Source organism: Streptomyces sp. NPDC005648 (genome assembly GCF_040605395.1).
Lineage (GTDB): Bacteria > Actinomycetota > Actinomycetes > Streptomycetales > Streptomycetaceae > Streptomyces.
Map to the genome: position 1 here is coordinate 1 of NZ_JBEXCS010000012.1, position 54,957 is coordinate 54,957.

55 protein-coding genes and 3 pseudogenes (1 of these 58 only partly in view) are annotated in these 54,957 nt (G+C 69.5%); 24 read left to right on the top strand and 34 right to left on the bottom strand.

The window, feature by feature from the left end:
- Positions 1-329: 329 nt before the first annotated feature.
- On the top strand, positions 330-2,570 hold the full coding sequence (locus ABZT17_RS09465; protein WP_356345862.1) for an MMPL family transporter: 2,241 nt from the start codon (positions 330-332) through the stop codon (positions 2,568-2,570).
- A gap of 125 nt (positions 2,571-2,695) precedes the next feature.
- On the opposite strand, the gene ABZT17_RS09470 is transcribed toward ABZT17_RS09465, so the two are convergent.
- The 4 genes from ABZT17_RS09470 to ABZT17_RS09485 form a co-directional block, all read right to left on the bottom strand.
- Positions 2,696-3,343, bottom strand: a complete 648-nt coding sequence (locus tag ABZT17_RS09470; protein WP_356345864.1) for a response regulator transcription factor — start codon at positions 3,341-3,343, stop codon at positions 2,696-2,698.
- A complete protein-coding gene (locus ABZT17_RS09475; protein ID WP_356346205.1) occupies positions 3,331-4,497 on the bottom strand; it encodes a histidine kinase in 1,167 nt (388 codons plus the stop codon). The genes ABZT17_RS09470 and ABZT17_RS09475 overlap by 13 nt, the downstream gene beginning before the upstream one ends.
- 212 nt (positions 4,498-4,709) lie before the next feature.
- Positions 4,710-5,381, bottom strand: a complete 672-nt coding sequence (locus ABZT17_RS09480; RefSeq protein ID WP_356345866.1) for a TetR/AcrR family transcriptional regulator — start codon at positions 5,379-5,381, stop codon at positions 4,710-4,712.
- A gap of 141 nt (positions 5,382-5,522) precedes the next feature.
- Positions 5,523-6,239: a response regulator transcription factor gene (locus ABZT17_RS09485; RefSeq protein ID WP_356345869.1), complete on the bottom strand. Its 717-nt coding sequence runs from the start codon at positions 6,237-6,239 to the stop codon at positions 5,523-5,525.
- 321 nt (positions 6,240-6,560) lie between these two features.
- Between ABZT17_RS09485 and ABZT17_RS09490 the strand changes: the two genes are divergently transcribed.
- Positions 6,561-6,884, top strand: a complete 324-nt coding sequence (locus ABZT17_RS09490; RefSeq protein ID WP_356345871.1) for a hypothetical protein — start codon at positions 6,561-6,563, stop codon at positions 6,882-6,884.
- Between the two features lie 23 nt (positions 6,885-6,907).
- Here the strand turns inward: ABZT17_RS09490 and ABZT17_RS09495 are convergent, their stop codons facing one another.
- From ABZT17_RS09495 to ABZT17_RS09545, 11 genes are all read right to left on the bottom strand, one after another.
- Positions 6,908-8,065 (bottom strand): histidine kinase, encoded by a 1,158-nt coding sequence (locus ABZT17_RS09495; RefSeq protein WP_356345873.1) that lies wholly within the window; start codon positions 8,063-8,065, stop codon positions 6,908-6,910.
- A gap of 133 nt (positions 8,066-8,198) precedes the next feature.
- Positions 8,199-9,023 (bottom strand): NmrA family NAD(P)-binding protein, encoded by an 825-nt coding sequence (locus tag ABZT17_RS09500; RefSeq protein WP_356345876.1) that lies wholly within the window; start codon positions 9,021-9,023, stop codon positions 8,199-8,201.
- Positions 9,024-9,057: 34 nt separating this feature from the next.
- Entirely contained in the window at positions 9,058-9,453 is a 396-nt protein-coding gene (locus ABZT17_RS09505) for a MaoC family dehydratase (protein WP_356345878.1), read from the bottom strand.
- A gap of 7 nt (positions 9,454-9,460) precedes the next feature.
- Positions 9,461-10,339: an acyl-CoA thioesterase domain-containing protein gene (locus ABZT17_RS09510; RefSeq protein ID WP_356345880.1), complete on the bottom strand. Its 879-nt coding sequence runs from the start codon at positions 10,337-10,339 to the stop codon at positions 9,461-9,463.
- A complete protein-coding gene (locus tag ABZT17_RS09515; protein WP_356345882.1) occupies positions 10,336-11,490 on the bottom strand; it encodes an acyl-CoA dehydrogenase family protein in 1,155 nt (384 codons plus the stop codon). Before ABZT17_RS09515 ends, ABZT17_RS09510 begins: the two co-directional genes overlap by 4 nt.
- Before the next feature lie 8 nt (positions 11,491-11,498).
- The gene (locus ABZT17_RS09520) at positions 11,499-12,662 is read right to left on the bottom strand and encodes an acyl-CoA dehydrogenase family protein (RefSeq protein WP_356345885.1); all 1,164 of its coding nucleotides are present in this window, start codon (positions 12,660-12,662) and stop codon (positions 11,499-11,501) included.
- Between the two features lie 10 nt (positions 12,663-12,672).
- Positions 12,673-14,214 (bottom strand): AMP-binding protein, encoded by a 1,542-nt coding sequence (locus tag ABZT17_RS09525; RefSeq protein WP_356345888.1) that lies wholly within the window; start codon positions 14,212-14,214, stop codon positions 12,673-12,675.
- Between the two features lie 4 nt (positions 14,215-14,218).
- Positions 14,219-15,445 (bottom strand): MFS transporter, encoded by a 1,227-nt coding sequence (locus ABZT17_RS09530; protein WP_356345891.1) that lies wholly within the window; start codon positions 15,443-15,445, stop codon positions 14,219-14,221.
- Between the two features lie 122 nt (positions 15,446-15,567).
- Positions 15,568-17,091 (bottom strand): MFS transporter, encoded by a 1,524-nt coding sequence (locus ABZT17_RS09535; RefSeq protein WP_356345893.1) that lies wholly within the window; start codon positions 17,089-17,091, stop codon positions 15,568-15,570.
- Between the two features lie 186 nt (positions 17,092-17,277).
- The gene (locus ABZT17_RS09540; RefSeq protein WP_356345896.1) at positions 17,278-18,168 is read right to left on the bottom strand and encodes a VOC family protein; all 891 of its coding nucleotides are present in this window, start codon (positions 18,166-18,168) and stop codon (positions 17,278-17,280) included.
- Positions 18,169-18,224: 56 nt separating this feature from the next.
- Positions 18,225-19,061 (bottom strand): alpha/beta hydrolase, encoded by an 837-nt coding sequence (locus ABZT17_RS09545; protein ID WP_356345898.1) that lies wholly within the window; start codon positions 19,059-19,061, stop codon positions 18,225-18,227.
- A gap of 201 nt (positions 19,062-19,262) precedes the next feature.
- Here ABZT17_RS09545 and ABZT17_RS09550 point away from each other — a divergent pair, with 201 nt between their 5' ends.
- The 8 genes from ABZT17_RS09550 (at position 19,263) to ABZT17_RS09585 (ending at position 26,162) form a co-directional block, all read left to right on the top strand.
- Complete coding sequence (locus tag ABZT17_RS09550; protein WP_356345901.1) at positions 19,263-20,081, top strand: IclR family transcriptional regulator; 819 nt, start codon at positions 19,263-19,265, stop codon at positions 20,079-20,081.
- A 100-nt stretch (positions 20,082-20,181) separates the two neighbouring features.
- Positions 20,182-20,988: a fumarylacetoacetate hydrolase family protein gene (locus ABZT17_RS09555; protein ID WP_356345904.1), complete on the top strand. Its 807-nt coding sequence runs from the start codon at positions 20,182-20,184 to the stop codon at positions 20,986-20,988.
- A 124-nt stretch (positions 20,989-21,112) separates the two neighbouring features.
- On the top strand, positions 21,113-22,453 hold the full coding sequence (locus ABZT17_RS09560) for an aromatic ring-hydroxylating dioxygenase subunit alpha (protein ID WP_356345908.1): 1,341 nt from the start codon (positions 21,113-21,115) through the stop codon (positions 22,451-22,453).
- 5 nt (positions 22,454-22,458) lie between these two features.
- Positions 22,459-23,028 (top strand): aromatic-ring-hydroxylating dioxygenase subunit beta, encoded by a 570-nt coding sequence (locus tag ABZT17_RS09565; RefSeq protein WP_356345911.1) that lies wholly within the window; start codon positions 22,459-22,461, stop codon positions 23,026-23,028.
- 5 nt (positions 23,029-23,033) lie between these two features.
- The gene (locus ABZT17_RS09570; protein ID WP_356345913.1) at positions 23,034-23,408 is read left to right on the top strand and encodes a bifunctional 3-phenylpropionate/cinnamic acid dioxygenase ferredoxin subunit; all 375 of its coding nucleotides are present in this window, start codon (positions 23,034-23,036) and stop codon (positions 23,406-23,408) included.
- Positions 23,405-24,208 (top strand): 3-(cis-5,6-dihydroxycyclohexa-1,3-dien-1-yl)propanoate dehydrogenase, encoded by an 804-nt coding sequence (gene hcaB / locus ABZT17_RS09575; protein ID WP_356345916.1) that lies wholly within the window; start codon positions 23,405-23,407, stop codon positions 24,206-24,208. Before ABZT17_RS09570 ends, hcaB begins: the two co-directional genes overlap by 4 nt.
- A 5-nt stretch (positions 24,209-24,213) precedes the next feature.
- The gene (locus ABZT17_RS09580; RefSeq protein WP_356345919.1) at positions 24,214-25,458 is read left to right on the top strand and encodes an FAD-dependent oxidoreductase; all 1,245 of its coding nucleotides are present in this window, start codon (positions 24,214-24,216) and stop codon (positions 25,456-25,458) included.
- Positions 25,459-25,529: 71 nt separating this feature from the next.
- Complete coding sequence (locus tag ABZT17_RS09585) at positions 25,530-26,162, top strand: TetR family transcriptional regulator (protein ID WP_356345921.1); 633 nt, start codon at positions 25,530-25,532, stop codon at positions 26,160-26,162.
- Between the two features lie 30 nt (positions 26,163-26,192).
- Here ABZT17_RS09585 and ABZT17_RS09590 read toward each other — a convergent pair whose 3' ends face one another.
- From ABZT17_RS09590 to ABZT17_RS09620, 7 genes are all read right to left on the bottom strand, one after another.
- Positions 26,193-26,741, bottom strand: coding sequence for an aquaporin (locus tag ABZT17_RS09590; protein ID WP_356345923.1), 549 nt, complete (start codon positions 26,739-26,741; stop codon positions 26,193-26,195).
- Between the two features lie 98 nt (positions 26,742-26,839).
- The gene (locus ABZT17_RS09595; RefSeq protein ID WP_356345925.1) at positions 26,840-27,103 is read right to left on the bottom strand and encodes a hypothetical protein; all 264 of its coding nucleotides are present in this window, start codon (positions 27,101-27,103) and stop codon (positions 26,840-26,842) included.
- A 57-nt stretch (positions 27,104-27,160) separates the two neighbouring features.
- A complete protein-coding gene (locus ABZT17_RS09600; protein WP_356345928.1) occupies positions 27,161-27,373 on the bottom strand; it encodes a hypothetical protein in 213 nt (70 codons plus the stop codon).
- 18 nt (positions 27,374-27,391) lie between these two features.
- Entirely contained in the window at positions 27,392-28,555 is a 1,164-nt protein-coding gene (locus ABZT17_RS09605; protein ID WP_356345931.1) for a cysteine desulfurase family protein, read from the bottom strand.
- Positions 28,552-29,496, bottom strand: a complete 945-nt coding sequence (locus tag ABZT17_RS09610; protein WP_356345934.1) for a hypothetical protein — start codon at positions 29,494-29,496, stop codon at positions 28,552-28,554. Before ABZT17_RS09610 ends, ABZT17_RS09605 begins: the two co-directional genes overlap by 4 nt.
- A gap of 25 nt (positions 29,497-29,521) precedes the next feature.
- Entirely contained in the window at positions 29,522-30,142 is a 621-nt protein-coding gene (locus ABZT17_RS09615; RefSeq protein ID WP_356345937.1) for a hypothetical protein, read from the bottom strand.
- A 5-nt stretch (positions 30,143-30,147) separates the two neighbouring features.
- Positions 30,148-30,705, bottom strand: coding sequence for a hypothetical protein (locus tag ABZT17_RS09620; protein WP_356345939.1), 558 nt, complete (start codon positions 30,703-30,705; stop codon positions 30,148-30,150).
- Positions 30,706-31,037: 332 nt separating this feature from the next.
- Here ABZT17_RS09620 and ABZT17_RS09625 point away from each other — a divergent pair, with 332 nt between their 5' ends.
- On the top strand, positions 31,038-31,982 hold the full coding sequence (locus tag ABZT17_RS09625) for a LysR family transcriptional regulator (RefSeq protein WP_356345942.1): 945 nt from the start codon (positions 31,038-31,040) through the stop codon (positions 31,980-31,982).
- A gap of 21 nt (positions 31,983-32,003) precedes the next feature.
- Complete coding sequence (locus ABZT17_RS09630) at positions 32,004-33,344, top strand: methyltransferase domain-containing protein (RefSeq protein ID WP_356345945.1); 1,341 nt, start codon at positions 32,004-32,006, stop codon at positions 33,342-33,344.
- A gap of 115 nt (positions 33,345-33,459) precedes the next feature.
- Here the strand turns inward: ABZT17_RS09630 and ABZT17_RS09635 are convergent, their stop codons facing one another.
- On the bottom strand, positions 33,460-33,786 hold the full coding sequence (locus ABZT17_RS09635; protein WP_356345948.1) for a nucleoside triphosphate pyrophosphohydrolase: 327 nt from the start codon (positions 33,784-33,786) through the stop codon (positions 33,460-33,462).
- Between the two features lie 263 nt (positions 33,787-34,049).
- Here ABZT17_RS09635 and ABZT17_RS09640 point away from each other — a divergent pair, with 263 nt between their 5' ends.
- Together ABZT17_RS09640 and ABZT17_RS09645 are read left to right on the top strand one after the other, a co-directional pair.
- Entirely contained in the window at positions 34,050-34,376 is a 327-nt protein-coding gene (locus ABZT17_RS09640; RefSeq protein ID WP_356345951.1) for a transposase, read from the top strand.
- Positions 34,377-34,381: 5 nt separating this feature from the next.
- Positions 34,382-35,008 carry an IS3 family transposase gene (locus ABZT17_RS09645; RefSeq protein ID WP_356346207.1) on the top strand — a complete coding sequence of 209 codons (627 nt, stop codon included), beginning with the start codon at positions 34,382-34,384 and terminating at the stop codon, positions 35,006-35,008.
- Between the two features lie 25 nt (positions 35,009-35,033).
- Here the strand turns inward: ABZT17_RS09645 and ABZT17_RS09650 are convergent.
- Positions 35,034-35,567, bottom strand: a pseudogene (locus ABZT17_RS09650) (IS3 family transposase); the annotation flags it as partial.
- Positions 35,564-35,875: a transposase gene (locus ABZT17_RS09655; protein WP_356345954.1), complete on the bottom strand. Its 312-nt coding sequence runs from the start codon at positions 35,873-35,875 to the stop codon at positions 35,564-35,566. The pseudogene ABZT17_RS09650 and the gene ABZT17_RS09655, both read right to left, overlap by 4 nt.
- 120 nt (positions 35,876-35,995) lie before the next feature.
- Here ABZT17_RS09655 and ABZT17_RS09660 point away from each other — a divergent pair, with 120 nt between their 5' ends.
- Positions 35,996-37,153, top strand: a complete 1,158-nt coding sequence (locus ABZT17_RS09660; protein WP_356345957.1) for a site-specific integrase — start codon at positions 35,996-35,998, stop codon at positions 37,151-37,153.
- Positions 37,154-37,286: 133 nt separating this feature from the next.
- Here ABZT17_RS09660 and dmpG read toward each other — a convergent pair whose 3' ends face one another.
- Genes dmpG through mhpD form a run of 3 tightly spaced genes read right to left on the bottom strand, consistent with a single transcriptional unit; the run spans position 37,287 to position 40,080 of the window.
- A complete protein-coding gene (gene dmpG / locus ABZT17_RS09665) occupies positions 37,287-38,318 on the bottom strand; it encodes a 4-hydroxy-2-oxovalerate aldolase (RefSeq protein WP_356345960.1) in 1,032 nt (343 codons plus the stop codon).
- Positions 38,315-39,262: an acetaldehyde dehydrogenase (acetylating) gene (locus tag ABZT17_RS09670; RefSeq protein WP_356345963.1), complete on the bottom strand. Its 948-nt coding sequence runs from the start codon at positions 39,260-39,262 to the stop codon at positions 38,315-38,317. Before ABZT17_RS09670 ends, dmpG begins: the two co-directional genes overlap by 4 nt.
- A complete protein-coding gene (gene mhpD, locus ABZT17_RS09675) occupies positions 39,259-40,080 on the bottom strand; it encodes a 2-keto-4-pentenoate hydratase (RefSeq protein WP_356345965.1) in 822 nt (273 codons plus the stop codon). Before mhpD ends, ABZT17_RS09670 begins: the two co-directional genes overlap by 4 nt.
- Positions 40,081-40,265: 185 nt before the next feature.
- Here mhpD and ABZT17_RS09680 point away from each other — a divergent pair, with 185 nt between their 5' ends.
- Both ABZT17_RS09680 and ABZT17_RS09685 read left to right on the top strand, forming a co-directional pair.
- Complete coding sequence (locus tag ABZT17_RS09680) at positions 40,266-41,012, top strand: IclR family transcriptional regulator (protein ID WP_356346210.1); 747 nt, start codon at positions 40,266-40,268, stop codon at positions 41,010-41,012.
- 288 nt (positions 41,013-41,300) lie between these two features.
- A complete protein-coding gene (locus ABZT17_RS09685; protein WP_356345968.1) occupies positions 41,301-42,428 on the top strand; it encodes an amidohydrolase family protein in 1,128 nt (375 codons plus the stop codon).
- Between the two features lie 48 nt (positions 42,429-42,476).
- Here the strand turns inward: ABZT17_RS09685 and ABZT17_RS09690 are convergent, their stop codons facing one another.
- The 5 genes from ABZT17_RS09690 to ABZT17_RS09710 form a co-directional block, all read right to left on the bottom strand.
- Positions 42,477-44,117: a cation acetate symporter gene (locus ABZT17_RS09690; protein ID WP_356345971.1), complete on the bottom strand. Its 1,641-nt coding sequence runs from the start codon at positions 44,115-44,117 to the stop codon at positions 42,477-42,479.
- Positions 44,114-44,500 (bottom strand): DUF485 domain-containing protein, encoded by a 387-nt coding sequence (locus ABZT17_RS09695; RefSeq protein ID WP_356345974.1) that lies wholly within the window; start codon positions 44,498-44,500, stop codon positions 44,114-44,116. The genes ABZT17_RS09690 and ABZT17_RS09695 overlap by 4 nt, the downstream gene beginning before the upstream one ends.
- 319 nt (positions 44,501-44,819) lie before the next feature.
- Positions 44,820-45,839 (bottom strand): VOC family protein, encoded by a 1,020-nt coding sequence (locus tag ABZT17_RS09700; protein WP_356345976.1) that lies wholly within the window; start codon positions 45,837-45,839, stop codon positions 44,820-44,822.
- Positions 45,836-46,711, bottom strand: coding sequence for an alpha/beta hydrolase (locus ABZT17_RS09705; RefSeq protein WP_356345979.1), 876 nt, complete (start codon positions 46,709-46,711; stop codon positions 45,836-45,838). The genes ABZT17_RS09700 and ABZT17_RS09705 overlap by 4 nt, the downstream gene beginning before the upstream one ends.
- Before the next feature lie 13 nt (positions 46,712-46,724).
- Positions 46,725-48,329: a bifunctional 3-(3-hydroxy-phenyl)propionate/3-hydroxycinnamic acid hydroxylase gene (locus ABZT17_RS09710; protein ID WP_356345981.1), complete on the bottom strand. Its 1,605-nt coding sequence runs from the start codon at positions 48,327-48,329 to the stop codon at positions 46,725-46,727.
- A 152-nt stretch (positions 48,330-48,481) separates the two neighbouring features.
- Between ABZT17_RS09710 and ABZT17_RS09715 the strand changes: the two genes are divergently transcribed.
- The 5 genes and pseudogenes from ABZT17_RS09715 to ABZT17_RS09735 all read left to right on the top strand — a co-directional run.
- Positions 48,482-49,114 (top strand): TetR/AcrR family transcriptional regulator, encoded by a 633-nt coding sequence (locus ABZT17_RS09715; RefSeq protein WP_356345983.1) that lies wholly within the window; start codon positions 48,482-48,484, stop codon positions 49,112-49,114.
- Entirely contained in the window at positions 49,111-49,896 is a 786-nt protein-coding gene (locus ABZT17_RS09720) for a fumarylacetoacetate hydrolase family protein (protein ID WP_356345986.1), read from the top strand. Before ABZT17_RS09715 ends, ABZT17_RS09720 begins: the two co-directional genes overlap by 4 nt.
- Before the next feature lie 248 nt (positions 49,897-50,144).
- Positions 50,145-51,194: an amidohydrolase family protein gene (locus ABZT17_RS09725; protein WP_356345989.1), complete on the top strand. Its 1,050-nt coding sequence runs from the start codon at positions 50,145-50,147 to the stop codon at positions 51,192-51,194.
- Between the two features lie 14 nt (positions 51,195-51,208).
- Positions 51,209-52,768: an MFS transporter gene (locus ABZT17_RS09730; protein WP_356345992.1), complete on the top strand. Its 1,560-nt coding sequence runs from the start codon at positions 51,209-51,211 to the stop codon at positions 52,766-52,768.
- Positions 52,769-53,257: 489 nt separating this feature from the next.
- Positions 53,258-53,356, top strand: a pseudogene (locus ABZT17_RS09735) (S24 family peptidase); the annotation flags it as partial.
- Between the two features lie 140 nt (positions 53,357-53,496).
- Here ABZT17_RS09735 and ABZT17_RS09740 read toward each other — a convergent pair.
- Positions 53,497-53,647: pseudogene (locus ABZT17_RS09740) on the bottom strand (IS5/IS1182 family transposase); the annotation flags it as partial.
- Positions 53,648-53,868: 221 nt separating this feature from the next.
- Between ABZT17_RS09740 and ABZT17_RS09745 the strand changes: the two are divergent.
- The gene (locus ABZT17_RS09745) at positions 53,869-54,075 is read left to right on the top strand and encodes a hypothetical protein (RefSeq protein WP_356345995.1); all 207 of its coding nucleotides are present in this window, start codon (positions 53,869-53,871) and stop codon (positions 54,073-54,075) included.
- Between the two features lie 451 nt (positions 54,076-54,526).
- A protein-coding gene (locus tag ABZT17_RS09750; RefSeq protein ID WP_356345997.1) for a hypothetical protein crosses the window boundary here: on the top strand, positions 54,527-54,957 show its 5' end (the start). Its footprint extends 766 nt past the window's final position; the window shows 431 of its 1,197 coding nt (coding positions 1-431); the start codon lies at positions 54,527-54,529; its stop codon lies beyond the right edge, outside the window.

The following is a 54,957-nucleotide window of genomic DNA, read 5'->3' on the forward strand; positions in this document are numbered from 1 at the left end:
CGGTCATCGCCCCCGCCCTCACCCGCCGCCTCCTAGACGAGTTCGCCCAGTACGTCCCCGCCCAGCGCGGCGACGCCCCCGAGGACCCGGCCCTCACCTCAGGAGGTGGACCGGGGCCGGGGCGTTTTCGGGCACTGGGGGAGTCTGCTCCACCTCCATGGTGTAGCGGGCTACACCATGGATTTGGGAGAGAGGTCTCTCGCGGAGTCGGGGGAGGAAACGAAACCCTGAACGTCGGCGACAGCTGTCCCGCTCCCCTCCCACCAGGGACGACGAGACACGGAGACGGCTGTCGGGTTCGATCCGAGATTGTGGAGGCCTCTTCCGCCATGGCAACCGTCCTCTATCACCTGGGCCGTGTGGCCTTCCGGTGGCGCTGGTTCGTCGCCCTGTTCTGGGTGGCGGTGCTCGCCGCCGTCGGCTTCGCCGCGGCGAAGGCACCCGCCGCGGCCGACGAGGGCTTCACGATGCCCGGCATCGAGTCCCAGAAGGCGTTCGACCTGCTGGAACAGCGCTTCCCCGGCAGCTCGGCCGACGGCGCGAGCGCCCGTATCGTGTTCGTCGCCCCGAGCGGTGAGCGGATCACCGCCGGCGAGAACAAGGCCGCGATCGAGAAGCTGGTCAGCACGGCCGGCGAGGACTCGCAGGTCGCCAGTGCCGTGAACCCGTTCCAGGCACAGGCCGTGAGCAAGGACGCCTCCACCGCGTACGCGACGGTGACCTTCAAGGAAAAGGCCGCCGACCTCACCGACGCCAGCAAGAAGCACCTGGAGTCGGCCATCGACACGGCCCGCAAGGCCGGACTGACCGTCGAGGTCGGCGGTGACGCGCTCGCCGCGAAGACCGCGGCGGGCGGCGCCTCGGAGGGCATCGGCATCGCCATCGCCGCCGTGGTGCTGGTGATCACCTTCGGTTCCCTGACGGCGGCCGGTCTGCCGCTGCTGACCGCGATCTTCGGCGTGGCCGTCAGCATGGTCGCCATCAAGGCGCTCTCCAGCACGTTCGGACTGTCGGACACCACCGGCACCCTCGCCACGATGCTCGGTCTGGCCTGTGGCATCGACTACGCCCTGTTCGTCGTCTCCCGGTACCGCGAGGAGCGTGCCAAGGGCCGGGACGCGCGCGAGGCGGCCGGTCACGCCGTCGGCACCGCCGGATCGTCGGTCGTGTTCGCGGGCCTGACCGTCGTCATCGCCCTGGCAGGCCTCTCGGTGGTCGGGATCCCCACACTGACGAAGATGGGCCTGGCCGCCGCGGGCGCGGTCGTCGGCGCCGTCCTCATCTGTCTGACCCTGGTCCCCGCCCTCCTTGGCTTCTGGCCGAACGTGGTGCAGTCGCGCAGCGAGCGCAGGTGGACCAAGCGGGCCCAGAAGAAGCGCCTCAAGCCCCACAACATGGGCAGCCGCTGGGCGAAGCTCGTGGTCCGTCATCCGCTTCCCGTCCTCCTGCTGGGCGTGGTGGGACTGGGCGCGCTGGCCTTGCCGGTGGCGAGCCTGGAGCTGGGCATGCCGGGCGACGAGGCCAAGCCGACCTCCACCACCGAACGGCGCGCCTACGACGATCTGGCCAAGGGCTTCGGCCCCGGTTTCAACGGTCCGCTGACCGTCGTCGTCGACGCCAAGGGGACCAAGGACCCCAAGGCCGCGGTGTCGACGATCTCGCAGGAGATCGGTGCGACCGACGGGGTCGTCTCCGTCTCGCCCGCCCGTTTCAACCAGGTCGGTGACACCGCGGTGTTCTCCGTCACCCCGTCCACCAGCCCCACCGACCAGAAGACCAAGGATCTCGTCACGACGATTCGCGACGAGCGGTCCGGTGTCGAGTCGAAGACCGACGGGGCGACCTTCGAGGTCACCGGAACGACCGCGCTGAACATCGACGTCGCCGGCAAGGTCCAGGCCGCCCTCGTGCCGTACCTGATCGTCGTGGTCGGTCTGGCGATCGTCCTGCTGCTCCTGGTGTTCCGCTCGCTGCTCGTCCCGGTGAAGGCGGCCGTCGGCTTCCTGCTCTCGGTCCTGGCGGCGCTCGGCACGGTCGTCCTGGTCTTCCAGCAGGGCCACGGCGCGGATCTGCTGGGTGTGGAGTCGACCGGTCCGATCATGAGCATGATGCCGATCTTCCTGGTGGGCATCGTGTTCGGCCTCGCCATGGACTACGAGGTGTTCCTGGTCTCCCGGATCAGGGAGTCGTACGTCCACGGGGACATCCCGGGTGGGGCGGTGGTCCGGGGCTTCAAGCCCAGCGCGCGGGTCGTCGTGGCGGCCGCCCTGATCATGATGGCGGTGTTCGCCGGCTTCATCGGGGCCGGCGAGTCGATGATCAAGATGATCGGTTTCGGTCTCGCCATCGCGGTCCTCTTCGACGCCTTCGTCGTCCGTATGGCGCTTGTCCCGGCGGTGCTGTCGCTCCTCGGCGACAAGGCCTGGTACCTGCCCCGCTGGCTGGACAAGGTGATGCCGAACATCGATGTCGAGGGCGAGAAGCTCAGCGAGAGGATGCCGGCTCCCGCTGGACCGGGCACGGCCGAGGGGGCGGACCCGGAGCACTCCGAAGCCGCCTCCCTCCGTTAGGCCCTGTCTGGAGTTTGGGCGTGCCCCGGCCCGGCCGATCCGACCGGAGGGCCGAGCGCCCGGATGATCCAGCCCCGGCGGCGAGGCGATTCGACTCGTCCGCCGGGCCCGGGGCGGGGTACAGGTCAGTCGACGTTGTTGAGGTAGGTGAGCACGGCGAGAACGCGACGGTGCCCGCTGTCGGTCGCCGGGAGCTCCAGCTTGAGGAAGAGGTTGCCGATGTGTTTGCTCACCGATCGCTCGGTGACGAAGAGCGTCTCGGCGATGGTCGCGTTGTCGCGCCCTTCGGCCATGAGCTCGAGCACTTCGCGCTCGCGTGGAGTGAGGGAGTCCAGCGGCGAGTTCCTGCGACGCGTCAGGAGCTGGGTCACCACCTCCGGGTCGAGGGCGGTCCCGCCCTCGGCCACGCGTTCCAGGGCGTCGAGGAACTCGTCGACCCTGCCGACCCGGTCCTTGAGGAGGTAACCGACACCGCTCGCACCCACACCGAGCAACTCGGCGGCGTACGACTCCTCGACGTACTGGGAGAGGACCAGGACCGGCAGGGCCGGAATGCTCTCACGGGCGGCGAGCGCGGCGCGCAGTCCTTCGTCGCGGTAGGTCGGCGGCATCCGGACATCCAGCACTGCGATGTCCGGGCGATGGCCGAGCAGCGCGGGCAGCACTTCCGGCCCGCTGCCGGCGACGGCCACGACCTCGTGCCCGGCCGATGTGAGCAGAAGGACCAGGCCTTCTCTGAGCAGGGCGTTGTCCTCGGCGATCACCACACGCACGGCAGCTCCACATCGATCACGGTCGGCCCCCCGACGGGGCTGGACACTTCTACGGTCCCGTCGAGGGCGGCGACACGGCGGCGCAGTCCCCGCAGGCCGGAGCCGCCGTTCTCGTCCGCGCCGCCCCTGCCCTCGTCCCGGACGACTGCCCGCAGCCCGTTGCGAAGGTGTTCGAGCCGGACGGAGGCCCGACCGCTGCCGGCGTGCTTGGCCGCGTTGGTCAGTGCCTCGGCGACGGCGAAGTACACCGCCGCCTCGGTGGCGGCCGGAGCTCTCGTGTCCGGTGCGTCGAGTCGTCCGTCGACGTTGACCGTCACGTGCAGCCCGCTGTCGGCCGCGAGCGCGCGGACGGCTCCGGCGAGGCCCCGGTCGGCGAGGACGGGCGGGTGGATGCCATGGACGACGTGTCGTAGTTCGGTGAGCGCTTCCTGAGCCTGGCCCTGCGCGTCGGCGAGCAGCCTGCGTGCGCCTTCGGGGTCGTGGTCACAGACGCGCTGGGCGAGACCGATGCGCAGGGACAGAGCGACGAGGCGCGCCTGGGTGCCGTCGTGGAGGTCGCGCTCGATGCGACGGAGCTCGGCGTCGTGCGCCGCGATGGCACGGGCACGGGCGGTGGCGAGTTCTCGGCCGTGGGCGCCGCGCCGGGCCTGGAGGGAGGGTTTCAGCAGCGCGGTGGACCAGCGGGCGTCGAGGTCGGCCAGGCCGATGATGAGTGGCAGGACGACCGGTCCCCGGCGGAGTACCGCGGATCGGAGGCCGTCGACGACGAGACTGAGCGGCCACAGGACCAGGGTGACGAGAAAAAGGGTGCCGTAGAGGTAGTTGCAGGCCAGCCAGCGAAGGTCGGAGGAGGTCGCGGGATCGCGGACCGCGGCTCGCAGGCGTGTGCGGACCGGGCCGCTGATGGGCTCGTAGGACTCGGGGATGGGACGGCCGGTCCACAGGGAGGCCCTGGTACGTCTGGCGCCGGCGACACGGCGAAGCTGGATCACGGTCTCGGGCAGCATCCAGGCACAGATCAGCGCGACGGTACCGATCACCGTGATCAGCAGCACGGCTATGTACAGATACATGCCGAATGTGAGGGCGGCGGCGACGAACAGGTATCGGGTCGCCCGCCCGGCCCGTTTGACCGTGCTCCATGTGCCGTCCAGACCTGTCGGGTGACGGCGCTGCGGGGGTTCGCCGGTACGTGAGACGGCCGAGGACGCAAGTGAGGCTCGGGGCAACGGGGATGGGGAGTGGGGGGCGGACCGGGCGGAGCCGCTCACCACACCGATGATCATCGCGGTTCCGGCGCAGAGAGCTTTCATGGGGGTCCCGAGCGTCGGTGACTGTGGTTCTGGTAATGCAGTCGGGTCGGAGGTCAAAGGAAATAGGGTTTGTTCAGTTCCTTTTCGCTGGCCCTCATGAAGGCGGCTCGTGTTTCGTTGGAGACAGGTGCCTGTAGAAGCCCGAGAACACTGTCGACAAGGTCGGCGCCCTCCAGAGCGAAAGGAAGGACATCGCGATTCGACGCTTGCGCCGTCTCCCGGTTGGCAACGGTCTGCACGATGAGAATCATGGCGCGCGAAAGGCGCTGCGCGAGCAGTTGTTCAGGCACGTCCGGCAATGAGGCGGCCAACTGTGCGTGGAGGTTTCGATGCCTTTCGAAGACCTCTTCGGGGTGGCGGCTGAAAACATCCCGCTTTCCGTACTGTTGAAGCATCGAGATGAACCTCAGATAGTGACTGCCCGGCTGCTCACCCTGATGCAGAACGGCGAAGGCCTGGCATTCGACCAGGCCGCGCAGATCCTGCGGATTCCGTTGGTTGAACTGGGCGGTGTACAACTCGCGCAACTGAGGTAGGCGGTGGTCGAAGACGGCTTCGACCAGACGGTCTCTTGAGCCGAAGTGGTATTGCACCGCGGAGTTGTTGGCATTCCCTGCCGCGGCCCCGATCTGCCGGAGTGACACTCCGTCAAGTCCGTGCTGCGCGAAGAGGCGCTCGGCGGCGAGCACGATCTGGAGCTTGGTGGACGGGGTGGCGACCGGCATGAGCCAAGCGAAGCAGGATCCAGCCATTAAGTCAAACGTCTTATTACTGGGACGCTTGACTTAACTCGCCGGTAGGGAATGGGCCGGTCGTCCGTAACCCGCAGTTCCGCCGGACGCCCGAGCCTCCCCGGGTCCGGCCGCCTATCCGGCGTACAGCATGTACCCGGCGCCGCGCACGGTGCGGATCAGGGAGCGGCCGGCGTCATCCAGCTTGCGGCGCAGGGTGTAGATGTACGTCTCCATGACTCCGGACTCGCCCTGGAAGCCGTAGTTCCACACGGTGTCGAGGATCTTTCCCTTGGGGACCACCCGTCCGGCGTTCCGCAGCAGAAGCCTCAGCAGCGCGAACTCGGTGGTCGACAGCTGCACGGCTGTCCCGCGCAGCCGCACCTCCCGCGTGTCCTCGTCCAGTTCGACGCCGGCCGCGCCGAGTCGGCGGTCGGAGATCTCCGTCGCGCGTGCGCCGCGGCGGCACCGGCGGACCAGTGCCCGCAGTCGCGCGTTCAGCTCGGTCAGGTCAAAGGGAATGGTGACGTAGTCGTCGCCTCCCATGGCCAGCGCGTGGCACTTGTCCTCGACCGCGGTCCGCGAGCTGAGGAATACCACGGGGGTGTCGATTCCCTCCCTCCGCAACTGCCGGCAGACCTCGACGCCGCCCAGGTCGGGCAGAGTCGTGTCGAGCAGCATGGTGTCGGGTCCCCGGCGGCGGGTCTGGTGGATCATCTCGGCCCCGGTGGCCACGAAGTGCGCGTCGAAGCCGATGATGCCCAGCGCCATGACGAGTGTCTCTGCCGTGCTGGTTACTTCCCGGCTCACCAGGACGCGCGGATGGTCGGGTACACGGGATTCGTTGTTCACGCTCGCGTACTTTCGGTCGGCGGTACACGTCCGGGCCACGGCGGGTCGCGCGGGGGCCCGGGTCAGGCTGTCCGATGGAATCGATTCCAGAACCGGAACGAAGGATTCCGAAGGTCCCGGTTTCGGCTGAACATGGGGGCTGTTGCCAGGTCAAGGCCTTACGTGAGACTTCAAGCACATACGGTTCGGGAGAGCGCCGCGGCGTCCGATGGTGTAGCCCGCTACACCGCCATGGGGGACCGGGACCCCTGTCGGAGAGGTTTCACGTGCCGAAAGCTGGAGCCGCACACCGCCGAGCCCGTTTTCGAGGAATGCACCTACATGAAGTCCGAAAAGCGCAGGGCGAGGGTCACCCCGTCGAATCTCGTCCTGGCCGTCCTGCTGGCAGGAGGCCTCGTGGGCGATGTGGTCGGGCTCGTACTTCTGGACGGCGCCGCTGCACAGCTCGTTGTCGACGGCTCGACGGTGGCCCTGCTCCTGGGCCTCCGGTTACTGACGACAAGAGAGCCGGTGAAGACGTGGCTCGCCGGGTGGTCGGGGCAGTGGGCCTTCTGTCTGGGCGTTCTGCTGCTGGTCAGCGCCGTGTTCCTGCACCTGGGAGGCCCTGGGTACTTCGGGTGGCGGAACGTTTCCTGGAACTGGTGAAACCGAGGAGGACTCGTGGAAGGTCACCATGCGCACGGCATCTCGGCGGTGACCACGGTCGGCCCTCCGGCCGGGCTCGTCACGGTCATCACTCCGTCGAGGGCCGCCAACCGGCGCCGGACGTCGAGCAGTTCCGTGGCGGCGTTCTCGTCGGTGCCGCCCAACCCGTCGTCCCGGACGACGACACGCAGGCCGCCGGACATGCGCTCCAGGCGGACGGAGAGCCGGGTGGCACCACTGTGCTCGGCCGCGTGGGAGAGCGCCGCGGCGACGGTGGAGTAGGCGGCGGACTCCACCGCGGGCGGTGCCTGCACGCCCGTGCCGTCGAGTCCGTCCGCGCACACGGTGACGTCCAGCTTGCTGCTCGCGGCCAGTGCCCGCACGGCCCCGACGAGGCGCCGGTCGGTGAGGATGGGCGGACGGATGCCCCGCACCACGCGCCTCAGTTCGGTCAGTGCCGCCTCGACCTGGTCCTGCGCCTCGACGAGGACCCCGCGGGTCGTGTCGGGATCCTTCTCGCTCCGTCGGAGCGCCATGCCGAGATGCAGTGAGAGCGAGACCAGGCGGGCCTGCGTGCCGTCGTGCAACTCCCTCTCGACGCGGCGCAGTTCGGCGTCGTGAGCGGTGAGGGCGTCCGCCCGGGTGGTGGTGAGCTGCTCGACCCGGGTGAGGAGGAGGACCCCGTGGGACGGGTGGAGCAGCGCGCTCGACCACCGGGCCTCCCGGTCGGCGACCTTGCCGATCACCGGGAGAACGACCGGCTCACGCCGCAGCAGGGCGTGCCGTAGGCCGTCGACGAGGAGAGCGACCGGCCAGAGCGGCAGGACGAGGAGGAAGAGCGGAGCGGCGTAGAAGGAGTGTGCGCTCATCCAGCGCAGATCGGTGTACGTTCCCGGGTCGCACGCGACCGAGCGGATCCGTTCGCGGACCGTGCCGTCGACGGGGCGATACGCCTCCGGGATCTCCCGGCCGGTCCACCGCTCGGTCAGCCTCCGCTTGGCGCCGGCGATCCGCCGGGTGAGCAGAACCGTCTCGGGCAGCAGCCAGGCCCCCGCGACCGCGAGCGTGCCGACCGCCGTGATGATCAGCACCGTGACGTAGAGGTAGGCGCCGAGCGCGAAGGCCGCGGCCAGGAGGAGATGCCGGGTGGCCCGGGCGGCGTGACCAACTGATTTCCACATACATGTAACGCTAGGCGGGCGGGTGGCCCCGGCGCGGGAGTGCGAGCCACCCACCCGTGGTGTAGCGCGCTACACCGGTGCTCGCGGACCGCGCTCCGTCGTCGCCGACCACGGCTTCCCGGTGGGTCGGGCGTCAGGCGTTCCAGACACCCGCGGCCGCGGTCTCGCGGGCGTAGTCGGAGAAGTCCCTGGGGGCCCGTCCGAGGGCTTCCTCGACGCCCTGGACCAGATAGGCGTTCCGGCCGTCCAGGTTGTGGGCGAAGCCGTCCGCCAGCTCCTCGGGGAGACCGATCTCCCGCAGTGCGGCCCGGAACTGCTCCGGGGTCTGCGGGATGTAGGTGATCTCCCGCCCGGTGGCCTTGGACAGCTCCTTCGCGACGTCCGCGAAGGTGAGCAGGCGCGGCCCGGAGAGTTCGTACGTCTTGCCGATGTGCCGGTCGTCGGTGAGTGCGGCGACCACCACGTCGGCGATGTCGTCGATGTCGACGAACGCCTCGGCCACGTCGCCGACCGGCAGGGCGATCTCGCCGGCCAGGACCGCGCCGAGGAAGAAGCCCTCGCTGAAGTTCTGGTCGAACCAGCCCGGGCGGACGACGGTCCAGTCCACACCCGAGTTCCTGACGCCCTCCTCGATCGTGTGGAGGGCCGCGTCACCGCGGGACGACAGCAGCACCAGGCGCCGTACGCCCGAATCCACCGCCGCCCGGGCGAAGGCGGCGATCTGCTCGCCGGCATCGGGCAGCGTGATGTCGGGGTGGGTGAGGTAGACCGTGTCGACACCGTCGAGCGCCGCCTTCCAGGTGGCCGTGTCCTCCCAGACGAAGGAAGGCTCGCCGCCGCGCGATCCGACGCGGACGCCGCGGCCGAGGGCGGTGAGGCGCTCGGCGACCCGCCGGCCGGTCTTGCCGGTGCCGCCGAGGACGAGCACGGCGGGACGGGGGGTGGCTGACTGGGACATGACTCTCCTTGGGGAGGGGGTGTTGGGCGGCCGGTCACGGCACGAGCAGGCTGAGCGACTCCGCCACGCAGGACGGCTTCTCCGCGTTCTCGCGCTCGATCGTGATCCGGGTGGTGAGCAGGTGCCCGTTGCCACCGGCCACCAGCGAGACCAGTTCGACGCCGGCCCGCACGCGCGAGCCGACCGGCACCGGCGAAGGGAAACGGACTTTGTTCGCGCCGTAGTTGACGCCCATCGTGAGGCCGTCGATCTGGTAGACCTCGCCCTCCAGCAGGGGCAGCAACGTCAGGGGCAGGTACCCGCACCGATGGTCGCCGGTCGCTTCGGCGAACGCGTCGATCCGCTGCTGGGTGACGGTGTGCCAGGAGGAGTGACCGAGGTGGGTGCCCACCGCTCTTCCCAGCCCTTCGATGTTCCGAAAGGTCCTCATCGTCCTTCTACGCCCTTTCCGCGGGTGGTTCAGGGGTGCGCACCATGAGTTCCTGGGCGGTGGCGGCGAGCAAGGTGCCGTCGCGGCTGTGGATGCGGCCGCTCACCAGTCCTCGGCTGCCTCCCGCTGTCGGTGACTCCTGGACCGTGAGCAGCCATTCATCGGCGCGGCCGTCGCGGTACCACCAGAGCGCGTGGTCGAGGCTGGCCATGGTCGTGCCGTTGCCGCCCCATACGAGGCCGTGTGTGGTGAGGATCGGCTCGGAGATGTAGGCGTCGCTCAGGTAGGCGAGAACCGCGCGGTGGACGATCGGGTCGTCCGGCAGTCTCCGCCGGGCCCGGATCCAGATCGCGCGGGCCGGTCCGCCGTGCTCGCCGAGGCTGTCGAGGGCCTCTGCCGGAACGAGCCGTACGTCGAGGTGGTCCTCGACCGTGGGAGGGCCGCCCCCGCCGGAAAGGCTGCCGCCGGGCGGCGCCTGGGACGGCAGGCTCTCGGGATCGGGGAGGCCCTTCGGCATGGCCGCCTGGTGTTCCACGCCCGGCGACCGCCGCTGGAACGAGGCGATCATGGTGAGAATGGGATTTCCGTCCTGGTACGCCTGGACGCGCCGGGTGGAGAAGGAGCGCCCGTCGCGCACCCGGTCCACCCCGTAGGTGATCGGTTTGCGCACATCGCCCGCGCGCAGGAAGTAGCCGTGCAGGGAGTGCGCCTCCCGGAGCGGCTCGGTGGTGCGGGACGCGGCGAGCAGCGCCTGGGCGAGGACCTGACCGCCGTAGACCCGGCTGTCCGGCATGCGGTGCGCGATGGCGACGAACACGTCGTCCGCGGTACGGGCTTGTGTGGCGTCCGGGGTGAGCGCGTCGAGGAGGTCCGGCTCCCGGCTCACTGGACCGGCCCGTTGCTCGCGTGGTCGAGCAGGGTGCGGGACAGCCGGGAGCGGTGGAAGGCGCCGTCCCCGGTCAGGCGCTCGATCACCGTGAGCCGGCTCAGGCAGTGCCCGACACCGTGCTCGGCGGTGACCCCGATCCCGCCGTGCAGTTGGACCGCTTCCTGGCCGATGAGCCGGCTCGCGCGGGAGAGCTGGAGCCAGGCGTGCGAGGCGGCGGCGGCCACGTCGACGGCTCCGTCGTCCCGGTGCTCGGCGTCGCGGACGACGGTAGCCCAACCGACCGTGGAACGGGCCAGTTCGAGGGCGACGTACATGTCGGCGGCGCGGTGGGTGAGGGCCTGGAAGGCGCTGAGCGGTCTGTCGAACTGGACGCGGGTACGCAGGTATTCCACGGTCTTGTCCAGGGCCAGCTGGGCAATCCCCAGCGCCTCGTGCCCGTAGGCGATCCGGGTCCGGTCCTGGACCCGCTCGATCGTCGCGGTGTGGTCGACGCCCGGGTCGCCGAGCGGGGTGGCGGGTGTGGCGTCGAAGCGGACGGCGGTGGCCCGGCCGCCGTCCGGGGTGCGGTAGGGAACGCGGGTCGGACCGTCCGCGTCCGGGGTGACGAGGAACAGCGCCGTACGGTCGTCGACCGTCGCGGACACGATCAGGACGTCGGCCCGTTCTCCTTGTACGACGGGCTCCTTGACGCCGGTGAGCCGCCAACCGTCCGGCCCGAGGACGACGTTGGCGGAGTCGGCGCGGGGGCTCCACCGGCTGCCGGGCTCGTGATGGGCGAAGGCCGGCAGGAGTTCGCCGGCCGACAGCGCTGCCAGGAGGGTGCCGCGCTGTTCGTCGCTGCCCGCCTCGTCGATGAGCCCGCCGGCGAGGACCACGGCCTCGACGTAGGGCTCGGGCGCGAGTACCCGGCCGAGTTCCTCGGCGACGATGGAGACCTCGACGGGGCCCGCGCCCACTCCGCCGACGTCCTCGGGGAACGGCAGCGCGAGCGCGCCGATGTCGGCCAGCCGGCGCCAGACCTTCTCGTCGAAGCCGGGTTCTCGGGCCACGACCTCGCGTCGGACGGCGATGTCCTGGTACTTCGCCGACAGCAGTCGGCGGATGCTGTCGCGGAGGGCGTTCTGCTCGTCGTCGTGTGTGAAGTCCATGACTGCCTTCAGAGTCCGAGAATCGTGGCGGCGATGATGGTGCGCTGCACCTCGTTGGAGCCGCCGTAGATGGAGGTCTTGCGCTCGTTGAGATAGTGGGGGGCGCTCCTTCGTGCCCACTGCGGGAGCGCGGATCCGTCGTCCGCGCCGGAGGCGAGCGCGGCCGGCCCCGCCATGTCGACGACCAGTTCGGTGACCGCCTGGGACAGCCGGGTGCCATGCAGTTTGAGGACCGACGACGCCGGGTCGACAGCCTCCTGGGCGGCGCCGCCGGCCACCCGCAGCGCGGTCAGCTCCAGTGCGAGGAGTTCGTTCTCCAGGTCGGTGAACCGGTGCGTGTAGGAGGCGTCCTCGAGCAGACCCAGGGTGTGGGCGTGGTGCTTGGCGGTGGCCAGCATGCGCTTGGTCTCGCCTACCCCGCTCAGGCCCGTCCGCTCGTTGCCCAGCAGGAACTTGGCATACGTCCAGCCCTTGTTCACCTCGCCGACGAGGTTGTCCGCCGGGACCCGCACGTCGTCGAAGAAGACTTCGTTGACCTCGAAGGTGCCGTCCACCAGCTCGATCGGACGGACGGCCACCCCGGGGCTGCTCATGTCGACGAGCAGGAAGCTGATGCCCTGTTGGCGTTTGGGGGCCCGCGGATCGGTCCGTACGAGGGTGAAGATCCAGTCCCCGTACTGGGCGTGGGTCGTCCAGGTCTTCTGGCCGTTGACGATCCAGTGCCGTCCGTCGCGGACCGCGGTGGTCCTGAGGGAGGCCAGATCCGAACCCGCTTCGGGCTCGGAGAACCCCTGCGACCACCAGATGTCGAGGTTGGCCGTGGGCGGCAGGAACCGTTCCTTCTGTTCCTGGCTGCCGAAGGCGGCGATCACCGGGCCGACCATCGAGGTGTTGAACTCCAGAGGGTGGGGGACGGCGGCCTCTGCGAGTTCCTCGTGCCAGATGTGGGTGCGCAGCGGGGTCCAGCCGTGGCCTCCCCACTCGACGGGCCAGGCCGGCACGGCCAAGCCCGCCGCGTTGAGGGCGCGTTGGGACCTGACGTAGTCCTCGCGCGTCAACTCCTCGTGGGCCGCCACCTTGTCACGGATCTCGCGAGGGATCTCGGCACGCAGGAAGGCGCGGAACTCGTCGCGGAACCGCGCGTCTTCGGGTGTCAGTCGCAGTCTCACCATCGTCGTCTCCTCACATCTCGCGCAGTTCGGCGGCGAGTGCACGCTTGTCGATCTTTCCGGTGGGCCCCACCGGCAAGCTGCCCTTGAGCAGTACCTGCCGTGGGAGCTTGTAGGGCGCCAGGCGGGAGCCGGCGTAGGCGACGAGGTCCGCCGTCGAGAAGGGGGACTGGCCCTCCTCGGGCACCACGAAGGCGACGACCTCCTCACCGTAGTGGTCGTCCGGCCGGCCTACGACGGCGGCGAGGCAGACCTGCGGATGTTCGACGAGCACCGCCTCGATCTCGTTGGGATAGACGTTGAGCCCGCCGCGGATGATCAGTTCTTTGCTGCGCCCGACGATGTAGAGGTAGCCGTTCTCGTCCAGCCGGCCCAGGTCGCCCGTGTGCAGCCATCCGTCACGGATCGCCTCAGCGGTCTCCTCGGGCCGACCGATGTATCCCTTCATGACGAGGGGCCCACCGAACAGCACCTCTCCGACGTGGTCCGGCCCGGGCGGCAGATCCCGGCCGTCCGCGTCCACGACACGGATGGCCGCGCCCACGACCGCGCGGCCCACCGAGCCGTGCCGGAAGCCGAAGGCGCCGCCGTTGGCCGTTCCGCCACCGCCGGTCTCCGTGAGCCCGTACCCCTCGACGTAGTCGGCGTTGGGCAGCGCCTCGCGGATGAGCCGTATCTGCTCGGGCGCCATCGGTGCGCCGCCGCTGGTTGCGGCGGTGACGCTGGTGAGGTCCCGCCCCTCGAAGTCCGCGTTGACCAGCGCGTGGTACATCGTGGGAACCCCGTACAGGTCCGTGATCCGGTGCCGCTCGATCGCGTCGAGCAGGTCGGTGACGGAGAAGCGCTCCCGTAGGACGAGGGTCTGGCGACGCAGGACGCCCCCGTTGAGCAGTTCGGAGAGCCCGAAGACGTGGTAAAGGGGCAGCACGGCGTACAGGACGTCGGTTTCGTCGCCGGACTCGGTCGCGTCGCCGAGCAACGGAGTCAGGAGCAGGTTGAGGTGGGACAACTCGACACCTTTCGGAACTCCGGTCGAGCCGCTGGTGTAGAGGACCACCGCCGTCGCGTCGTTCGGGACCGGGAGCGGCGTGAAGGACGCGGGATGCGACTCCTCCTCGGCGACGAGTGCGTCCAACGGCCAGAGCGGGGCGGGTGGTTCCGGTTCGAGCGGATCCGTCGGCAGGGTGATGACGGCGTCCACGTCCGCGTCGTCGACGATGTGTCCGACCTCGCGGGCGGTCGCCGCCGGGTTCATCGGCAGGACCGTCGCGCCGCGGGCGAGCAGGGCGAAGTAGTACGGCACGAAGTCGACGACGTTCGGCAGTCGCAGTCCGATACGGCTGCCCTCGGTGACCCCGCGCGAGGCGAGCACGGCCGCGGCACGCCCGGCTCGGCGTTCCAGCTCCGCGAAGGTGTGCGGAGCTTCCCGCGTCACGACGAAGGGCTTGTCGGGGCGCAGCCGCGCCGCGTCGGACAGGGCGGTGGCGAAGTTGAAGTACATGCGGTGCTCCGGGTGGGTGGCGGTGTCCGGGCGCGGCGGCGCTCGGGCGGACACGGGGTCAGGCGGCGTGCACGGCCTGGGCTTCGACCGGCACAGGACGGCCGAGGCGGCGCAGCAGCAGCGCGGCGACAACCGCGCCGGTCGCGCAGAGGAGGAAGGCGACCGCCGGCTCGTGGACGAGGAGTCCCACGGCGCCGGTGACCACGAGGGCGCCGAGGTTCCCGGAGAACATGACCAGGCCCGCGGCGGTGCCCTCGGAATCCCCGGTACGCCGTTCCAGCAACTCCAGGATGATCGGGAGGGACGGCAGCAGTCCGAACCCGATGAGTGCCAGGCCGGCGAAGCCCACGGGCACTGACGGCGCGACCGCCAGCAGCACACAGCACACGGCGGCGACGAGGAGTCCGGCGACGATGGTCCGCGCTTCCCTGCCGTGCCGCGCCGCGGCGACCGGGACCAGCGCGGAGCCGGCGACGCCGGCGACGACGCCGACGACCAGCATCACGCTCGCCACGTCGGCGTGCACACCCGCAGGTTCCAGCAGGGTCTCGGTGAACGTCGTGATGGCGCTGAAGGTGCCGAAGGGGAAGAAGACGACCATGCACATCCGGCGTACGAAGGGGTCGCTCAGCGTGGCGCGCACGGTGACGTCCGGCGCGGCGGGCCCGGACGCGGCGCGGACCGGGTGCCTCAGCGTCGCCAGCTGGGCGAGGGCGGCGGCGCAGGCGAGCGCGGACCCGATGCCGACGAGGGTGGTGAACTGCCCGGCGTCCGGCAGTACCACGCCGAGTGCGAAGGCGGCGACCATGCCGCTGAACATCCCGGCCGACGCGATGGCGATGCCGCGGGCGCGGTCCTTTTCGGCGAGGTGGTTGCGGGCGACGGCGGGAATCGCGTTGAGGACCAGCGGCTGGCCGATCGCGATGACGCTCTGCCCCACGAGGGCCCATCCGTAGGAGTCGCCGGACCATCTCAGCACCGCTCCGGCCGCGGTGAGCAGCGCGCCGGCCGCCATCCCCGCCTTGAAGTGGCGGTCGAGGATGCGCCCGGCCGGGATCGCCAGGACGACGAACCAGAGCGGGAACATGTTGGCCAGCCATCCGATCGCCGACTCCGACACCCCGAAGTGGTCGGCGGCGATGCCCGTGACGGGTGCGTAGCCGAGCCAGGCCACCTGGGTCGAGGCCGCCAGAACGGTGAATGCCGCCACGGCGGTCCAGCGGCTGCGGACCGGGTCGGACTGTGACTGCGCCGACGCTGCGCGTCTCCATTGTCGCTGCGGCATCGTCGTCTCCCATCTGCTTGCCTGCCCGTCGTGCGGAGCCAGTGCCTGCCCGCGCGGCGAGGGAGGGATGTCGGTACGGGTGCGGAGTGCGGACCGATGTGCGTTCCGCCGGTTCTTCGCTCTCAGCCTTGGTCCGGTTCCGCTTTCCGGGGCGGCGGGTCATCGGCCGACGCCCATCCGGAGGCGGGTCTCGCCAGCAGGATCAAACCGCCGGCCAGGGACGCGACGATCATGACGACGAACAACAGGTTGAAGCCGTGGATCAACGCTCCGGCGCCGGTGTCCGGCGGCACGGTGGCATCGTAGAAGGCGGACCGGGCTTCGGCGGGCAGGGAACTCGTCGCGATGGCGAGACCCGCGGCGAGCGCGACAGATCCGCCGACGTTCATGACCGTCAGTCGGATTCCGTTGACGGTTCCGATCTCGCCGGGCGGTGCCTCACGGATGATCAGTGTGGAGTTGACCGTGGAGAAGACACCGGCGCCGAGTCCGATGGCGAGCAGCGCGAGCAGGTGCCACCCGTAGGGCCGGCCGCCGGAGAACGACAGGGCGAGCAGGCCGAGTCCGGCGGACATGGTGACGCTCGCCCCGATGGCCGTGGTGCGCAGGCCTCGGCGTGCGGCGATCCGGTCCGCCACGAGGGATCCCACGGTGATTCCCACCGGCAGCGGAAGCACCTTCAGCCCCGCCGTCACGGCCGAGTCGCCGAGCACGGTCTGGTAGTAGAGACCCGCGATCAGGACGGTCTCGAACCTCGGCAGCACGCTCAGAAGGTTGCTGAGGTTGGCGAGCAGGAACGATCCGCGTCTGAGCAGCCGGGCCTGGAGGATGGGGTCCTCGGCCCGGGACTCGACGACGATCAGTACGGGGACCAGGGCGACCGCCACCGCCAGGCCGACCACGACCTCCCAGCTGCGCAGTCCGGAACTCTGCACGGAGGAGACGCCGTAGACGAGGAAGCCCGACATCAGTGACAGGGTGAGCGCTCCCCGGACGTCGAGCTTGCGGGTGCGGTCGGGGGTGCGGGGGAGTGCCGCCAGGTATCTGGCGCCCAGTACCACGCAGCCGAGGGCGAACGGCACCTGGCCCCAGTACAGCCAGTGCCAGCCCACGGTGCCTGTGATCAGCCCGCCCACCGAGGGCGCGATCATCTGCGCCACCGAGACTCCGGCGAGGTAGACCCCCATGGCCCGGCCCAGGCGCCGACCCGGGAAGACCGCCCCGACGGTCGCGCCCGTGTTGCACATGACCATGGCGGCTCCGACCGCCTGGACCGCGCCCAGCGCGATCAGCATGACCACGGAGCCAGCGAAGCCCGACAGGACCGCCGCCACGGTGAAGACCCCGAGGCCGGACAGGAACATCCAGCGCAGCCCGACGAGGTCGGCGACCCGGCCGAACAGGATCAGGAAGCAGGTCTGGACGAGGGTCGGCATCAGCAGCAGCCAGGTCGACTCGAAGGCCGAGGCCCCGAAGTGCCGGGCCACCGTGGGCAGAGCGATGGCGAGGACGCTGGTGCTCGACACGACGAGGAAGATGCTCAGGGTGACCAGCGACAGGATCCGCAGTTCAAAGGATCTCCGCGCCCGGGCGGCCCCGTCCGGCGTCGGCGTGGCGGCCGTGGCCCCGTTGTCGGTCGCCGTCATCTCGTCCCGCCTTCGACGCCGGCGCGCACGGCGCGGGTCGGGAGCGGGTTCAGCCCCTCGGGTACGAGGTTCATGCCGGTGCAGCCCTTTCTCCGGCGTCGGTGTCGGACGCGGCGGTCGGTGACGCTACGGGGGCCGGCGGGAGCCCCGGCGGGTGCCGGAACTCCGTCAACCGGTGGACGTGTCTCACACGTCGGGCTCGTCGGGGTCCCGGTGCTCGGTGAACTCGTGGCCCCAGTAGCTGGTCGCGTCGTAGCGAGCCGGCGTCCAGGTGGCGTCGTCGACGAGCTTGCCGCCGTAGCCGTACTCGACCTGGAAGCCGGAGGGCGTCATCGAGTAGAAGGAGAGCATCTCGTCGTTGGTGTGCTTGCCGAACTGCATGATGATCGGCGCCGCGCCCTGCTTGGCCTTGGTCCAGGCCCGTCCGACGAAGTCGAGGTCGTCCACCTCGAACATCAGGTGCCCCACGCCGGGCGGCATCTGCGGGGCGGGGGCCCAGGCGAACGAGTGGTGGCGCTCGTTGACGTGCGTGAAGGTGCCGGCCATGCCGGGCCCGAAGTCGATGTAGTCGGTCAGCTTGAAGCCGAGGATGTCGAAGTACAGCTCGTTGTAGGCGTCGTTGTCGTGCACGAACTGGAAGATGTGCCCCATGCCGCCCGCGCCGGTGACGAACCGGGCGCCGGTCGGCGAGACGAAGCGGTCGGTGGACTCGCCCAGACCCCAGAAGAGTTCGAGTCGCTGTCCCTCCGGGTCGTCGAACTCGACCAGTCCGCTGACCTGTCGGTGGCGCGCGGCCTCCGCGTCGGCGTGCTTGACGGCGTATCCGTTGCTGTGCAAGGAGACCGCGAGTTCCTCGAGTTCGTGCGGTCCCCTCACCTCCCAGCCGATCGCGGCGACGGCGTCGGCGTCCGCGCGCCGGATGTCCAGGCGGTAGGCCTTCTCGTCGATCCGCAGCACAAGCCGGTCGGGGGTGTCCACGACCGGCTGGAGACCGAGCAGGTCGCAGGCGTACGCCTTCCACGCGTGGAGATCGGTCGCGTCGACGACCACATATCCGAGACTGGTTACCTGAGCCACGTTCTGTTCCTAACTGTGTGGGGATGGGTGATGCCCGGCCTCATGGCCGGCCGGGATCAGTGGGAGGAGACGAAGTCGGCGACGAGCCGGTTGAACTCGTCGACGTGTTCCAGTTGCAGCCAGTGGCCGCACCGGTTGATCAGGACCAGTCGGGAGTCGGGGATCAGGGAGAGCAGCCGCAAGGACGCCTCCGCTGGCATCACCCGGTCGTCGCGGCCGTGGAGGAGCAGCGTGGGCGCGCTGATGCCCGCGACCTCCTTGACGCTGCTCCACGCCATGCCGGTGGGGAAGTCGGAGATGAAGTTGGCCAGATGGTCGGGGTGCCTGCGTGCCGCCTCGGAGCGCCCGCGGACCAACTCGTCGTCAGCATGGGACGAGTCGTAGGTCATGACCTCGATGAGTGCCCGGAAGGCTTCTGGTGACGGGTCGTGATACGCCGTCAGGAGGGTCTTGAGCCCCTCGCTGACGCCTCCGCCGGGGGTGAGCAGCGAGGGTCCGGGTGCGCCGGCGCCCATGGTGACCAGATGGGAGACCCGGCCCGGGTGCTGGGCGGCCAGCTTGACGGAGGTCAGTCCGCCCATGGAGTTGCCGACGAAGGCGGCCTTCTCGATGCCGAGCGCGTCGAGGAGGTGGAGCGCCGAGGCCACGTGGTCCCGTTCGGCCGGCTTGACCGCGTCGGACTCGCCCCAGCCGGGCATGTCGGGGGCGATCACGCGGAACCTGTCGGCGAGCGCCGTCAGGTTCGGGCCGAAGTTGCTCCAGCCGGTGGCACCCGGGCCGCTGCCGTGCAGGAGCACGAGGGGATGACCCTCGCCCGCCTCGTGGTAGTGGATCTTCCCATCCTTCGTCCGGACCGAGCGGCTTGTCCCCTCGGCCGTCACGTCCTGTGGCATCGACGTCTCCTCGTGACCTGTGCGTATGTGGGCCGAGATTCCGCCATGGGACGTGTTCGGCGGAAGCGCGCGGTTCCGTCCTGTTGAACAGCGGCGGATTTCCTCCCGCGTCTCACCGCTTGACACCGACTCGGCGGCGTGACTAGATGACAGGCATGTAAATGGTCATTTACATGCTCGGTTCGAAGAGTGGTGATCTCCATGAGCAGTACGGTCAGCGCGCCCTCCATCCCCGCAGGCCAGACCCGTCCGCACCGGAGACCGGGGGAGCACAGCGGTGCGGTGGACACCTCGGCCGCCAAGGTGCTGGTCCTGCTCGATGCGTTCAGGGGGCCGAAGGGGGTTCTGGGGGTGACGGAACTGGCGGCGGCGGTAGGTGTTCCCAAGTCGACCGCGCACCGACTTCTGTCGATCATGGTCGAGGCCGGATTCGTCCGGAAGGTCGGCAACCGCTACTGCCTGACCGAGCGGCTCTTCGAGGTCGGCAACCGGGCCGGTTCCCCCGCCATCCGCTCCACCGGCCTGCGGCGGCGGGCGATGCCGTATCTGACGGATCTTCACGCCGGCGGCCGGGACACCGTCCATCTGGCGACCCTGAGCGGTACGGACGTCCTCTACCTGGAGAAGCTGTTCGGGCACGACGCCGGAAGCGCCTCCACCGCGGTCGGGGTACGCCGGCCCGCGCACGCGACGGCACTGGGCAAGGCGATGCTCGCGTACGCCCCCGACACACAGGCCCGGCTCCTGACGGGGGCACCCCTGCGCCGGTTCACCTCCCGCACCCTGCACACCGGCACCCAGCTCGAGCGGGAACTGGAGCGCGTGCGCGACGAGAGGCTCGCGTACGACGACGGTGAACTCCAGGACGGATTGCAGTGCATCGCCGTGCCGATCCTCGACGCCTCGACCGGCAGGGCCGTGGCGGCGGTCTCGGTGTCCTCCTTCCGCTCTCGCCAACTGAAGCGGTACGCACCGCAGTTGCTGGCCCTCGCCCGCGATCTGTCGCGCACCGCGGCCTGATCCGACCTCCCCCCAGGGGGCGGCTCCCTCGGTCGGCGAGTGTGCCGCCCCGCGGAACTCCGCTCTGTCCACGGACCCGCCCCGTACCGACCATCGGGGCATGAACGAGACCACCACCGCCCCCGTGCAGGAAGCCGCCCGCCGCCTCCTGCGGGCAGCCGCCGACAAGGTGCCCTGCACCCCGGTGCGAGACCTGATCGGCGCCGACGACCTGAGTGCCGCCTATGCCGTCCAGCAGCACATCACCTGGGAGCGGATTCTGGGCGGCGCGGTCGTCGTGGGCCGGAAGATCGGCCTGACCTCGCCCGCCGTGCAGCGACAACTCGGCGTCGACCAGCCTGACTTCGGGGTCCTGTTCCAGGACATGTCCTACCTGGGCGGGGACACCATCCCCGTCGGAACCGTCCTGCAGCCGCGGGTCGAGGCCGAGATCGCCTTCGCCCTCGCCGCCGACCTCGACGAAGGCCCTCTGGACGCCGATCAGGTACGGGGTGCGATCGCCTACGCGGTGCCTGCCCTGGAAGTCTGCGGCAGCCGTATCCGGGGCTGGGACATCAGCCTCGTGGACACGGTGGCGGACAACGCGTCCTGCGGTGCCTTCGTCCTGGGACCGCGGCGCCGGACCCTGGACGAGTTCACGCCCCGCGACGTCGTGATGAGCATGACGGTCGACGGCACGGAGGTGTCGAGCGGCGACGGGGGCGCGTGTCTGGGCGACCCCCTGAACGCCGTCGTATGGCTGGCCCGGCAGGCGCGGGAACTCGGAGATCCGTTGCGCTCCGGGCAGGTGGTCCTCTCGGGTGCCCTCGGCCCCATGCACCCGGTCGTGGCCGGCAACAAGGTCACCGCGAGGATCTCCCCCCTCGGCGCGGTGACGGTGACCTTCGGGGCGCAGCACACGGCGTGACTGGGTGGCTCCGACGATGTCTCCGAAGGCGTTCCGCTCCACAGAACGAACCGATCGGATAGCCGATCACGCCACCGCAAGCTGTCATCAGTACTCGTCATCATCGTCACGGGAACGGGACACCATGACTGATCTCGACAACCTCGTCGACCCCGACCGGGGCTGGACCAACCCGCGGATCTACACGGATCCGGAACTGTACGAGCGCGAACTCGAGCACGTCTTCGGACGCAGCTGGCTCTTCCTCGCGCACGACTCCCAACTGCCCAAGCCGGGCAGCTTCATCCAGACCTACATGGCCGAGGACCCCGTGCTCGTCGTGCGCCAACGCGACGGGTCCGTCAAGGCGTTCCTCAACCAGTGCCGGCACCGCGGCATGCGGATCTGCCGCTCGGACGCGGGCACCAGCAAGAACTTCACCTGCACCTACCACGGTTGGTCCTACGACCTCGAAGGCAACCTGGTCAACGTGCCGCTGGAGGAGCGGGCCTACCATCACCGGATCGACAAGTCGAAATGGGGCGCCCTCAAGGTCCCGCGCATCGCGAACCACAAGGGCTTCTACTTCGGCACCTGGTCCGAGGAGACACCGGAGTTCGAGGAGTACCTCGGCGACATGGCGTGGTTCTTCGATGCCTGCGTCGACCGGTTCGACGGCGGACTGGAGCTGGCCCCCGGCACCACCAAGTGGGTCATCGACTGCAACTGGAAGTTCGCCGCCGAGCAGTTCGCCAGCGACATGTACCACGCGCCCGTCTCCCACGCCTCGGCGCAACTGGCCCTGATAGACGACCCGGATGCCTACGACCCCTTCCTGGACCCGGAGCTGCCCGGGCGGCAGTTCGCCGGCAACGGGCACGGCTCGGGCGGCTTCTTCTTCCCCTTCGTCACCGAGCCCCCGTCGAACGAGTACCGCATGGACACTCACGAGTGGCTGCAAAGCCGGGAGGAGGAGATCGTCCGTCGCCTTGGCGAGGAGCGGGTGCTCAAGGTGCACAACCACAACACGATCTTCCCCAACTTCTCCTGGCTCACCGACAGCAGCCTGCAGATCATGCGGGTCTGGCACCCCCGCGGACCGAATTCGATCGAGGTGTGGGCCTGGGCCTACCGCCCCAAGGACGCGCCGCCGAGCGTGAAGGCGGAGATGAAGAGGTATTCGGAGCGCACGTTCGGCCCCGCGGGTGCGTTCGAGACGGACGACGGCGAGAACTGGACCGAGGTCCAGAAGGTGCTGCGCGGCTTCAAGGCCCGGCAGAACCGGTTCCACACCGGCATGGGGCTCGGTTTCGAGGAGCGCGACGCGGAGGGCTACCCGGGCCTGTCGAACGACGTCTACGCCGAGACCGCCGCCCGAGGCTTCTACCGCCGCTGGCACGACCTGGTGACCGGCAAGTCCTGGGCGCAGATCCAGGAGGCCGACCGAGCAAGCGAGGCCTCCCGGTCCCTCGCGGACAAGGTGTGACAGCCATGACGACCATCGACCGCGTAGAACCCGCCACCTCGTCGTTCCGCAGCATCGACGTGCAGACACAGCACGACGTCGAGCAGTTCCTCTACGCCGAGGCCGAACTGCTCGACCAGCAGCGCTACACCGACTGGATCGAGCTCTTCACGGAGGACGTCCACTACTGGGCGCCCACCCGGATGACCCGCACCAACCGCGAACGGCACCGCGAGATCGCCGACGAGGACGAGAGCGCCCTCATCGACGACACTCTTTACTACCTCCGTGGCCGCGTCCGCCGCTACACCTCCGGCATCTCCTGGTCCGAGGAGCCTCCGTCCCGCACCCGCCGGCTCATCACCAACGTGCGCGTCACCCGCCGGGCGGACTCCGACGAACTGGACGTCACGGCCAACTTCTATGTCTACCGCAGCCGCCTCGAACGCCACCAGGACTGGTTCGTCGGGGAACGCTTCGACGTCCTGCGCCCCACCGACGCCGCGGCGACCGGCTACCCGTACCACATCGCCTCGCGCAAGATCGTCCTGGAGCAGACCACCCTCCTCGCTCCCAGCCTCAGCATCTTCCTGTGAGCGCCATGTACCAGAACGCACTTCCCCCCACCCTGACCGAACTGCCGGGCCGGCAGTGGACACGCGCGTGCGCGGTGGCCGATCTGCCCGAGGACGAAGGGCTCAAGCTCACCACCGTGCCCGTGACCTCCGTCTTCGCGGCCGAGGGCGAAATCTTCTGCATCGACGACACCTGCACGCACGAGACCTACTCCCTCGCGGACGGCTGGGTCGAGGGATGCGTCGTCGAATGCTCGCTGCACATGGCCAAGTTCGACCTCCGCACCGGCAAAGCCCTCTCGCCCCCGGCCTACCGGCCCGTGGCCACGCACCCCGTCTCCTGTGTGGACGGCGTCGTCTTCGTGGCCCTCCCCACCGACTACCTCATCAAGGAGACATGACCATGGGACGGCTCGACGACACCTGCGCGGTCGTCACCGGCGCCGGTTCCGGCCTCGGACGCGCCATCACCGACCGGTTCACCGCCGAGGGCGCGCACGTCGTCGCCCTCGACCGCTCGGAAGCCAAGCTCGCCAAACTCAGCGCGGACCTGGGGGAGCGGGTGACCACCCTCACCGGCGACGTCACCTCCTACGCCGACAACGCCCGCGCCTGCGAGACCGCCGTCGCCCGGCGCGGACGACTGGACACCTTCGTGGCCAACGCGGGTCTGTGGGACTTCGGGCGGTCACTGGCCGACAGCGATCCGGATGAGCTCCAAGCCGGCTTCGACGAGCTGTTCGCGGTCAACGTGAAGGCACTCGTGCTCGGCGCGAAGGCGGCGCTGCCCGCCCTGACGACGTCCCGGGGATCCGTCATCTGCACCCTGTCGAACGCCGCCTTCTACCCCGCCGGCGGCGGCCCCCTGTACGTGGCCTCCAAGCACGCCGGAGTGGGTCTGGTCCGGCAACTCGCCTACGAACTGGCCCCGGAGGTCCGCGTGAACGCGGTCGCCCCCGGCGGCATGGCCACGGACCTGAGGGGGCCGACCTCGATGGGCCTGAACGCCACCTCCATCGAGGACGCCTTCCCCATCAGGGAGTTCGTCAAGAGCACCACCGCCCTGCACCTCGACGTCCGCCCCGAGGACTACGTAGGGCCGTACGTGCTCCTCGCCGCACGCGAGGAGTCCTCCACCGTCACCGGCACGGTCATCGACGTCAGCAGCTTCGGCATTCCCCGCAGGCCGACGGAGCCGTGACCACCATGCCCAGGACCCACCATGTGATCGTCGGTGCGAGCATCGCCGGGGTGTCGGCCGCCGTGGCCATGCGCGAGAACGGTTTCGACGGCAGCATCACCCTGGTCGACGCTCAGCGGCAGCTTCCGTACGAGCGGCCGGCCCTCTCCAAGGAGGCGGACCCAGAGAAGGCCGTCCGCCCCATCCTTCCCGATGGCCATTACGCCGGACACGACATCGATCTCGTCCTCGGTGCCCGGGTCCGTCGCTTGGACGACGACCGGCACAGGGTCGTGCTCGACGGTGGGGACGACCTGCCCGCCGACCGGGTACTGCTCACCACGGGTGCCTTCTGCCGCCGTCTGGGTGTCCCGGGCGAAGGCCTGGCCGACGTGCACAGTCTGCGCACGGCGGACGACGCCCGTCGTGTCTTCACGAGCCTGGAGCGGGGCGGCCCGCTGGTTGTGGTTGGCGGCGGCTTCATCGGACTGGAGGCCGCAGCGGTGGCGCGGACCATGGGGATCGAGGTGACGGTCGTGGAGGCCGGACACCTGCCGCTCCACGGCCCGTTGGGCCCCTCGGTCGCCCGGCTCATGACCCGGCTGCACCAGGAGCACGGTGTCCATGTCCTCACAGGGCAGGGCGTACGACGTTTCCGCGGCTCCGGATCCGTGGAGGAGGTCGTTCTCACCGACGGCCGGCGCCTCCCCGCGGCCGCGGTGATCGTGGGGATCGGCGTGGCCGCCGACGACCGTATCGCCCAAGAAGTGGGGGTCACCTGTGAGAACGGTGTCGTGGTCGACCTCCACGGACGGACCGACCATCCCTGGCTCTGGTCGGCCGGTGATGTGGCGAGCCACATCCATCCCGCCGTCGGCTCCCGCGCCCGGATCGAACACTGGGACGTGGCAATGCGCCATGGAGCCGCCGTGGGCGCCTCCATGGCGGGAACACCGACCGTGAACACGGCCGTCCCCTACTTCTGGAGCGACCAGTACGGCAAGTCGCTCCAGATGTTCGGCAGAGCCGGGCCGCAGGACCGGGTCGTCCTGCGGGAGGGGGTCACTCCGGAGCGCTTCCTCGCGTTCTGGCTGCGGGAGGACCGAGCCGTGGCCGTGGCCGGACTCGACGAGGGGAAGGCGGTGCGAGCCGCGAGAGCCCTTGTCGAATCGGGGGCACCGGTCTTGGCCGATGTGCTCGCCGATCCGTCGACCGACCTGCGTGCGCTGTCACGCGGGGCGGCGCGGCAGACGCTTCCCCTCCGAGCGTAGGTATGCCGGACGCGAAGCGGGCCCTCGGCTCCCGCCCGAACGGCGATCACCGCTGTGGCAGACTCGTCGACATGGGCGAGGCGGATGCGCAGGACAGGAAGCGGGCTACGCGTACGACTCGTTCCACGGGGCGCGACCCACAACGCGTCAAGGACTCCGCGGCGACACGCGACGGAATCCTGCGCGCCGCCTCACGGCGTTTCGCTGAGCGCGGCTTCGCCCATGTGACCCTTCAGGACATCGCTGACGACGCCGGTGTCACGCCGGCTCTGGTCAACCGGTACTTCGTCTCCAAACGCGCCCTGTTCGAACTGGTGGCGAGCCAGGTCCGCACGGGCTTCGAATGGCGGGAGTGGGGAGAGGCGGACACACGTGAGACCCTCGCCGAGGGGATCGTGGACTTCTGGCAGGATGCCGAGGCGAGCAGTTCCGCGCTGGCCCTGGTGCGGTCCATCGACCTGGACGACGGGGTCCTTCTCCGGCGCGAGCTGGAGAAACGGGTCCGTGAGCCCCTCCGCCGCCTTCTCGCGGGTGAAGCCGATATCGACATCAAGATCAGCCTGCTTGAGTCACTGATCATGGGATTCGGTCTCTTCGGCACCGGAGCCCTCGTCGGAGGGCAGCAGGCCGAGGTCTCGGCGGAGGAGGACAGGGAGATCCGACGCCGCCTCGATCGCATGATCCGGGCCTGCCTCGACGACTGATCGCCGTCGGCACGACGCGGCCGAAGGGGATCACGCGGCCTCGGCTGTTTCCGCGGCCGAGGGACAGAGCCGGTAGGTGCGTGGTCGGCGCAGCCGGGTACGGCGAACCAGTTCGCGGTGGGCCGCCGCGCCGAAGACCGCGCCCACGACCGGTGCCAGCAGGTAGAAGACCAGGTAGTGGTGGTTGCCCGACAGCAGCGCGGGCCCGAACTGCCGGGCCGGGTTGGTCGAACCCCCGCTGCGCGGACCGAGGATCGCGACGATCGCGGCGGTCAGTACCGCCAGGACGCCGGGCAGCCACGCGTTGTACGTCGGATTGGCCAGAAAGAACCCGATCACCAGGGTGAGCAGGAGCAGGCAGTCGACCTCCGTGACCACGACGGACGGCGTGCCCCAGCCCGGACCCGGCTGTACGACGGCGTAGTCGGCAGGAGCGTCGCTCGCGGGCGCACCCCACACCAACGCGGCCAGCCCCGTGCCCGCCAGCCAACCGGCGGCCTGTGCGACGACGTACGGCAGGACACATCGCCCGGGGAAGGCACCCATCAGCAGCAGCCGGACCGAGACGGCCGGCTTCATGTGCGCACCGGAGCGCCGCCCTCACCCACTGCGGATCAACAGGAACGCGAGCACCCCCACCACCGCGCCGACAGCTGCCAGCGCGAGGTGGAGGCCGCTCACGGCCAGCGCGGAGGAGGGCGCGACGAACAACCGGACCGCGCTGACGACGCCGAGCCAGCCTCTTCGGTGGCGAAGACCCGGCCGGTCTCGATCCACTCGCTGTACGGCTCGTAGGAGACGGCGTCGATCTGCTGGGTGACTTCGATCAGCTTTTGGTCCAGGTCGGCTTCGGACCAGGTGATCGCGATGGCCTCGCCGCAGCCGCGGCCCGAGTGGGCAGCCTCGCTGGTGTGCGTGCGAAGTGCGCGGCCCCTGACCACGCGGAACGCCCGCCCAGGTCAGAGGCCGTTATCGCATATCACGCGCCGAGCCCGTGGTCAGGTGACCGGTGGCTCGATGTCCGCGTCGATGGGGCGCCACGCCGTGACCGACCGGGTCATGGGGTGTTCGCCGCCCAGTTCCTTGCTCGCCCGCGCCCGCCGTTCGGCTTCGTCGTGAAGCTGCCGGGCTTCCTCGGGTGCGTCCTGGCGCAGTTGTGCCGCGAGGTTCGAGGTCCCCGCGATGGCCAGATAGTGGTCGGGGCCGAGCACGGCCCTGAGCCCCTCGTGTCAGGCCGCGTTGGCGGACGCCGGGCTCAGTGTGTGTGCGGTGCGGGTGATGAGGTCGGCGGCTTGGTCGATGTCGGTATCGGTGGTGGTGCGGCCGATGCTGAGCCGGAGGGTGGCGCGGGCCTGGCTGCGGGTGAGTCCGATCGCGGTGAGGACGTGGGAGGGTTCGCTGCTTCCGGTGTTGCAGGCGGAGCCGGTGGATGCGGCGATGCAGGGGAGTCGGTCAAGGAGGTCGGTGGCTTCGATGCCGGGGAGGGTGAGGCTGAGGTTCCCGGGCAGCCGCTGGTGCGGGTGGCCGTTGATGGTGGCGCCGGGGATCGCGGTCAAGAGACAGTCTTGGAGCCGGTCACGCAGGGCTCGGATGCGGGTCGGGGGCGGGGTGGCGTCGGTGGTGATGAGGTGGGCGGCGGCGCCGAAGCCGACGATCGCGGGGACGTTGGGAGTGCCGGCCCGCAGGCCGCGTTCTTGTCCGCCGCCGGTCTGCTGTGCGGTGATGCGGAGGCCGCCGCGGATGTAGAGGGCGCCGATGCCTTTGGGGCCGTGGAGTTTGTGGGCAGACAGGGACGCGAGGTCGACGCCGAGTTCGGCGACGTTGAGGAGTCCGCAGCCGGCGCTCTGGGCGGCGTCGGTGTGCAGGATGATGCCGCGCGGGGCGGTGATCTCCGCGATGGCCGCGAGCCGTTGCAGGGTGCCGATCTCGTTGTTGGCGTGCATCACGGAGACCAGCATGGTGTCCGGGGTGAGGGCGGCGGCGATGTCGGCGGGGTGGGCGCGGCCGTGCCGGTCGACGCCGACGCGGGTGAGGGTGTAGCTGTGATTGTCGACGAGCCGCTGGCAGGCGGCGAGGACGGCCTTGTGCTCGATCGCGGTGGTGACGATGTGCCCACCCTGCGGGCGGGCGGCCAGGGCGGCGCCGAGGATCGCGAGGTGGCTGGCCTCGGTGGCGCCGGAGGTGAAGACGATCTCCAGCTCGTTCTTGGCGCCGACCAGGTCGGCGACCTGCTGGCGGGCGGTGCGAATCGCCCTCGCGGCGGTGCGTCCGTAGGCGTGCGGGCTGGAGGGGTTGCCGTACTCACTGGTGAAGAACGGCAGCATCGCCTCCAGAACGCGCTCGTCGAGCGGGGTGGTGGCCTGATGGTCGAGGTAGATCGGTGCGGTGTTCATGCGGCCCGCTCCTCGTGTCGGGCGGCGGCCGTTGCCGTCGCGGCGTACTTGCGTCCGCCGTCGACCAGGTCCCAGTAGACGGTGCGGGGTTCCTCGAAGACGGAGAATGCGGTGGCCAGGCAGCGCCAATTCCTGTTCGGCTGGGATCGGGCGAGGAAGAAGGTGTCCTCGAACAGCTGGCGGGCGCGTTTGGCCAGGGCCTCTCGGGTCGGTTGCGGCCCGAACAGATGCAGGTAGCCGCGTTGACGCAGCCAGCTCTCGGCGTGCTCGGCGCGGCTCTCGCCGTCGAGGTGACCGCCGTCCGTGAGGGTCTGGAAGGCAAGCCGCTCAAGGCGACGGGTGCGGCGGGCGTCCTCGCCGCCGGGGCACTGGTCACCGGTGATCTTCCACTCGTGCCAGCGGGGCGGCTGGTAGCGGGCGAAGTCGACGTCGTCGAGGTGGGCGGTGACCTGGGGCGGGATGTGCCCGCGGGTCAGGTCCGCGACGTCGTAGCCGGGCCCGAGGGCCTCCAGGGTCAGCGAACCGGGGCGGCCGGGGCCGGGCCGGTCCATGCGGACCAGGATGGTGAGCCGGTTGGTGAAGCGGTTGGTGGGCTCCGCGAGGATCACCGCCCGCCTATCGGCCAGCAGCTCGGTGGCCCGAGGCCCGATCTCCTTGATGGGGAAGGTGTTGCCGCCGCGGTAGTACTGCTTCTTCTCCACCCCGCCGTCCGAGCGGATCATCAGCGTCTCGGTGCCGGTGGCGGCTGCCAGAATCTGGGCGGCGGTGCGAACGGTGCCTGCGCTGTCTCCGGGCTGGATGAGGCAGGCGTTGAGCACAGGCAGTTTCAGCGAGTGCAGCAGGGCCATGGTCTGCCACTTCGGCCAGCGCCGGTCCTTGGCCGCCGCTTCCAGCTCGGCGGCGGTGAGCGCGTGTAAGGGGCGGGGCAGGGATATCGCCATCGCGGCGTTCCCCCCTTCTCTTGGCTCAGGCGGCGTCCGCAAGGCGCACGTCGGCGGTCAACTCGGCGAAGGTGCGCTCGCGGTGGGCGGTGAAGGGGTGATCCCGCCAGTCGTAGAAGTCGCCGATGCCGAGCTGGTCCGCGCAGACCCGGCGTACGAACTGCCGGGCGAAGCCGGCCGAAGGCCAGTAGTAGTGCTCGCCGGGCCGCGGGGAGAGGTAGAGGTAGGAGCCCTCCGCGGCCTCCGGGAGGGCCGCCACGGAGGTGAGCCGTCGGCCGGGGCCGCCGGTCTTCTCGTAGGCGGCGGTGATCGCGTCCGGGTCGGGGACGGGGATCAGGTGCAGGTGGCAGTGGCTGCAGCACGATGCACCCAACTCGCAGTCACGCGGGCCATGTTCGGCCAGGATCACCGGCCCATAGCGGGCCTGGATCAGTGTGCGCATCTGTTCGGTCTCCTCGGCGACCCGGGCGAGTGCGGCGGGGGTGACGTCAGCGGCGGCGTCCAGGTGCTCAAGCGGCATGAATAGGCAGTAGCCCGGAGTGAGGGAGCCGATGGTCGGCAGCAGCACCCAGCCGCCGGTGGTCTCGGTGATGATCCGGGGCGTGTTCTCGCGTGCCGTGAACTCAGTGCAGAACTGGCAGTCCATCACGATCACCTCTGACTCGGATTGGCGGGAAACTCGTCGGCGTATCGGCTCTTCAGGTCGGACTCGTGGCCGTAGAAGGGGTGGGGTGCGACGTTGTTGGAGTGGGGGCCGTTCACGGCGAAGACGAGCAGGCGCCCCAGCGGCATGCCGTGGTGCAGACGCAGGACTGCGGGGCCGGTGTTGACCAGCTCCAGCGTCAGATGCCCATTCCAGCCGGGCAGAACAAACGGGCTGGTGACGTGGACGGCCAGGCCGACACGGGCCAAGTGGCTCAGTCCGCCGATCACGCCCATCACTCCGGGGCCGAGCCGCAGCGGCTGTTCGACCGCGCCCAGCAGCATCTCGCCGGGCATCATCTCGTAGCTCGTCCAGTCGGTGACCGGCTCGCTGTAGAGGCCGTCGATGCTTGACTGGTCAGCCAGGTCGATGACCCGCGCGCTGGGCGCGGTGAGCGGTTGCAGCGGCGAGCCGAGCGTCAACAGCAGTCCGTCGCCGCGGAGTTGGCCGGGCCATTCCAGAGCATTCTGTGTGATCAGGCAGGTGATTGACTCGGCTGAGAGCATGGCTCATCCCCGGGGTTCAGACAGTGCTGTGGTCATCGCCTTTCGAATCGAAGGCGGTTGCTGAAATGTTCCCCGGGATAGTCCGCGATATCCATATGTCCGATCGGACATTTAAAGGTTTTCTCGGGGTGAAATGCGGAGAAGTTCAGTTCTGCTGGCCGTGCGGACAGTGCAAGCTGGGTGAGGCCGCGTCAGGAGGAGGCGTCATGGTGCCGTCGTTATCGTCCGGACCGTTGAGGGTGCCGGGTCCGGAAGGCTTCCGTGCCGACCTGATCTCGTGTTCTCCAGACCTTCTGGATCTGACGTGGGACCAGCTGCGCACCCTGATCACCGTGAGAGAGGCGGGGACCGCGCTGGCCGCGGCGAAGATGCTGGGACGCGAGCAGTCCAGCGTGCAGAAGCAACTCGACATCCTCAACCGCAACTTTCAGGCCCTGACTGGTGAGTTGCTCGTGGTCAAGCAGGGCCGGGGCAAGGACTTCCTGTTCACCCCGACCGGACTGGAGGTCGTCGAGCGGGCGCGGGCGACCTTCGCCGACTGGCTGCAGGGCATAGCTGATTCCCGCCGCCGGCTCGGCTCGACGCTGACCGTGGGGACCACCGAATTCACCCTCGGCTTCCTGGGACGAGTGTGGGAGCGGGTCGCCCCGACACTGCTGGAGCGGGAAGTCGAACTGAAGGTCGTACATGTGCGGACCCGCGATTTTTGGACACGCCTGGACTCCAACCAGGTCGACCTGCTGTGCGGCGGCCTCGCGGCCGACGCCGCCGTCGAGCAAGTCGCCCCTGAATACGACTTCCTGGAGTGGCATCGTGAGGGCCTGGCCCTCCTGACGAATCTGCCCGTACGCGAGCTCGCGGCCAAGACCGTCGGTGTCGACCGGCTGCGGAGCCTGCCGCTGGTGATCCCCTCACGCGGGGTGATCACAGACTTCGTCGAGCGCTGGTACGGGCCCGACTTCCGCTCACAGTTGCAGATCGCCGCCGAGATCGACGACATCTACTACGGACTCGCCCTGCTGAGGTCCCGCATGACCTACGGGTGCATGCTGTGTGCCCGCTCCATCGGCCAGGCCGCCGTCGACGGGCGACTGCCCACCAGCGAGGGCTTCCGGCTCATCGACTTCGCCGACGACTTCACACCCATGCTCCAACTGGTCTCCGGCGTCTTCGCCCGCAAAGGGGAACGCGAGACGTACGACGCCTCTCACCCGCTGAACATCCTGTGGGACGCCTTCCGCGACGAGGCTGCCTCCAACAAACCCTTACCCCTGTAATCCCCGCTCTGGAGGACCTTCGTGCTGCTGGCCTCGGTCAACCTCAACAAGCGTCTCGGCGCCACCGGCGCCCGCTCAAACCTCGCCATCTGGCTGCGCGAGCACGGCGTGAAGATCCTGCTTGCGCAGGAACCGTTCAAGCCCGCCGACCGTACGCCGCCAGCCCTGGCGGGCTTCACGCTCGCCGGCGGGGACGGGCACCTGGCCGCCTGGGCCAACGAGAACCTTGCCCCACCGACCGTCTCCTCGCCCGCCCCATGGGTGCAGCGGGTCGAACTGGATTGGCTCATTGTCCTTCAGGTGCATCTCGACGCCTATGGCAGTGCCGCCCGGGCCGCCCAGCTGACCGAACTCACCGAAATGGTGACCGCCGAGAAGGGACGCCCGCTGCTCGCCTGCGGCGACTTCAACCTCGCCCCCCGCCCCGCGGACGGCCTGTTCGGCGAGGAGACCAGCGACTTCACCACCCAGGCCGAACGCACGGCTCTGCACCAGCTGACGCAGGTAGCAGGCTTGGTCGACACCACCGCTGAGGAGGCGCCAGCCTTCACCTTCGAGCGGGTTTTCAACGGCAGGCACAGCCGCTTCCGCTGCGATCTCGCCCTGCTCAGCGAGCATCTGACAGCGACAACCACCATCACCGTGGACGACTCGGTGCGAATCGGCCCGGCGGCCTTCACCGACCACTCCGCGCTACTGATCGACCTGCCGCTGACCCTGCAGGCGGCCGAGCCGGACGACGTGCTCTTCGCGCTGAGCGAGCTGACCGGCGACCGTCCGGCTGACGCCCCGGCAAGGCGGGAGTACCAGCCCCACAAGACGGCGATGAGCCGCCAGGCGCCCTCCCCAGCCTCCCGGGCGGTGACCAAACACCTGACCGGCCCGCTCGGCATCCGAACCATCCTGGATCACGGATGCGGCCGCGGCGCCGATGTCGCCCACTACCGTGCCACGGGCCTGGAGGCGGAGGGCTTCGACCCACATGACGACTTCGGCTGGCCCCGGCCCGAGCGGAGGGGGTTCGACCTGGTCACTTCGATGTTCGTCCTCAACGTGCTGCCCGATCCCTGGCAACGCATTCAGGCACTGAAGGACGCGGCGTCCTTCGCCCGCCCCGGCGGGCACGTCGTGGTGGTGACCCGCTCACCCGAGGAAATCACCGAGGCCGCCGCGGACGGCGGCTGGAGCATCCATCACGACGGATTCTGGTCCAGCCAGTCCAAGGGGACCTTCCAACGCGGCATCAGCCCCGGCGAGATCATCGCCCTCGCCCGTCAGGCCGGGCTCCAGCTGGCCGAGGGCGCCCCAGTGCTGCCGCTGCCCGGGGTCTGCTATGCCGTCCTGACCAAGCCGACGGCGTAAGGCGTACCGGCGAACATTTTCAGCCGCCTGCGGCCTGGTGCACGCCGCATACCAGCGAACGTACTCAGTCACGCACGACGTGGTGTGGCCGGTAACGGCCGAGGGAGCCGCGCGGTCAGCGGTTGCCGGTCCAAACGATTCGGTCCGCGAAGCCTCCGCGCTCACTCGCCTTGGCCTCGCGGATCTTCTCCAGCTGCCCCGCGTCGACCCCGAGGACTGCGGCGAGCGCGTGCAGGACCTCCAGTACGTCCGCAAGTTCCTCTGGCGCGTTGGCATCGTCGGCCGCCAGGAATTCGGTGACCTCCTCGCCGAGCTTGTCCCGCAGGCGATTGCGGTACTCATCCGGGCTCGCGACATAGGTGACTGGCTCGGCTCCCTTTTCGCGGATGATCTGCGGAATCCGGTCCCGCACCAACTTGCCGTACCCGCCCTTACGGTTCACCGGTTGTTCTCCCGCACCCATCACCGCGAGGCGAGCCCCGATAGCTGCCCCTTCATGCCGAGGCAGCCTAGGCAAATCGCCTCACCACTCGCTATGTAAACCACCATTCTCACCCGTTCGGCTCCAGGATGGCTCAGAACCAGCGCCAGCCGCGCGGAAGCGGGCGGCGAGCCGTCGGAAGGGGCCGTAGCCGGCGCAGATCACGCAGGGGCCTGAACCGCCCCGCGTCAGGTAGAGACTCGATTCCGTGAAAGGATTGAGTCATGGCACGACCCTCCCGTTACTCGCTTGAGCTGCGCCGTCGCGCGGTGCGCATGGTCGCCGAGGTGCGCGACGACTACCCGAACGAGACGGCCGCCCTGCAGGCGGTCGCGGACAAGCTCGGCATCGGCTCCCGCGAGACGCTGCGGAACTGGATGAAGCAGCAAGAGATCGACGCGGGGCAGCGTCCGGGGACGACGACGGAGGAGTCCGCCCAGCTCAAGGCGCTGAAGAAGGAAAACGCCGAGTTGAAGCGGGCCAACGAGGTTCTGAAGGCCGCGGCGAGTTTCTTCGCGGCCGAGCTCGACCGGCCACACACGCGCTCGTAGCGTTCATCGACGAGCACCGGGACCGCTTCGGCGGGGTCGAGCCGATCTGCAGGACGCTCACCGCACACGACTGCAAGATCGCCCCTTCCACGTACTACGCCCACAAGAAACGCCTCCAGACGCCCTCCGCCCGTTCCGTGCGCGACGAGGCGCTCAAGGAGAGGATCCAGGAGGTCTATGCGTCCAACTACCGTGTCTACGGAGCCCGGAAGGTCTGGCGCGAGCTGAACCGGCAGGGACATGCGGTGGCCCGCTGCACCGTCGAGCGCCTGATGCGCGAGCTCGGCATCCAGGGCGCGGTGCGTGGCAAACGCGCCATCACCACGATCCCCGGCGGACAGGCCGGGCGGGCTCCCGATCTGGTCGACCGCGACTTCGTCGCCGCCGCTCCGAACCGGTGCTGGGTGGCGGACTTCACCCACGTGAAGACCTGGTCCGCGACCGTCTATGTCGCATTCGTCGTGGACACCTTCTCCCGCCGGATCGTCGGCTGGTCCGCGGCCACCGTGAAGGAGACCGTCTTCGTCCTGGACGCCCTGGAGATGGCCATCTGGCAACGCGATCGCGACCAACAGCCCGTTCAGCCAGGAGAGTTGATCCATCACTCGGACGCCGGGTCGCAAGGCGGATGAGGCCGGAGTCTTTCTTGATTCTCCGGCGCCATAGCGCCATCTCCAGGGCGTCCAGGGGCAGTTCGGTCCGCATGTGGTCGGCGACCTGCCAGCCGACGATCATCCGCGAGTACACGTCCAGCACGAACGCCACATATGCCCAGCCCGACCACGTGCGGACATACGTCATGTCAGCCACCCACAGCTGATCGGGCCGCGCCGCGGTGAAGTTGCGGTCCACCAGGTCCGGCGGGCGGGGCGCTGACGGCTCCGGGATCGTGGTGCGGCGCCGCCGGCCACGGATCACGCCCTCCAGGCCGAGTTCGACCATGAGCCGCTCGACGGTGCAGCGGGCCACCTCGACACCCTTGCGCCGCAGAGCACGCGTGATCCGGCGCGCGCCATAAGTGCCGCCCGATTCCGCGTGGATGTCCTCGATCACTGGCATGAGCTGTTCGTCGCGGAGCCGGCGGGCCGACTTCGGCCGCTTCTTGCGGGCGAAGTACGTCGACGGCGACAGCTCCAGCACCCGGCAGACGGGATCGACCCCGAGACCGTTCGCACGCAGGTGGTCGATCACCTGCTCGGCCTCGTCCGGGGACGGTCGATCTCCTGGGCAAAAAACACCGAGGCGGCTTTGAGGATCTCGTTGGCCCGCTTCAACTCGGCGTTCTCCTTGCGGAGTTGCTTCAGTTCGTCGTGCTCGGCGGTAGTGAGCCGGTCGTCGCGTTGGCCATGGTCGGCCTCGGCCTGGCGGACCCAGCCGCGCAGGGCCTCCTTGTGGATGCCCAGGTCCTTCGCGACGTGCGCGATCGGGCGGCCGGTGGTGCGGACCTCGCGGACCGCTCGCTCGCGAAGTTCATCGGGGTATTTACGGGGTGCTGGCATGGTGCTGGTGGATCTCCTTCGCCAGGACCGTAACCCTGGCAGCAGAGACTCCACAAATCTCGGTACAGCTCAGAACTCTTCCCGGCCCCGCCCCGGGACTGGGCCCGCCTGGACACCAGCATGCCGCCCGCCCTCACCACAGCCGCTGAGAACCTGATCACCGACTTCACCGCCTACATGCGGGGCCGCGGATGGAACACCGACTACTTCAACGGCAGCATCCGCACCCTGCGCATAGTGACCGGGCACCTCGGCGCCGCGACTCCCCTCCATGAGAGCGACATCCGGGCCCTGGCTTCCATGAGAGCCGACCTCCAGGGCGCCCGCGTCATCAACTTCCTCCGCCAGCGCGGCCTGCTCACCGCGCAACCGCCCATCGACCCCTGCATCGTCCGCGCCCGGCACCACGCCACCGCCATCGCCCGCCATGCCTTCTCCACCGCGGTGCACACCTTCATCGACGTTCTCCTCGGCCAGGGCAGCACCCCCAGCCGGGCCCGCAGCCCCAAGACCGTTGAGAACTACGTGGGCGCCATCCTGGGCACGCTCGAAGCATGGATGGCAGACGGGTTCACGGATCCCCGCGAGATCACCAGGAAGCACATCGAGGACACCCTGGACCCGCTCCGCGGCGACCAGGCCCGCCGCCTGCACACCGCCTTGCGCTCCTTCTTCAGGGCCCTCAAACGCGAACGCCTCGTCTTCCGCGACCCGGCCCGTAGCATCTCCCTCACCAGCAGGCGACCCGTGCCGACCGCGCTGCCCTCCGACCGTGTCGCCGGTCTTCTGGACCGCCTCGGCGACCCGCGCGACCGCCTCATGGTCGCCCTCGTCGCCATCTATGCCCTCTTACCCGGACAGCTCACCCATCTTCGGCGAACCGACCTCGACCGCAGCAAGGGCCAACTGCGCCTGCGCCGGGCCGGACGCATGGACCACGTCATCTACCTCGACGCCTTCACCCTGCGCCTGGCCACAGCATGGGAACTTCAGCGCCACCGGCGCTGGCCCGACAGCTCCAACCCCCACCTCTTCGTCACCCGCAACACTGCCGTCGACGACTCCGGCCAGCCCATCAGCGCCGGCATGGTCCAGTTGCTCTTCCAGCGGGTCGGCCTGCCGGCTGGCCGCCTGCGCGTGGACCGAATCGTCGACGAGGCACGTCACAGCGCCGACCCCGTCCGGCTAATGGAGCTCTTCGGCCTGTCCAACCTCTCCGCCACCCGCTATGTCCTGTCGGCACACCCGGACAAGAAGAGCGCCTCCATTGCCCCCTGAGGTCCGTCCAGTCGGATCGGTCAGGCGGCACTGATGACGTTCTGCGGACGGTTGACATGTGTTGCCGCATACTTGATGAAGCTATCAGCATGACGGTTGACGGCCACAGGGCTCCTGCGCCGATCATTCCCGGTCAGCCGACGGAGTCGGCCTTCGCGAGGTCGAGGGCAATGTCGGTGATCATGTCTTCCTGACCGCCGACCATCTTGCGTCGCCCGACCTCGACGAGGATCGCGCGGGTGTCGAGGCCGTGCCGGTGGGCGGCGGCCTCGGCGTGGCGTAGGAAGCTGGAGTACACGCCCGCGTAGCCGAGGGTGAGGGTCTCGCGGTCGACGCGGACCTCGCGGTCCTGCAGGGGACGTACGACGTCGTCGGCGGCGTCCATCAGGGGGAACAGGTCGCAGCCGTGCTCCCAGCCCATCAGGTCGGCGACCGCGACGAACGCCTCCAGCGGGCAGTTGCCCGCCCCGGCGCCCTGGCCGGCGAGCGAGGCGTCGACCCGGGTGACGCCGTTCTCGACGGCGACGACGGAGTTGGCGACGCCCAGGCCGAGGTTGTGGTGGGCGTGGATGCCCAACTCCGTTGCCGGGTCGAGGGCGTCACGGTAGGCGCGGACGCGGTCACGGACGCCGTCCATGGTGAGCCGGCCGCCTGAGTCGGTGACATAGACGCAGTGGGCGCCGTAGGACTCCATCAGCTTGGCCTGGCGGGCGAGTTCGGCGGCGTCGGCCATGTGGGACATCATCAGGAAGCCCGCGACGTCCATGCCCAGGTCGCGGGCGGCGGCGATGTGCTGGGCGGAGATGTCGGCCTCGGTGCAGTGTGTGGCTACGCGGACCGACCGGATGCCGAGCGCGTGGGCCTGCCGCAGGTCGTGCAGGGTGCCGATGCCGGGCAGGAGGAGCGTGGTGGGCACCGCGTGCCGGACGCTGTCGCAGACGGCCCTGATCCACTCCCAGTCAGTGTGGGCGCCGACGCCGTAGGTGATGCTGGATCCGGACAGGCCGTCGCCGTGGGCGATCTCGATCGCGGCGACCCCGGCGGCGTCCAGGGCGGTGGCGATGGTGCGGGCCTGCTCGACGGTGTAGCGGTGGCGTACGGCGTGCATGCCGTCCCGCAAGGTCACGTCCTGCACGTACAGGGCGGGCGGCTGGTGCGCGGTCATCGGGAGACCACCTCCGTGGAGCGGTGTGCGGCCATGCGCTCGGAGGTGCGCAGGGCGGCCGAGGTCATGATGTCGAGGTTGCCTGCGTAGGCGGGCAGGTAGTGGGCGGCCCCCTCGACCTCCAGGAAGACCGAGACCTTCGCGGCGTCGGCGGACCGCGCGTCGGCAGGCAGCAGCGAGCGCAGGGGATCGTCGCCGGCGACGCGCTCGAACTGCACCTTCTGCTTGAGGCGGTAGCCGGGCACGTACGCCTGGACGCGGGCGGCCATCTCCTCCACCGAGGCGGTCACCGCGGCCTCGTCGCAATCGCCGACCAGGCAGTGCACGGTGTCCCGCATGATCAGCGGCGGTTCGGCCGGGTTCAGGACGATGATCGCCTTGCCCCGGGCCGCGCCGCCGACCTGTTCGATGGCCGCAGCGGTGGTTTCGGTGAACTCGTCGATGTTGGCCCGCGTACCGGGCCCGGCCGAACGCGAGGAGATCGAGGCGACGATCTCGCCGTAGTGCACCGGGGTCACGGCGGCGACGGCGGCCACAATCGGAATGGTTGCCTGGCCGCCACAGGTGACCATGTTGACGTTCGGCGCGTCGAGGTGGTCGCCGCCGTTGACCGGCGGGACGACGTACGGCCCCAACGCGGCGGGCGTCAGGTCCACGACCGTGCGCCCCAGCGAGCGCAGCACCTCGTCGTGGCGGCGGTGCGCACCGGCGGAGGTGGCGTCGAAGACGATCTCCACGTCCTCGAACTCTTCCAGCTGCACCAGACCGTCCACGCCCTCGTGGGTGGTGGCGACCTTCAGGCGGCGGGCACGCGCCAGGCCGTCCGAGTCCGGGTCGATCCCGACCATCGCGGCGATCTCCAGAGACTCGGAGAGCCGCAGAATCTTGATCATCAGGTCGGTGCCGATGTTGCCCGACCCGATGACGGCGACCTTCGTGCTCATGCTCCGGCTCCTTCCGTGAGGGCGGACGCGAACACGGTCGTGACCGTGCCGAGCCCTTCGATGTGCGCGGTGAACTCGTCACCCTCGGCGGCGACGGCCATCGGGCCAAGCGCACCGGTCAGGACGATGTCGCCGGCCCGCAGCGGGTCGCCCAGATCGGCGAGAGTGCCGGCGAGCCAGAGGGCGGCGGTGAGCGGGCTGCCCAGACAGTCGGCGCCGGTGCCCTGCGAGACGGTCTCGCCGTTCTTCGTCAAGGTCATTCGTACGGCGCGCAGGTCGACCCGGTCCAGGGGCACGGGCGTGCCGCCGAGGACGTACAGACCGCAGGAGGCGTTGTCGGCGACGGTGTCGACGATGGTGATGTCCCAGTCGGCGATCCGGCTGTCCACGATCTCCAGCGCGGGCAGCACGAACGCCGTGGCCCGCAGGAGGTCGGCGACGGTCGGGTCGCGGTGCGGGAGGTCCGCGCCCAGCACCAGCGCGACCTCCGCCTCGACCTTCGGCTGGAGCAGCCGTCCGGGGGCGATCGGCGCTCCCTCGGGCACCGCCATGTCGGCGAACAGCGCCCCGAAGTCCGGTCGGCCGACGCCGAGTTGCCGCTGCACGGCGGGCGAGGTCAGGCCGATCTTGCGACCCACGAGCCGTCGGTCGGCGGTGACACCGCGCTCCACATGCAGGCGCTGCACGGCATACGCGGCATCGAGGTCCCCCTCCGGCAGGAGCGAGCGCACCGGGGCGCACGGGACGCCGGTCCGGGCGGCCTCCTCCAGGACGTCCGCCGCCTTCGTCACGGCGTCGGCGGATGCGCGGGCGCTCACGGTCGCCCCCGGTGCGGACTGGTACAGCGGTGCGGAGCGGACATGCGGGTTACCTCCGGGGCGGGGAGACGTGGGGGCTGTCGGAGAGGCGGCGACGGCCGTCCGTCGATCCACGACAGGTATAGGCGTGCGCGTCGAGCAGGGGCAAAATATGTTCCATGACACGGAACAGCACGCAGGGGAACATGCTCGACAAGGCGGCTGCCGTCCTCGACTGCTACCGCCCGGACGGCGGCGCGTTCCGTCTCACAGAAATCGCCGTCCGTACAGGGCTGGCCAAGACGACGGCGTTCCGCCTCTGCGCCGACCTGGTACGCCTCGGACTGCTCGAACGCGACGGCGAGACCTACCGGCTCGGCGGCAAGCTCTTCGAGCTGGGCTCTCTGGTGCCGCGCCGCCTCGATCTGCGAGAGGCGGCACTGCCGTTCCTCCAGGACCTCTTCGAGGCCACCCACGAGACCGTGCACCTCGGCGTACGGGAGGGACACGACGTGGTCTACATCGAGCGGATCCACGGCCACGAGGCCCTGTCGCTGCCCTCCCGCATCGGCGGGCGGCTCCCCCTGAGCTGCACCGGCGTGGGCAAGGCGCTGCTGGCCTTCTCCGGCTCCGAGCTGGTGGACGAGGTACTGGCCGCACCTCTGCCCCGCCTCACACCCCACTCGGTCACCGACGCGGCGCGACTGCGCACCGCCATCGAGCAGATCCAGGTGTCCGGCCTCGCCTACGAGGAGCAGGAAGCCGCCCTCGGCGTCAGCTGCATCGCTTCGCCGGTCTTCGACGGACCGACGGCGGTGGGCGCGCTGTCGGTCGCCGTGCCGCGCGCCCGGTTCCACCCCGCCCGGCTCGCGCCCGCCGTGCGCACGGCCGCCTTGGGTCTGTCCCGTGTGCTGCGTGCGGGCAGCGGCACGCCGCGCGGCGCCTCTTCCTGAGACGTCGCCGGGCAGCCTGCCCGCGCCCGGCGGATTTGACCCACACGGACAGGCGCACCCATAAATCACCCCTGCCGCGCTTATTGACGCCCGCTCCCGCCACTCTTACCGTAGCGATCACTCCAGCCGCTGTAGTGAACACTACAGGAGGCCAGATGTCGGCGCGCATATCGCTGCCGAATCCTGTGGCTGCCCGACATCTGCCTGGCCTTCCAGCGGCCCTACGCCCCCTTCGCTCCCTCGGTGAGGTGTTCTATGGCTGTTCCCGGACAAGTTGACCCACGCGGCATGAGACGACGCGGTCTGCTCAAGGCGGCGTTGCCGCTGGGAGTCGCTGCGACAGCGCTCGGCGCAGTGCCGGCGAGCGCTGTCGACAGCGCGTCCTCGGACGCTCCGGCACCCCGCGGCCGGGACCGTATCGACGTGCACTGCCATCTGATCCCGGACTTCTACCGCGAGTCCCTGGCGGCGCACGGCGTCACCACGATCGGGGGCGTGCCGGTCCCGGCGTGGAGCCCGACGCTCGCGGTCGACTTCATGGACCGCTACGGCATCCAGACCCAGGTGGTGTCCGTCTCCGAGCCCGGAGTCACCTACCTGTCCTCCGCCGAGGACCGGGTCGCGATGGCACAGTGTCTGAACACCTACACGAGCCGGCACCTGGTCCACACGAAGTCCGCGCCTCTGAAGGGACGCTTCGGCGGATTCGCCGTCCTGCCTCTGAGCGGCGCCCTCGACGAGCGGGACGTCGCCCTCGCCGTCACCGAGGCCAGGCGTGCCGTGAGCGACCTGAAGCTGGACGGAGTGGGCATCTTCAGCAGCTACGGAGGAAAGTACTTGGGCGATCCCGTGTTCGCGCCGCTGATGAAGGCGCTCGACGAACTGGGGGCCATGGTGTTCATCCACCCGGTGACCCCGCAGAGCTATCCGGACCTCGGACTGCCGCCGTTCCTGTACGAGTTCACGTTCGACACCACACGCGCCCTGGTCAACATGCTCTACAAGGGCGTGTATCAGCGGTATCCGCGCATCCGGTGGCTCGCCGCCCACGCGGGCGGCACCCTGCCCTACATCTCCTACCGCACCAGCCTGCTGACCCTCACCCCGGTGATCGCCCAGCAGGTGGGCGCCACCGGCGCGGACGCCAGCAGCCCGTACTTCCGCAAGCTCTTCTACGACACCGCCCTGTCACCGGCACCCCAGACCATGAAGTCGGTGCGGGAGCTGGCCGGTACCCAGCACATCCTCTTCGCCACCGACTGGCCCTTCACCAGCGCCCTGTTCCCGGGAGTCGGAGACCCCGCACCGCAACTGGACGAGACGTTCGCACCTGCTGAGCGGCTGGCTGTCGAACGATCCAACGCCCTGGCACAGTTTCCCGCGCTGGCCGCGAGGATCGGGGCCAGCCCGGCCTGAGCTCGGCGTGCACTGCGGCCCGGTCGAACCGCCGGGCCGCGGCGCACGTCATTCCTCTCGCGCTCCCACGAGGACCCGCTCACGCCATCGGACTTCGACATCGGCTTCCTCGGCGCCCTGCGCACGCCGCCCGGCAACGCTGCCCGCCCATCCGAGAAGGAATCCCACGGGGATCGCCAGCACTGCGGTGGACTGCAGCCCGACGACGTGGAAGTCATGTCCCGGCAAGAGTGAGGCGGGTGTGCCGGAGAAGGAGAGGGAGCAGACGTACAGGGCGGCGGTGCAGATGACGCCGCCGTACACGGTCCACAGCAGACCGCTCCGGTTGTACCGGCTCCAGAACAGTCCGTACAGACAGGCAGGAAGAACCGTGGAGGCGGCGAGGGTGAGGGCCAGATGGGTCAGGGACTGAAGGTTCCGCCCCTGGGCCATCACCGCCAGGAAGATACCGAGACCGCCCACGGCGGCCACGGCCCATCTGGCCGAACGGACCTCCCGATGCTCGGACATGTGCCCCCGGCGCACCACGTGCGCGTGCAGGTCGTGGGCCAGCGCGCCCGCGGCGCTCAGCACGAGGCCGGCGACCACCGCCAGTACGGTGACGAAGACGGAACACGCGACGGCGGTGTACATCACGCTGCCCGGGAATCCCGACGTGCCCCCCTCCAGATTCCCGGCCAGAAGCATGAGGGCCGTCTGGCCGCTGCTGTCGAGGGCACGGAGTTTCTCACCTCCCACAACACCGACGGCACCAAGTCCCGCGATGACGACACAGAGGCAGAAGACGGCCATGACGGCCACGGCGTAGCGGGTCGCGCGCCGGGCCGCGGCCCCGTCGGCGGCCGAGTTGATTCTCATCAGCACGTGCGGCATGCACGCGCCGCCCAAGACGACGGACAGTTGCAGACTCAGGAAGTCGAGGCGTCCGGCGCCGCTGTCACCCAGGGCGTGACCGGGCTCGAAGTAGCGGTCGCGAAGCCCGCTCCCCTGCTCGGCCGCTGTCAGCAGAGCGCCCGGGTCGAACTCGTAGCGCCGCAGGACCAGGAGGGCGAGCAGCAGCATGGTGGTGAGGACCACGGCCACCTTGACGATCTGGACCAGACTCGTCCCTCTCATGCCGCCGAGCACCGTGTAGCAGATCATCACCGATCCCACGAAGACGGTGCAGACCTGCTGGGCCCCTTGACTGGTGACACCGAGCAGCAGTGCCGTGGCGCTGCCGGCTCCGGCCAGCTGGAGGACGAGGAACGGCAGGCAGACCGCCAGGGTGGCCGTGGCCGCTGCGATACGGGACGAGGAACCCGGCGAACGCAGCGCGAAGGCGTCGCCCAGGGTGTAGCCGCCGGCGTTGCGCAGCGGACCGGCGAGCACCAAGAACACGCCGACGGCCAGACAACTGCTGACCGCCAGCGAGACGCCGTCGTACCCGGCCACGGCCACCAGGCCGGAGACGCCCAGGAGTGTGGCGGCCGATATGTAGTCCCCGGTGAGCGCCAACGCGTTCTGCATCGGCGTCAGTGACCGGCTGCCGGTGTAGAAGTCGGCCGTGGTGTCGCCCTCGGGCATGGCCAGAACGCACAACAGCAGGGACAGGACGACGAACACCATGAAGGCGGTCAACACCACGGCCCGATCGTCGGAACCGCCCGAGACCGACGTGAACTGTGTGGCAAGCGACAGCTCGGTCATCTCTGTCTCCCTGTTGCTGGGCCCGGGTACAGCTGTGACGCGTGGGGGAGGTGCTCGGCACTGCGTCGTATCCGGTCGGCGAGTGGATCGGCGTGGCGCCGGAGTGCGCGGTCGTACCACCAGGAGGTCAGCAGCAGCACCGTCAGCTGCAGAGCGCCCAGCGGGGCGCCCAAGGGCATTCCGTTCCCCGGACCGCCGGCGAACAGCTCGTCGGCCGTGCCGGAAAGCAGCGCGGTGACCAGGAAGACTGCTCCGTTGAGCACCAGGAATCGCCGACGCGCACGCCTGTGCGTGCGGTGGAGTTCGTGCAGGGGCCCGGCGTCGGCGTCCAGGGGGTGATCGTCGGTCGGTTCGTTTCCGGACCGACGGGGAGGGACGGACATGAGTTGGTCCTCTTGTGAGATGGGTGACGCCCACTGGGGTCTCCGGCATCACCGTTCCTTGTGCCTTGGGGCAGGAAGGTGGAGGTGTGCCGGGGGACGAACGGCGCAACATGGAAAGGCGCGGGCACTCGCGACCAAAGGTGCCCGAGATCGGCCGCGAGGCCTGCCCATGATCGGGCTGCGGTGCTGAGCCCTCGCTGAAGCAGCGATGCGACGAATGCTCGACCGGGCGGGAGAGGCGGACGGCGCGGTTCCCCGCCCTGCCGTGGAGATTGGCGGGTACGGTCACCCCGGTGGTGGTGAAGTGACCGTACCCGGGTCAGTCGTCCGCGATGCCCGCACCGCTGAGCGCGGGCACGGTGTCCTCGGAGCGGGCCAGGGAGCGGGCACCGAGGCGGAACTGGTTGAGTTTGTCGACAATGGTCTGGCCGACAGGGAGGTGCCCCCAGACGCTGATGCCCTGGTGGGTGGTGGGTTCCCAGGTGGTCTCGTCGACGACGATGGGGTTCCAGCCCACTTCCCACTCGAAGCCAGAGGGGGTCCGTGCGTAGTAGGAGAGTTCACGGTCGTTGGTGTGCTGGCCGACGGACAGGGCCATGTCGAATCCGAGTTCGTGCACGCGCTGGTAGCTCTGGGCGACGTCGTCGAGGTTCGCGGCCTGGATGTTGAGGTGCTGGACGCGGGTGCGGATCGGGTCGATGGGCAGGCCGCGGGTGGTGGCGATGGCGACGGAGTGGTGGCGTTCGTTGACGCGCAGGAAGCGGATCTTGAGTTTGACTCCGCTGATGGTCTCGTCGATGTAGTCGGTCAGGCGGGCGTCGAAGACCGTGTTGAAGTAGCTGCGGATCTGTGTGGGCTTCGTCGAGGTCAGCGCGATGTGTCCCATGCCCGAGTCCCCGGTGACGAAGCCGGAGGCGAGCATGCGCAGCGGCTCGGCAGAGGTCACCGGGGTGGTGTAGATCTCCTGGGTGATGCCCTTGGGGCCGGGGAAGCGCAGCAGGCGTTCGACGCCGCGCAGCTTTGCCTCCTCGTCGGTGCCGGCGGTGAGGGGGACGCCGTGGGCGCGGATGCGGGCCTCGATCTGTTCGAAGGCGGTGTGGTCGTCGATGTGCCAGCCGGTGGCGACGACGTCCTCCGCGGGTCCGCGCCGCAGCAGGAATCGGCACTCCTGGTCGTCGAGCCGGAAGCGCATCAGGTCACGGGAGAGGGCGTCGTGGTGCATGCCGATGGCGTCGGTGCCGAAGCGCTGCCAGTCGGTGAAGCGGTTGGTCTCGATGACGATGTAGCCGAGGTGGACGGCTCCGAAGACGGAGGCGCCGTTGGTCGCTGCGGTGCTCATCGGCGGCCTGCCAGGAAGTCGGCGCACAGCCGGTTGAACAGTTCGGCGCGCTCGAACTGAACCCAGTGGCCGGTGTTGGCGACCAGGTACAGGTCGCAGTTGGGCATGCGCTCGGCCAGCATCCGGCCGCCGGACGGCCGGTTGACCTTGTCCTGTGCTCCCCACAGCACCAGCGTGGGCACGGGCAGCCGGGACAGGCGCGCATCCCGGGTGAAGTCCATCTTCCGCAGGGTCCGCAGGGCATGGGGTCCCGAAGGCCGACGCAGCGGCGGAGCGGCGATCACCTCGGGGTCGATGCTGGCCTGGTAGCGCTCGTCGATCACGGCGTCCGGCACGTCGGCGGCGTTGAAGACGAGATAGTTGCGAATGAACTTCTCCAGCTTCGAGCGCGAGGGCCCGTCACCGGTGTAGTAGTTCAGCAGGCTGTTGAGGCCGGGGGTGGGCAGGGCGCGGGTGGTGCCGATGCCGCCGGGGCCCATGAGGACCATGCGCTCGACCCGGTCGGGTGTGTCCAGGGCCAGGCGCAGGGCGCAGGCGCCGCCGTAGGAGTTGCCCACCAAGTGGGCTTTATCCAGGCCGAGTTCGTCGAGCAGTCCACGGATGCCTTCGGCCAGGTATCCGAAGGGGTCGGTGCCGTCGACGCCCTTGGTGCTGCGTCCGTAGCCGGGCAGGTCGGGCACGATGACCCGGGATTCCTTGGCCAGCTCCGCGATGTTGCGGGCGTAGTTGGAGACGCCTGAGGCTCCTGGGCCGCCGCCGTGCAGCAGCAGGACGGGCGGGCCGTCTCCGGTCTCCTTGGCGAAGATCTTCATGCCGCCGATGTCGTACGTGGTCTCCTGCATCGTCGGCAGGCCGGTGGGTGTCCTGGTCATGATGCCGGTGTCCTCACTGGGCGGTGGAGGCGGTCGGGCGGGAGGTCGTGGACGGGGCGAAGCCGTGGGGTGGGGGAGGGAGCGGGGTACTTGCGGAAGCCGCGGCGTAGACGTAGGCGTCGGGGCGCAGGGCGAGCGTGGTGGCGCCGTGCCTGGTCATCCAGGGCAGCAGGATGCCGTCGCTGTCGACGAGGGTGCCCTCGGCGGGCCGGGAGCCGACGGCGGTGACCGTCAGGGAGGGGATGCCCGAGGGCCAGGCGGGCTGGGGTGTGGCCGTGCCGGCGTGCAGGAGGAGCCATCGGCCGCCGAGTGCGTCGTCGAGGCGGACGCGGGTGCCGTCGGGGCCGGTGACCCAGGGCTGCGGGACCTGGTGGCCGGTCGCGCGGGTGCGGGGGCGGGCTTGGAGGCCGTCGTCGTACCGGGCGACGGGGATCCAGTTCGAGTCCTGCAACCAGTCGCCAAAGCCCGGTATACGGTCCAGGGCGCGCAGGGCGCCGTTGCGGACGCGCGCGAGAGGCAGGCGGCGTTCCGTGATGATCCGGCCGACGAACACCGCCCGCTTGGTGACCTCCTTGACATGCGGCTTGCGCTCGGCCTCGTAGCTGTCGAGCACCGCCCCGGGCAGTTCGCCGCGCAGGACGGCATCGAGCTTCCAGCAGAGGTTGGCCACGTCGCGCACGCCGGCGGCCATACCCTGGCCGATCCACGGGGGCATGGCGTGGGCGGCGTCGCCCGCGAGGAAGACCCGGCCCATGCGGAAGCGGGTGGCGAAGCGGACGTGGTGGCTGTAGACGGTGGCGCGCAGGACCTCCACGCTGTCGCGGGAGATGCCGTACCTCGCCACCAGCCGGTACACGGCCTCCTCGGTGGTCAGCTGTTCCTCGTCGTCGCCGGGCAGGATCGGGAACTCCCACCGGTGGTGTCCGAGTGGGGTGGGACAGTCCACGGCGGGACGGGCCGGGTCGCAGTGGAAGCGCAGCTTGTCGTGGTCCGGCCAGGGCTTGAGCATCTTCGTGTCGATGACCACCCAGCGGTCCTCGTACGTCCTGCCCTCGTAGCCGATGTTGAGCTGGGCGCGGGTGAGGCTGGAGCCGCCGTCGGCCGCGATCACGTAGGAGGCGCGCAGGCGGTGGACGGAGTCGTCGGCCGTACCGACCACCGTCAGTTCCACCCCGTCGGCGTCCTGGCGCAGGCGCAGACATTCATGGCGCAGCAGCACGCGCACATTGGGGTACCGGTCGACTCCGTCGCGCAGGACCTGCTCCAGAGCGGGCTGGTAGATGAACATCTGCGGTGGATGGCCGTGGCCGCGGGGGCTGGGGCGCGCGCTGAGGAACGCGCGGCCGTTGGCGTCGACGAAGTCGACGGGCCGTTCGGTCAGCATGTCCCGCTTGAGCCGCTCGGCCAGGCCGATCCGCTGCCAGATGCGGACAACCTCCTCGTCGGTGGAGATGGCCCTGGCGCGGCTGAAGATCTCCGCGTCGCGCTCCAGGACGACGACGCGCAGGCCCATGGCGCCCAGCAGGTTCGCGGCGGTCACGCCCGTGGGCCCGTAGCCGATCACCGCCACGTCGTAGTCACTGTTCTCAGAATCTGTTCCGGCCCTGATCGCACTCACACCAGGCCACCTCACTGTCTTTCATGTTGCGCGGCTCTTGTTCGCGGCTCTTGCTGTAACGCTCACTCCAATTGGAGCGGGTGCTACGGTATGCTTGCGGCCGAAGACGGTCAAGAGCCGACGTCAGTCGCACAGAGGAGGCATCACCTGCCATGGCGAGGCCACAGACGACCCGCAAGAAGCGCGCGAACGGGGTGGAATCGCGGCAGCGCATCCTCGACGCCACCGTGGAGATCGCGGGCGAGCGAGGGTACGAGGGCACGTCGATCGCGGCGGTCAGCGCCAAGTGCGGACTGCCCGCCAGCTCGATCTACTGGCACTTCAAGGACAAGGACGACCTGATCGCCGCGGTCATCGAGCGCAGCTTCGACACCTGGCTGGCCGCGGTCGTGCTCCCGGGCGAGGAGACGGGCACTCCGCTGGAGCGGATCACCGTCATGGCGGGCAACGTGGCGAAGTCACTGGTCGACGCCCCTGACTTCCTCCGCCTGGGGCTTATGCTCGCCCTGGAACGGCGCCCGACCGAACCCCGTGGCCGGACGGTGTTCCTCCAGGTCCGCACCATCGCGCACGCGAAGATCGCCGAGGTGGCCGAAGCGCTCTTCCCCGAACTCGGCGAGGAGGACGTCCACAACCTGGCGACCTACACCGTCGCGGGCGCTGACGGACTGTTCGTCCATCGGGAGATCACCGGAGATGCCGTCGACCTGGTGGCGATGTTCGAACTGCACGCCCAGTTGGTCTACGAGGCGGCTAAGCGCCTGGCAGCCAGGAGCAAGGCGTGAACCCGCCCGAACGACGCGCGGTGGCCGCCCGACGGCTGCGCGAGGCCGAACGCCACGCGGCACCCGTCGAACCGCTCTCCGTGACGCTGCCCGGCCTCGATCTCGCCGACGCCTACGCCGTGCAGCAGGACAACATCGCCCACCGACTGACCGCCGGTGCGACGGTGATCGGACACAAAGTGGGTCTGACCTCTCCCGCGATGCAGCACCTGCTCGGCGTGCACGAGCCGGACTTCGGACACCTGCTGGACGACATGGTCCAGCGCGACGGCGGCACCGTACGTGCCTCCCGCTACTGCGCCCCGCGCGTCGAACCCGAGATCTGCTTCCGCCTCGCCCGGTCACTGCGCGGCCCCGGCGTAACCACCGGGGACGTGCTGGCCGCCACCGAGGCGGTCGCTCCCGCACTGGAGATCGTCGACAGCCGCATCCGAGACGGGCGGATCACCCTGGTCGACACCGTCGCGGACAACGCCAGTTCCGCGGGGCTGCTCTGCGGCTCCTGGACGCCGATGGAATACGCGCCCGACCTCGCGGCGGTCACCGTCGATCTGCATGTCAACGGGGACCACGTGGCCTCCGGCAGCGGCAAGGATGTCCTGGGCCACCCGGCCGCCGCGGTCGCCTGGCTGGCCAACACCCTCGCCGGTTTCGGTGCCGGACTGGACCCCGGACACGTGATCCTGCCCGGCGCCATGACCACCGCCCCCTTCGTCAGCGCCGGACAGAAGACGGTGGCCCGTTTCGGGGCCCTCGGCTCGGTCTCGGTGTCCTTCGTCTGACCAATCGTCCGCCCTCCCGCCTGAGACATCGAAGGTCAGGTTCCCGATCCGCCTCCCCAGTCCCGACCCCGATCCTCTCTCCCGGTCATCCGGATGGTCCTCGGTCATCGCCACGCCGGATTCCGTGACTGCTTCCGGGCGTCGACGCCCATAGCCTGCTCGTCGCGCGGTCGGCAGTGCATGGTCGGCGGCTGGAATGACCGACTTCCACGCCGTAGCGCGCAGACCCGCATGAAAGGCCCCGTCACATGTCCCCTTCGGCACAACGCATCGACGTCCACCAGCATGTGGTGCCCGACTTCTACCGGGTGGAGCTCGCCAAAGCCGGAATCGCCGAAGCCGGCGGCCGGGCGCTGCCCGACTGGAGCTCCCAGTCCGCGCTGGAACTGATGAACCTGCTCGGCACCACCACCTCGATCCTGTCCGTGTCCACACCCGGCTCCAGCTTCCTCGGCAACCCCGGCGAAGCCGCCGACCTGGCCCGACGACTCAACGACCACTCCGCGTCCCTGAGCGCCGACCACCCCGGCAGTTTCGGCTTCTTCGCCACCCTGCCCATGCCCGACGCCGACGCCTCCGCCGCCGAAGCCACGCGGGCACTGGACGATCTGCACGCCGACGGCGTCACCCTGCTCGCCAACAACCAGGGCAGCTACCTCGGATCCGACGGCCAGGACCGGTTGTGGCACACACTCAACGACCGTGGCGCGGTGGTCTTCGTGCACCCGGCGGAACTACCCGCACCACCCGTCGACGGCATTCCCCCCTTCGCCGCCGACTTCCTGCTGGACACCACCCGCGCCGCGTATCTCCTGGTCCGCAACGGCATCCCGCGCCGCTACCCGCACATCCGGTTCATCCTCAGCCACGCCGGCGGCTTCGTCCCCTACTCCTCGCACCGCATGGCCGTCACCATCGCCAACGACACCGCGCGCAGCCCGCTCGACGTACTGGACGACTTCCGCTCCTTCTACTTCGACACCGCCCTGTCCTCCAGCCCCGCCGCCCTACCGACCCTGCTCGCCTTCGCCCGGCCCGGACACGTCCTCTTCGGCAGCGACTGGCCGTTCGCCCCCACTCCCGCCGCGCAGTATTTCGCCAACGGCCTCGACGGCAACGTCGACCCGGGCATGCTCAAGGCCGTCAACCGCGCCAACGCCGAAACGCTCTTCCCCCGTCTGACCGCCGTCCCCCCACTCCCGGCCCCATCGCTTCCGGCCCCTGTGCGCCTGCGCCAGGCAGCCCAGCGCACCGCCGCACGCCTTGTCTTCAAGCTTCTCCAGCCCGGCACCGACTAAAGACAGGTCCCCCGATGTCCACAGCCCCGCTCCGCAAATCCGACGATCAGAGCGAAGTCACACAGGACGCCGTCGCGACCGGCCGGGCCGGCCACCACGGCGTCCTCTTCGCCATGTGCCTGTCCCTGGTCCTGGTCGTCGCCTCCGTCTCCGCGCTCAACCTCGCCCTGCCCGACCTGGCCATCGACCTGTCGGCGGCCAACAGCTCGCTGACCTGGATCGCCGACGGCTACACCGTCGCCCTGGCCGCTCTCGTCCTGCCCCTGGGTGCCATCGGTGACCGGGTCGGTCGCCGCAACGTCCTCCTCGCGGGCACCGTCGTCTTCGGCGCCGCCTCCCTGGCCGCCTCCTTCGCGGACTCCACCACCACCCTCATCATCTGGCGGGTCGTCATGGGGCTGGGAGCCGCGATGATCATGCCGGGCACGCTGTCCACGATCACGGCCGCCTTCCCTCCCGAGCAGCGAGCCAAGGGCGTGGCCACCTGGTCAGGGTTCGCTGCGGCGGGCGCCATCATCGGCATGCTGGCCGCGGGAACCTTGCTGGAGTGGTACTCATGGCGGGCGATCTTCATCACCAGCGCCGCAGCCGCCCTCGGCGCCGCCGTCGCCGCCCTCGTCCTGGCGCCCGACACCAAGGACGAGCACCCGTCCCCGCCCGACGTGTCCGGGGCCGTGTGCACTGCCCTCGGTATCGGCACCCTCGTCTTCGCCATCATCGAGGGCAACGAGCAGGGCTGGACGGAGCCAGCGGTGATCGCCGCACTCGTCGTCACCGTGCTGGCCTTCGCTGCGTACGCCTGGCTCGGCCTGCGAAATCAGCACCCGCTGCTCGACCCCGCGCTGTTCGGCATCCGCGGCTTCCGGGCCGGCGCGATCACCGTCCTCGTGCAGTTCATGGCCGTCTTCGGGTTCTTCTTCGTCGGCCTGCAGTACCTGCAGCTGATCCTCGGCTACAGCCCGCTCAAGGCCGCCGCCGCCCTCGTCCCCGTCGCCGTCGTCGTCCTGCCCACCTCCCAGGCCACCCCTCGCCTCGTGCGACACGTCGGCATGAAGGCCACCATGACCGTCGGCCTGCTCCTGCTCAGCGCCGGCCTGTTCGTCATCTCCCTCCTCGACGTCGGCTCCGGCTACCTGCCGTTCCTCGGCGGTCTCGTCCTCGCGGGCTTCGGCATCGGTCTGTCCGGATCCGTGGGCACCGCCGCCATCACCGGCTCACTCGGCCGCGGCCAGCAGGGAGTCGCCTCCGCGATGAACGACACCACCCGCGAGGTCGGCTCCGCTGTCGGCATCGCCCTCATGGGCTCGATCTACGGCAGCCACTACCGCTCCAACCTGCCCGACTCTCTCAACCAGCTCCCGGCCGAAGCCTCCGAGGCTGCACGGGACTCCGCCGCTGCGGGCCTCCATGTCGCCGATCAGCTCGGCGCCCGGGGCGCAGCCCTGGCAGACGGCGTCAAGTCCGCCTTTATGGACGGCTTGTCCGCCTCCCTCATCGCCGTCGGCATCATCGTTCTCACCGCAGCGATCGGGTGCCTGCTCCGCGCCCCCAAGACACCGCCGACATCCGACTAAGTGAGCGAAGGCCCCCATTTGTCGCGTCACCAGCAGCCGACGTGAGGACGGTTCTCCCTACCGATCCCAAGACGCGGCACGAACGGGGGCCGATAGGTCACCTTCGACTGCGCAGGACCCGTAGCGGATGCAGTCGACAACGCCCGTGGCGAGTGAGAAGCCCCCGAGCGGGCATGGAGCGGGTTCGGCCCGCATGGCATCCGGACGGCGCCGCCGGCCTCTCCGCGCTTGCCCATGATGCCGCGTTTCGCCGCCCGGCGGACGTCTGGGTGGGCCTCGCAACGGCCTTCACCGGCGTCGTCGGGTGAGGTCAGGAACCGAAGCGTGGGCGGCCACTAACGGCACTTCCGGTACCGCGCTACTCACCCCCGGAGGAGGCCACCGCCTCGAAAACCCGCGAACCCACGCCAGGCCGCACCCGACCGGTGGCAGTCTGGCGCGGGTTCCCGGCCTGAGTCCTCCGAGATTCGGCTAACTTGTCGGTTTCCCGTGGTCGGCGACTCCATGGTCGACGCGGCGATCTGTGACGGGGACATCGTCGTGGTGCGGAAGATGGACAGCGCCGACCACGGCGACATCGTCGCTTCTAGCGGGGTCAACCGTCGTGCAGCGTGATCCGATGAGGATCTGTGCAGCTCAGCAGCAGCGGGAAGGACGCTACCGCGTGCAACAGGTGTGGCGCTATCACCCGATCAGGTAGGAGGTCCATTTCCCCGTTGTTTCATCCCGGTCTTCACGCTCTGCGCGTCGATCACGCACGCGGACAGTTCGCAGTTCCGGCCCTCCTGCTCGCGTACCAACTCCCGCAACAGGGCCGTTGAGCTAGGCGAAGACGCCATCCTTCTGCCACTTGGCGAAGTAGCCATAGACCGTGTTCCAGAAGGCGCACAACCTACGGGTTCGCCAGGAGGTCGGCCGCTGCCGGTGTCCTCGGCGCCATCCGCGACCAGCTGTGCCGCCGCATCTGTCTCGCCGCGGGCAAGACGCCCCCAGACCGCCTCAGTGATCGTGGACCTCCCAATCCGTCAAGGCATCCGAGACCGTCAGCATGGCGACGCGGGTGGGGCGGCGGGAAAAATCGCAGTCTCCTCCTGCGGGTCATGGTCACTCCCGCCGATGCCCAGAACTCGCTGGCGGCACGAGAGTTGCTGTTCTGGGCGAAGCAGTACCTCGACATCACCACCTACACGGTGCGGCGCCCACCAGACGCCAAGGGCTTCGTGGTTCTCACGCGCTGGGCAGTGGAACGGTACTGGTCGTGGATCGTGGGCCAGCCGTCACTGCCGCGACCACGAACGGCTGCCTGAGATGAGCGAGTCGCTGATCACGTGGGCGGCAAATCACGTTGATGACACGGCGGCTGACCCGCCGCAAGGCCTGTCCCGCCGAACGCCGCGACGTCGCCCACAGCTACGTGATACAGGAAGCTGCCTGACCTGCCGCCAGGGCCGTTTGCGGCAGCGGGGCATCAAGCTCGGGGCATGGATCGGCAACCAGCGCTCCCGGGCAGCAACCTCACCCCGGAGCAGGTGGAGTAACTCTCCAACATCGGCATGCGCTGGGCGAGGAAGGAGACGACCGATTGGGCAACAGAGGTGTGCCATCACCGCGCCACGTCCCCCTCTCGGACCTCTGTACGTCTCGGCTGGCGCCGATCCTGTCAGGGCGCGGAAGAGGAATCAGCGATCTATCCTGACGCTATGGGCCGACATGTCCAATATCCCAATTGGGCTTCCTCCGGAAGCTACGGGAGGCAAGATGCCCATCGTCTTCATTCATGGAGTCAACAACCGTAAGGGCCCTGGCTACGATCAGGTAGTAGGTACTCGCGACGCCCTTTTTCGAGACGTTTTCCTAGCAGCGGCAGGGCTGCCCGACACCGGTGTCATCAACCCGTACTGGGGTGACGCTGGGGTTCGTTTCGCCTTCAACCTCGATTCTGTCCCCACTGGCAGGGAACACGCTGTAACCCTTGGCTCCGCAGGGCAGGACTCCTTCTTCTTGCTGGCTGCTGCGGCATCCGCTGCAGCCCCAGAAGCTCCTTTTCCGGATGCTGTACTGCTCACCTTGGCGCGGCGAGACCTCGATTCCGCCCTCGATCTGCTGTACCTCGCCGCAGTGCATGTGGCTGAGGGCGACGAGGCTCAATCGGTGGCGCTGGCCGCCCCGCTGGCCCAGTACGCCCTCGC

What these genes read in the sequence shown, in the direction of transcription:
- ABZT17_RS09570 (WP_356345913.1), top strand. Translation starts at nt 23,034, where the DNA reads ATGTACCAGAACGCACTTCCCCCCACCCTGACCGAACTGCCGGGCCGG.
- ABZT17_RS09615 (WP_356345937.1), bottom strand. Translation starts at nt 30,142, where the DNA reads ATGGACTGCCAGTTCTGCACTGAGTTCACGGCACGCGAGAACACGCCC.
- ABZT17_RS09700 (WP_356345976.1), bottom strand. Translation starts at nt 45,839, where the DNA reads ATGAGCACCGCAGCGACCAACGGCGCCTCCGTCTTCGGAGCCGTCCAC.
- ABZT17_RS09685 (WP_356345968.1), top strand. Translation starts at nt 41,301, where the DNA reads ATGAGACGACGCGGTCTGCTCAAGGCGGCGTTGCCGCTGGGAGTCGCT.
- ABZT17_RS09680 (WP_356346210.1), top strand. Translation starts at nt 40,266, where the DNA reads ATGCTCGACAAGGCGGCTGCCGTCCTCGACTGCTACCGCCCGGACGGC.
- ABZT17_RS09530 (WP_356345891.1), bottom strand. Translation starts at nt 15,445, where the DNA reads ATGCCGCAGCGACAATGGAGACGCGCAGCGTCGGCGCAGTCACAGTCC.
- ABZT17_RS09480 (WP_356345866.1), bottom strand. Translation starts at nt 5,381, where the DNA reads ATGCCGGTCGCCACCCCGTCCACCAAGCTCCAGATCGTGCTCGCCGCC.
- ABZT17_RS09620 (WP_356345939.1), bottom strand. Translation starts at nt 30,705, where the DNA reads ATGCTCTCAGCCGAGTCAATCACCTGCCTGATCACACAGAATGCTCTG.
- ABZT17_RS09585 (WP_356345921.1), top strand. Translation starts at nt 25,530, where the DNA reads ATGGGCGAGGCGGATGCGCAGGACAGGAAGCGGGCTACGCGTACGACT.
- ABZT17_RS09520 (WP_356345885.1), bottom strand. Translation starts at nt 12,662, where the DNA reads ATGGTGAGACTGCGACTGACACCCGAAGACGCGCGGTTCCGCGACGAG.
- ABZT17_RS09695 (WP_356345974.1), bottom strand. Translation starts at nt 44,500, where the DNA reads ATGTCCGTCCCTCCCCGTCGGTCCGGAAACGAACCGACCGACGATCAC.
- ABZT17_RS09560 (WP_356345908.1), top strand. Translation starts at nt 21,113, where the DNA reads ATGACTGATCTCGACAACCTCGTCGACCCCGACCGGGGCTGGACCAAC.
- ABZT17_RS09745 (WP_356345995.1), top strand. Translation starts at nt 53,869, where the DNA reads ATGGTCACTCCCGCCGATGCCCAGAACTCGCTGGCGGCACGAGAGTTG.
- ABZT17_RS09670 (WP_356345963.1), bottom strand. Translation starts at nt 39,262, where the DNA reads ATGAGCACGAAGGTCGCCGTCATCGGGTCGGGCAACATCGGCACCGAC.
- ABZT17_RS09555 (WP_356345904.1), top strand. Translation starts at nt 20,182, where the DNA reads ATGAACGAGACCACCACCGCCCCCGTGCAGGAAGCCGCCCGCCGCCTC.
- ABZT17_RS09660 (WP_356345957.1), top strand. Translation starts at nt 35,996, where the DNA reads ATGCCGCCCGCCCTCACCACAGCCGCTGAGAACCTGATCACCGACTTC.
- ABZT17_RS09500 (WP_356345876.1), bottom strand. Translation starts at nt 9,023, where the DNA reads ATGTCCCAGTCAGCCACCCCCCGTCCCGCCGTGCTCGTCCTCGGCGGC.
- ABZT17_RS09715 (WP_356345983.1), top strand. Translation starts at nt 48,482, where the DNA reads ATGGCGAGGCCACAGACGACCCGCAAGAAGCGCGCGAACGGGGTGGAA.
- ABZT17_RS09590 (WP_356345923.1), bottom strand. Translation starts at nt 26,741, where the DNA reads ATGAAGCCGGCCGTCTCGGTCCGGCTGCTGCTGATGGGTGCCTTCCCC.
- ABZT17_RS09545 (WP_356345898.1), bottom strand. Translation starts at nt 19,061, where the DNA reads ATGCCACAGGACGTGACGGCCGAGGGGACAAGCCGCTCGGTCCGGACG.
- ABZT17_RS09565 (WP_356345911.1), top strand. Translation starts at nt 22,459, where the DNA reads ATGACGACCATCGACCGCGTAGAACCCGCCACCTCGTCGTTCCGCAGC.
- ABZT17_RS09605 (WP_356345931.1), bottom strand. Translation starts at nt 28,555, where the DNA reads ATGAACACCGCACCGATCTACCTCGACCATCAGGCCACCACCCCGCTC.
- ABZT17_RS09515 (WP_356345882.1), bottom strand. Translation starts at nt 11,490, where the DNA reads ATGGACTTCACACACGACGACGAGCAGAACGCCCTCCGCGACAGCATC.
- ABZT17_RS09535 (WP_356345893.1), bottom strand. Translation starts at nt 17,091, where the DNA reads ATGACGGCGACCGACAACGGGGCCACGGCCGCCACGCCGACGCCGGAC.
- ABZT17_RS09465 (WP_356345862.1), top strand. Translation starts at nt 330, where the DNA reads ATGGCAACCGTCCTCTATCACCTGGGCCGTGTGGCCTTCCGGTGGCGC.
- ABZT17_RS09580 (WP_356345919.1), top strand. Translation starts at nt 24,214, where the DNA reads ATGCCCAGGACCCACCATGTGATCGTCGGTGCGAGCATCGCCGGGGTG.
- hcaB (WP_356345916.1), top strand. Translation starts at nt 23,405, where the DNA reads ATGACCATGGGACGGCTCGACGACACCTGCGCGGTCGTCACCGGCGCC.
- ABZT17_RS09725 (WP_356345989.1), top strand. Translation starts at nt 50,145, where the DNA reads ATGTCCCCTTCGGCACAACGCATCGACGTCCACCAGCATGTGGTGCCC.
- ABZT17_RS09495 (WP_356345873.1), bottom strand. Translation starts at nt 8,065, where the DNA reads ATGTGGAAATCAGTTGGTCACGCCGCCCGGGCCACCCGGCATCTCCTC.
- ABZT17_RS09705 (WP_356345979.1), bottom strand. Translation starts at nt 46,711, where the DNA reads ATGACCAGGACACCCACCGGCCTGCCGACGATGCAGGAGACCACGTAC.
- ABZT17_RS09690 (WP_356345971.1), bottom strand. Translation starts at nt 44,117, where the DNA reads ATGACCGAGCTGTCGCTTGCCACACAGTTCACGTCGGTCTCGGGCGGT.
- ABZT17_RS09655 (WP_356345954.1), bottom strand. Translation starts at nt 35,875, where the DNA reads ATGCCAGCACCCCGTAAATACCCCGATGAACTTCGCGAGCGAGCGGTC.
- ABZT17_RS09610 (WP_356345934.1), bottom strand. Translation starts at nt 29,496, where the DNA reads ATGGCGATATCCCTGCCCCGCCCCTTACACGCGCTCACCGCCGCCGAG.
- ABZT17_RS09640 (WP_356345951.1), top strand. Translation starts at nt 34,050, where the DNA reads ATGGCACGACCCTCCCGTTACTCGCTTGAGCTGCGCCGTCGCGCGGTG.
- ABZT17_RS09550 (WP_356345901.1), top strand. Translation starts at nt 19,263, where the DNA reads ATGAGCAGTACGGTCAGCGCGCCCTCCATCCCCGCAGGCCAGACCCGT.
- dmpG (WP_356345960.1), bottom strand. Translation starts at nt 38,318, where the DNA reads ATGACCGCGCACCAGCCGCCCGCCCTGTACGTGCAGGACGTGACCTTG.
- ABZT17_RS09730 (WP_356345992.1), top strand. Translation starts at nt 51,209, where the DNA reads ATGTCCACAGCCCCGCTCCGCAAATCCGACGATCAGAGCGAAGTCACA.
- ABZT17_RS09490 (WP_356345871.1), top strand. Translation starts at nt 6,561, where the DNA reads ATGAAGTCCGAAAAGCGCAGGGCGAGGGTCACCCCGTCGAATCTCGTC.
- ABZT17_RS09505 (WP_356345878.1), bottom strand. Translation starts at nt 9,453, where the DNA reads ATGAGGACCTTTCGGAACATCGAAGGGCTGGGAAGAGCGGTGGGCACC.